The sequence below is a fragment of the Paraburkholderia sp. 2C genome (assembly GCF_054589215.1).
Window position 1 is genome coordinate 236,442 of sequence record NZ_BAAILL010000036.1, and the last position, 57,671, is coordinate 294,112.

52 protein-coding genes and 1 pseudogene (1 of these 53 only partly in view) are annotated in these 57,671 nt (G+C 64.0%); 41 read left to right on the forward strand and 12 right to left on the reverse strand.

Annotation, left to right across the window (positions count from 1 at the left end; translation table 11 throughout):
• Positions 1-1,641: dihydrolipoyllysine-residue acetyltransferase (gene aceF / locus ACYPXD_RS13685; protein ID WP_459712002.1), on the forward strand; the 1,641-nt coding region annotated here is incomplete at its 5' end.
• 194 nt (positions 1,642-1,835) lie between these two features.
• Positions 1,836-3,653, forward strand: a complete 1,818-nt coding sequence (gene lpdA / locus ACYPXD_RS13690; protein WP_459712005.1) for a dihydrolipoyl dehydrogenase — start codon at positions 1,836-1,838, stop codon at positions 3,651-3,653.
• Between the two features lie 448 nt (positions 3,654-4,101).
• Here the strand turns inward: lpdA and ACYPXD_RS13695 are convergent, their stop codons facing one another.
• Positions 4,102-4,689: a phasin family protein gene (locus tag ACYPXD_RS13695; RefSeq protein WP_075156749.1), complete on the reverse strand. Its 588-nt coding sequence runs from the start codon at positions 4,687-4,689 to the stop codon at positions 4,102-4,104.
• Positions 4,690-5,489: 800 nt separating this feature from the next.
• Here ACYPXD_RS13695 and pbpG point away from each other — a divergent pair.
• Positions 5,490-6,689, forward strand: coding sequence for a D-alanyl-D-alanine endopeptidase (pbpG, locus tag ACYPXD_RS13700; RefSeq protein WP_459712008.1), 1,200 nt, complete (start codon positions 5,490-5,492; stop codon positions 6,687-6,689).
• Between the two features lie 179 nt (positions 6,690-6,868).
• On the opposite strand, the gene ACYPXD_RS13705 is transcribed toward pbpG, so the two are convergent.
• Positions 6,869-7,675: an IclR family transcriptional regulator gene (locus ACYPXD_RS13705; protein WP_459712011.1), complete on the reverse strand. Its 807-nt coding sequence runs from the start codon at positions 7,673-7,675 to the stop codon at positions 6,869-6,871.
• A 179-nt stretch (positions 7,676-7,854) separates the two neighbouring features.
• On the opposite strand from ACYPXD_RS13705, the gene ACYPXD_RS13710 reads away from it, so the two are divergent.
• Together ACYPXD_RS13710 and ACYPXD_RS13715 are read left to right on the forward strand one after the other, a co-directional pair.
• The gene (locus tag ACYPXD_RS13710) at positions 7,855-8,577 is read left to right on the forward strand and encodes a (Fe-S)-binding protein (RefSeq protein WP_459712013.1); all 723 of its coding nucleotides are present in this window, start codon (positions 7,855-7,857) and stop codon (positions 8,575-8,577) included.
• Between the two features lie 85 nt (positions 8,578-8,662).
• Entirely contained in the window at positions 8,663-10,075 is a 1,413-nt protein-coding gene (locus tag ACYPXD_RS13715; protein ID WP_459712016.1) for a LutB/LldF family L-lactate oxidation iron-sulfur protein, read from the forward strand.
• Positions 10,076-10,166: 91 nt separating this feature from the next.
• Here ACYPXD_RS13715 and ACYPXD_RS13720 read toward each other — a convergent pair whose 3' ends face one another.
• Complete coding sequence (locus ACYPXD_RS13720) at positions 10,167-10,646, reverse strand: hypothetical protein (protein ID WP_459712018.1); 480 nt, start codon at positions 10,644-10,646, stop codon at positions 10,167-10,169.
• Between the two features lie 277 nt (positions 10,647-10,923).
• Between ACYPXD_RS13720 and ACYPXD_RS13725 the strand changes: the two genes are divergently transcribed.
• From ACYPXD_RS13725 to iscX, 10 genes are all read left to right on the forward strand, one after another.
• On the forward strand, positions 10,924-11,160 hold the full coding sequence (locus ACYPXD_RS13725; protein WP_459712021.1) for a hypothetical protein: 237 nt from the start codon (positions 10,924-10,926) through the stop codon (positions 11,158-11,160).
• A 32-nt stretch (positions 11,161-11,192) separates the two neighbouring features.
• The gene (locus tag ACYPXD_RS13730) at positions 11,193-11,678 is read left to right on the forward strand and encodes a low molecular weight protein-tyrosine-phosphatase (protein ID WP_459712023.1); all 486 of its coding nucleotides are present in this window, start codon (positions 11,193-11,195) and stop codon (positions 11,676-11,678) included.
• Positions 11,679-11,864: 186 nt separating this feature from the next.
• The gene (gene iscR / locus ACYPXD_RS13735) at positions 11,865-12,398 is read left to right on the forward strand and encodes a Fe-S cluster assembly transcriptional regulator IscR (RefSeq protein ID WP_459712025.1); all 534 of its coding nucleotides are present in this window, start codon (positions 11,865-11,867) and stop codon (positions 12,396-12,398) included.
• A gap of 102 nt (positions 12,399-12,500) precedes the next feature.
• Positions 12,501-13,724 (forward strand): IscS subfamily cysteine desulfurase, encoded by a 1,224-nt coding sequence (locus ACYPXD_RS13740; protein WP_459712027.1) that lies wholly within the window; start codon positions 12,501-12,503, stop codon positions 13,722-13,724.
• A gap of 83 nt (positions 13,725-13,807) precedes the next feature.
• Positions 13,808-14,227 carry a Fe-S cluster assembly scaffold IscU gene (gene iscU, locus ACYPXD_RS13745; RefSeq protein WP_459712030.1) on the forward strand — a complete coding sequence of 140 codons (420 nt, stop codon included), beginning with the start codon at positions 13,808-13,810 and terminating at the stop codon, positions 14,225-14,227.
• A gap of 113 nt (positions 14,228-14,340) precedes the next feature.
• Positions 14,341-14,664, forward strand: a complete 324-nt coding sequence (iscA, locus tag ACYPXD_RS13750) for an iron-sulfur cluster assembly protein IscA (RefSeq protein ID WP_075156760.1) — start codon at positions 14,341-14,343, stop codon at positions 14,662-14,664.
• Between the two features lie 67 nt (positions 14,665-14,731).
• A complete protein-coding gene (gene hscB / locus ACYPXD_RS13755; protein ID WP_459712033.1) occupies positions 14,732-15,259 on the forward strand; it encodes a Fe-S protein assembly co-chaperone HscB in 528 nt (175 codons plus the stop codon).
• Positions 15,260-15,406: 147 nt separating this feature from the next.
• The gene (gene hscA / locus ACYPXD_RS13760) at positions 15,407-17,278 is read left to right on the forward strand and encodes a Fe-S protein assembly chaperone HscA (protein WP_459712035.1); all 1,872 of its coding nucleotides are present in this window, start codon (positions 15,407-15,409) and stop codon (positions 17,276-17,278) included.
• 205 nt (positions 17,279-17,483) lie between these two features.
• Positions 17,484-17,825 carry an ISC system 2Fe-2S type ferredoxin gene (gene fdx / locus ACYPXD_RS13765; RefSeq protein ID WP_175224741.1) on the forward strand — a complete coding sequence of 114 codons (342 nt, stop codon included), beginning with the start codon at positions 17,484-17,486 and terminating at the stop codon, positions 17,823-17,825.
• 24 nt (positions 17,826-17,849) lie between these two features.
• A complete protein-coding gene (gene iscX, locus ACYPXD_RS13770) occupies positions 17,850-18,047 on the forward strand; it encodes a Fe-S cluster assembly protein IscX (protein ID WP_075156764.1) in 198 nt (65 codons plus the stop codon).
• A gap of 149 nt (positions 18,048-18,196) precedes the next feature.
• Here iscX and ACYPXD_RS13775 read toward each other — a convergent pair whose 3' ends face one another.
• The 5 genes from ACYPXD_RS13775 to ACYPXD_RS13795 all read right to left on the reverse strand — a co-directional run bounded on the left by ACYPXD_RS13775 (position 18,197) and on the right by ACYPXD_RS13795 (position 25,013).
• On the reverse strand, positions 18,197-18,931 hold the full coding sequence (locus tag ACYPXD_RS13775) for a glycine zipper 2TM domain-containing protein (RefSeq protein WP_459712039.1): 735 nt from the start codon (positions 18,929-18,931) through the stop codon (positions 18,197-18,199).
• 294 nt (positions 18,932-19,225) lie between these two features.
• Positions 19,226-20,752 (reverse strand): lysine--tRNA ligase, encoded by a 1,527-nt coding sequence (gene lysS / locus ACYPXD_RS13780; protein ID WP_459712042.1) that lies wholly within the window; start codon positions 20,750-20,752, stop codon positions 19,226-19,228.
• A gap of 31 nt (positions 20,753-20,783) precedes the next feature.
• Positions 20,784-21,888, reverse strand: a protein-coding gene (gene prfB / locus ACYPXD_RS13785) for a peptide chain release factor 2 (protein ID WP_459712045.1) whose coding sequence is annotated in 2 segments (ribosomal slippage) — positions 20,784-21,806 and positions 21,808-21,888 — 1,104 coding nt in all. Because the reading frame shifts where the segments join, the coding sequence is not laid out codon by codon here.
• Between the two features lie 223 nt (positions 21,889-22,111).
• A complete protein-coding gene (gene recJ, locus ACYPXD_RS13790) occupies positions 22,112-23,818 on the reverse strand; it encodes a single-stranded-DNA-specific exonuclease RecJ (protein WP_459712047.1) in 1,707 nt (568 codons plus the stop codon).
• A 43-nt stretch (positions 23,819-23,861) separates the two neighbouring features.
• Positions 23,862-25,013, reverse strand: a complete 1,152-nt coding sequence (locus tag ACYPXD_RS13795; RefSeq protein WP_459712049.1) for a regulator — start codon at positions 25,011-25,013, stop codon at positions 23,862-23,864.
• Between the two features lie 830 nt (positions 25,014-25,843).
• Between ACYPXD_RS13795 and ACYPXD_RS13800 the strand changes: the two genes are divergently transcribed.
• From ACYPXD_RS13800 to ftsB, 9 genes and pseudogenes are all read left to right on the forward strand, one after another.
• Positions 25,844-27,097, forward strand: coding sequence for a lipoprotein-releasing ABC transporter permease subunit (locus ACYPXD_RS13800; protein WP_459712051.1), 1,254 nt, complete (start codon positions 25,844-25,846; stop codon positions 27,095-27,097).
• Positions 27,090-27,839 (forward strand): lipoprotein-releasing ABC transporter ATP-binding protein LolD, encoded by a 750-nt coding sequence (gene lolD / locus ACYPXD_RS13805; RefSeq protein WP_459712054.1) that lies wholly within the window; start codon positions 27,090-27,092, stop codon positions 27,837-27,839. The genes ACYPXD_RS13800 and lolD overlap by 8 nt, the downstream gene beginning before the upstream one ends.
• 23 nt (positions 27,840-27,862) lie before the next feature.
• Positions 27,863-28,651, forward strand: a complete 789-nt coding sequence (locus tag ACYPXD_RS13810) for a TatD family hydrolase (protein WP_459712057.1) — start codon at positions 27,863-27,865, stop codon at positions 28,649-28,651.
• Between the two features lie 103 nt (positions 28,652-28,754).
• Positions 28,755-31,689: pseudogene (locus tag ACYPXD_RS13815) on the forward strand (ComEC/Rec2 family competence protein).
• 157 nt (positions 31,690-31,846) lie between these two features.
• Positions 31,847-32,665, forward strand: coding sequence for an alpha/beta fold hydrolase (locus tag ACYPXD_RS13820; protein WP_459712059.1), 819 nt, complete (start codon positions 31,847-31,849; stop codon positions 32,663-32,665).
• A 358-nt stretch (positions 32,666-33,023) separates the two neighbouring features.
• A complete protein-coding gene (locus ACYPXD_RS13825; protein WP_459712062.1) occupies positions 33,024-34,712 on the forward strand; it encodes a CTP synthase in 1,689 nt (562 codons plus the stop codon).
• Positions 34,709-35,563: a 3-deoxy-8-phosphooctulonate synthase gene (gene kdsA, locus ACYPXD_RS13830; RefSeq protein WP_459712065.1), complete on the forward strand. Its 855-nt coding sequence runs from the start codon at positions 34,709-34,711 to the stop codon at positions 35,561-35,563. The genes ACYPXD_RS13825 and kdsA overlap by 4 nt, the downstream gene beginning before the upstream one ends.
• Before the next feature lie 175 nt (positions 35,564-35,738).
• The gene (gene eno / locus ACYPXD_RS13835; protein WP_075156776.1) at positions 35,739-37,022 is read left to right on the forward strand and encodes a phosphopyruvate hydratase; all 1,284 of its coding nucleotides are present in this window, start codon (positions 35,739-35,741) and stop codon (positions 37,020-37,022) included.
• Between the two features lie 108 nt (positions 37,023-37,130).
• The gene (ftsB, locus tag ACYPXD_RS13840; protein ID WP_459712068.1) at positions 37,131-37,574 is read left to right on the forward strand and encodes a cell division protein FtsB; all 444 of its coding nucleotides are present in this window, start codon (positions 37,131-37,133) and stop codon (positions 37,572-37,574) included.
• 106 nt (positions 37,575-37,680) lie between these two features.
• On the opposite strand, the gene ACYPXD_RS13845 is transcribed toward ftsB, so the two are convergent.
• From ACYPXD_RS13845 to ACYPXD_RS13855, 3 genes are all read right to left on the reverse strand, one after another.
• Complete coding sequence (locus ACYPXD_RS13845) at positions 37,681-38,079, reverse strand: hypothetical protein (RefSeq protein ID WP_459712071.1); 399 nt, start codon at positions 38,077-38,079, stop codon at positions 37,681-37,683.
• Positions 38,080-38,212: 133 nt separating this feature from the next.
• Complete coding sequence (gene hslO, locus ACYPXD_RS13850; RefSeq protein ID WP_459712074.1) at positions 38,213-39,175, reverse strand: Hsp33 family molecular chaperone HslO; 963 nt, start codon at positions 39,173-39,175, stop codon at positions 38,213-38,215.
• 54 nt (positions 39,176-39,229) lie between these two features.
• On the reverse strand, positions 39,230-39,754 hold the full coding sequence (locus ACYPXD_RS13855) for a gamma carbonic anhydrase family protein (RefSeq protein WP_459712077.1): 525 nt from the start codon (positions 39,752-39,754) through the stop codon (positions 39,230-39,232).
• 278 nt (positions 39,755-40,032) lie between these two features.
• Between ACYPXD_RS13855 and ACYPXD_RS13860 the strand changes: the two genes are divergently transcribed.
• From ACYPXD_RS13860 to ACYPXD_RS13905, 10 genes are all read left to right on the forward strand, one after another.
• A complete protein-coding gene (locus tag ACYPXD_RS13860; protein ID WP_459712079.1) occupies positions 40,033-40,935 on the forward strand; it encodes a ferritin-like domain-containing protein in 903 nt (300 codons plus the stop codon).
• A gap of 84 nt (positions 40,936-41,019) precedes the next feature.
• Positions 41,020-41,916, forward strand: coding sequence for an alpha/beta fold hydrolase (locus ACYPXD_RS13865; protein ID WP_459712081.1), 897 nt, complete (start codon positions 41,020-41,022; stop codon positions 41,914-41,916).
• A gap of 253 nt (positions 41,917-42,169) precedes the next feature.
• On the forward strand, positions 42,170-43,000 hold the full coding sequence (locus ACYPXD_RS13870; protein WP_459713297.1) for a 3',5'-nucleoside bisphosphate phosphatase: 831 nt from the start codon (positions 42,170-42,172) through the stop codon (positions 42,998-43,000).
• 70 nt (positions 43,001-43,070) lie between these two features.
• Positions 43,071-43,706 (forward strand): L-threonylcarbamoyladenylate synthase, encoded by a 636-nt coding sequence (locus ACYPXD_RS13875; RefSeq protein ID WP_459712083.1) that lies wholly within the window; start codon positions 43,071-43,073, stop codon positions 43,704-43,706.
• 153 nt (positions 43,707-43,859) lie between these two features.
• Complete coding sequence (locus tag ACYPXD_RS13880) at positions 43,860-44,522, forward strand: site-2 protease family protein (protein ID WP_459712086.1); 663 nt, start codon at positions 43,860-43,862, stop codon at positions 44,520-44,522.
• Between the two features lie 7 nt (positions 44,523-44,529).
• Positions 44,530-45,732, forward strand: a complete 1,203-nt coding sequence (locus ACYPXD_RS13885; RefSeq protein ID WP_459712089.1) for a tryptophan--tRNA ligase — start codon at positions 44,530-44,532, stop codon at positions 45,730-45,732.
• 103 nt (positions 45,733-45,835) lie between these two features.
• Complete coding sequence (locus ACYPXD_RS13890; RefSeq protein ID WP_459713299.1) at positions 45,836-46,441, forward strand: class I SAM-dependent methyltransferase; 606 nt, start codon at positions 45,836-45,838, stop codon at positions 46,439-46,441.
• Between the two features lie 43 nt (positions 46,442-46,484).
• The gene (gene dapA / locus ACYPXD_RS13895) at positions 46,485-47,423 is read left to right on the forward strand and encodes a 4-hydroxy-tetrahydrodipicolinate synthase (RefSeq protein ID WP_459712092.1); all 939 of its coding nucleotides are present in this window, start codon (positions 46,485-46,487) and stop codon (positions 47,421-47,423) included.
• A gap of 138 nt (positions 47,424-47,561) precedes the next feature.
• Positions 47,562-48,689 carry an outer membrane protein assembly factor BamC gene (gene bamC, locus ACYPXD_RS13900; protein WP_459712094.1) on the forward strand — a complete coding sequence of 376 codons (1,128 nt, stop codon included), beginning with the start codon at positions 47,562-47,564 and terminating at the stop codon, positions 48,687-48,689.
• Positions 48,690-48,696: 7 nt separating this feature from the next.
• On the forward strand, positions 48,697-49,470 hold the full coding sequence (locus tag ACYPXD_RS13905; RefSeq protein WP_459712096.1) for an MBL fold metallo-hydrolase: 774 nt from the start codon (positions 48,697-48,699) through the stop codon (positions 49,468-49,470).
• Positions 49,471-49,626: 156 nt separating this feature from the next.
• Here the strand turns inward: ACYPXD_RS13905 and ACYPXD_RS13910 are convergent, their stop codons facing one another.
• Positions 49,627-50,325, reverse strand: coding sequence for a Bax inhibitor-1/YccA family protein (locus ACYPXD_RS13910; protein WP_459712099.1), 699 nt, complete (start codon positions 50,323-50,325; stop codon positions 49,627-49,629).
• Between the two features lie 312 nt (positions 50,326-50,637).
• On the opposite strand from ACYPXD_RS13910, the gene ndk reads away from it, so the two are divergent.
• The 7 genes from ndk to bamB form a co-directional block, all read left to right on the forward strand.
• The gene (gene ndk, locus ACYPXD_RS13915) at positions 50,638-51,063 is read left to right on the forward strand and encodes a nucleoside-diphosphate kinase (protein WP_459712101.1); all 426 of its coding nucleotides are present in this window, start codon (positions 50,638-50,640) and stop codon (positions 51,061-51,063) included.
• Between the two features lie 124 nt (positions 51,064-51,187).
• Positions 51,188-52,339 carry a dual-specificity RNA methyltransferase RlmN gene (gene rlmN, locus ACYPXD_RS13920; protein ID WP_459712103.1) on the forward strand — a complete coding sequence of 384 codons (1,152 nt, stop codon included), beginning with the start codon at positions 51,188-51,190 and terminating at the stop codon, positions 52,337-52,339.
• Positions 52,340-52,496: 157 nt separating this feature from the next.
• Entirely contained in the window at positions 52,497-53,624 is a 1,128-nt protein-coding gene (locus tag ACYPXD_RS13925; RefSeq protein WP_459712105.1) for a RodZ domain-containing protein, read from the forward strand.
• A 354-nt stretch (positions 53,625-53,978) separates the two neighbouring features.
• A complete protein-coding gene (gene ispG / locus ACYPXD_RS13930; protein WP_459712108.1) occupies positions 53,979-55,268 on the forward strand; it encodes a flavodoxin-dependent (E)-4-hydroxy-3-methylbut-2-enyl-diphosphate synthase in 1,290 nt (429 codons plus the stop codon).
• Between the two features lie 21 nt (positions 55,269-55,289).
• The gene (hisS, locus tag ACYPXD_RS13935; protein ID WP_459712111.1) at positions 55,290-56,630 is read left to right on the forward strand and encodes a histidine--tRNA ligase; all 1,341 of its coding nucleotides are present in this window, start codon (positions 55,290-55,292) and stop codon (positions 56,628-56,630) included.
• Positions 56,631-56,720: 90 nt separating this feature from the next.
• A complete protein-coding gene (locus ACYPXD_RS13940; RefSeq protein ID WP_459712113.1) occupies positions 56,721-57,359 on the forward strand; it encodes a tetratricopeptide repeat protein in 639 nt (212 codons plus the stop codon).
• Positions 57,360-57,437: 78 nt separating this feature from the next.
• On the forward strand, positions 57,438-57,671 hold the beginning of the coding sequence (bamB, locus tag ACYPXD_RS13945) for an outer membrane protein assembly factor BamB (protein ID WP_459713302.1). 912 nt of this gene lie beyond the right edge of the window; 234 of the gene's 1,146 nt are visible here — the first part of the coding sequence; its start codon is at positions 57,438-57,440; the stop codon falls past the right edge of the window.

Here is a 57,671-nt window from a genome sequence, read left to right on the forward strand (position 1 = left end):
GGCGATTACAAGGACGTTCCTGTAATCGAGGTGCTGGTGAAGGCGGGTGATACCGTCGAGAAAGAGCAGTCGTTGGTGACGCTGGAATCCGACAAGGCGACGATGGACGTGCCGAGCCCGGTGTCCGGCGTCGTCAAGGAAATCAAGGTGAAAGTGGGCGATAGCGTGTCGGAAGGCACGCTGATCGTCGTGGTCGACGGCGAAGGCGCGGGCGCCGCGCCGGCGAAGGCTGCTGCGCAAGGTAATGGCGCGGCCGCACCCGCTGCTGCTCCGGCCGCTGCTCCGGCTGCTGCTCCGGCCGCGGCCCCCGCTGCTGCGCCTGCGGCCGGTGGCGGTGTGCAGGAAGTGAAGGTGCCCGATATCGGCGACTATAAAGACGTGCCCGTTATCGAAATCGCCGTGAAGGTGGGCGATCGCGTCGAGAAGGAACAGTCGCTGATCACGCTCGAATCGGACAAGGCGACGATGGACGTGCCGAGCCCGGCCGCCGGCGTGGTCAAGGAACTCAAGGTAAAGGTCGGCGATAGCGTGTCCGAAGGCACGGTGATCGTGCTGATCGAAGGCGCGGGCGGTGCAGCCGCACCGGCGGCCGCGCCGCAGAAACCGGTCGCCGCGCCGTCCGACGCGCCGCAACAGCCGGCCGCCGCACCGGCGGTTGCGCAGCCGTCCGCGCTCGCGCAAGCGCCGGTGATTCCCGCCGGCGAAGGCGGTGCGTATCGCCCGAGCCACGCGTCGCCGTCGGTGCGCAAATTCGCGCGCGAACTCGGCGTCGATGTGGCGCGCGTGCAGGGCACCGGCCCCAAAGGCCGCATTACGCAAGACGACGTGACGCAGTTCGTGAAGGGCGTGATGACGGGCCAGCGTGCCGCTCCGGCTGCTACCGCAGGCGCGCCGGCAGGCGGCGGCGAGCTGAACCTGCTGCCGTGGCCGAAGATCGACTTCACGAAGTTCGGTCCGATCGACCCGAAGCCGCTGTCGCGCATCAAGAAGATCTCGGGCGCGAACCTGCATCGCAACTGGGTGATGATTCCGCACGTCACGAACAACGACGAAGCGGATATTACGGAGCTCGAAGCGTTGCGCGTGCAACTGAACAAGGAAAACGAAAAGGCGGGCGTGAAGTTCACGATGCTCGCGTTCGTGATCAAGGCAGTCGTCGCCGCGCTGAAGAAATTCCCGACCTTCAATACGAGCCTCGACGGCGACAACCTCGTCTACAAGCAGTATTTCCATATCGGCTTCGCCGCCGACACGCCGAACGGTCTGGTCGTGCCGGTGATCCGCGATGCGGACAAGAAGGGGCTGGTCGATATCGCGAAGGAAATGACGGAACTGTCGAAGCTCGCGCGTGACGGCAAGCTGAAGCCCGAGCAGATGCAAGGCGGCTCGTTCTCGATCTCGTCGCTGGGCGGCATCGGCGGGACGCATTTCACGCCGATCATCAACGCACCCGAAGTCGCGATTCTCGGTTTGTCGCGCAGCTTCATGAAGCCGGTGTGGGACGGCAAGCAGTTTGTGCCGCGCCTCACGCTGCCGCTGTCGCTGTCGTACGACCATCGGGTGATCGACGGCGCGGAAGCGGCGCGCTTTAACGCGTATCTGAGTTCGATCCTCGGCGACTTCCGGCGGGTCATTCTTTGATTTTTGCGGCGCGCGGCGCGGGCTTTCCTATCGGGTTCGCGCCGGCGCCGTTGAACCTGGCGTGCGCACCATATCGATCAAACGAGCGTCGTTCCAAAGGGGCGGCGCCTGTTTTTTGGGTTGCCTGAGCGCCGCCGGTTCATCGGTCGCGCCGCAATCCCTCATCAACACGGCAACAAGAGAAGGGGACACTCATGAGTCTCGTCGAAGTTAAGGTGCCGGACATCGGCGACTTCAAGGACGTCGATGTCATTGAAGTCAATATCAAGCCGGGCGACGTCATCGAAAAAGAACAGGCGCTGGTGACGCTCGAGTCCGACAAGGCATCGATCGAAGTGCCGAGCGACACCGCCGGCACCGTCAAGGAAGTGCGCGTGAAGGCCGGCGACAAGGTGTCGGAAGGCACGGTGATCGCGACCGTCGAAACCTCGGGCGAAGCCGCGCCGGCGAAGGAAGAGCCGAAGGCGGCGAAGGAGCCGGCGAAAGAGCCGGCGAAAGCGGCCGCGCCTGCTGCGGCACAACCGGCAGCGCAGCCCGCGGCGCAAGCCGCGCCGAAGCAACCGGCTGCTGCGCCGCAAGCGGGCAGCTTCTCGGGCACGGCGGATATCGAATGCGATATGGTCGTGCTCGGCTCGGGTCCCGGCGGTTACTCCGCTGCGTTCCGCGCGGCCGATCTCGGCATGAAGACCGTGCTCGTCGAGCGTTATGCGACGCTCGGCGGCGTATGTCTGAACGTCGGCTGTATTCCGTCGAAGGCACTGCTGCACACCGCGCTCGTGATCGACGAAGCCGCGGCCCTCGGCGCGCACGGCATCACCTTCGCGAAGCCGCAGGTCGACCTCGACAAGCTGCGCGAATTCAAATCGGGCGTCGTCAGGAAGCTGACCGGCGGTCTCGGCGGTATGGCGAAGGCGCGCAAGGTCGAAGTGGTGACGGGCGTCGGCGCCTTCGTCGACCCGCATCATATGGAAGTGCAGACCGAAGGCGGCAAGAAGGTCATCAAGTTCAAGAACGCGATCATCGCGGCCGGCTCGCAAGCGGTGAAGCTGCCGTTCATTCCTGAAGACCCGCGTGTCATCGATTCGACCGGCGCACTCGAGCTGCGCCAGATCCCGCAGCGCATGCTCGTGATCGGCGGCGGCATCATCGGCCTCGAAATGGCGACCGTCTATTCGACGCTCGGCGCACAGATCGACGTCGTCGAAATGCTCGATGGCCTGATGCTCGGCGCGGATCGCGATCTGGTGAAGGTGTGGGAGAAGTTCAACAGCAAGCGTTTCGCGAACGTGATGCTGAAGACGAAAACCACTGCCGCCGAAGCGAAGCCGGACGGCATCTACGTGTCGTTCGAAGGCGAGAAGGCGCCGGCCGAGCCGCAGCGTTACGACCTCGTGCTGGTCGCGGTCGGCCGCAGCCCGAACGGCAAGAAGATCGGTGCCGACAAGGCCGGCGTGGCGGTGACGGATCGCGGCTTTATCGAGGTCGACAAGCAGATGCGCACGAATGTGCCGCACATCTACGCGATCGGCGATATCGTCGGTCAGCCGATGCTCGCGCACAAGGCGGTGCATGAAGGACACGTGGCGGCCGAAGCCGCGCACGGCGAAAAGGCCTACTTCGATGCGCTGCAGATTCCGTCGGTCGCTTATACGGACCCGGAAGTCGCGTGGGCCGGCAAGACCGAAGACCAGTGCAAGGCCGAAGGCATCAAGTACGGTAAGGCGGTGTTCCCGTGGGCCGCGTCGGGCCGCGCGATCGCGAACGGCCGCGACGAGGGCTTCACGAAGCTGATTTTCGACGAGGAAACGCATCGCGTGATCGGCGGCGGCATCGTCGGTCTGAATGCGGGCGATCTGATCAGCGAGGTATGCCTTGCCGTCGAGATGGGTGCGGACGCAACCGATATCGGCAAGACGATTCACCCGCACCCGACGCTGGGCGAATCGATCGGCATGGCGGCCGAATTGTACGAAGGCGTCTGCACGGATTTGCCGCCGCAGCGCAAGAAGTAAGGGTGCGGTCGGCTCGTGGCGCGGCTTGGGCCGCGCGCGGGCGATGCAGATCTACATGAAGCAAAAGAAATCGGCGCGCTCCTGCGACAAGCAGGGCGCGCCGATTTTTTATCCGCGGCCGCGAAAAAGCGCGAGGCAAAAAAATCCCGGCCGAAGGCCGGGGATAACGATACGCTGTTTCACGTATCGGAGCGTCTCGCCGCGACAGCGGAGTCTGCGCGACGCTGATGCCTGCGGTCAGTGGACCTTCATTGACTTGCGGCAGCGCCGGCCGGACCGTGTTCGTGTGGCTGAACCCTGCTCAGCCGGCGCGTCGTTCGAAGCCCGATGCGTTGAAACTGGATTTGAATCTGAATCTGCTGAAAGCTGCTGCGCCTCGGAGTGGCAGGCGCAGCGGCATTGCCCGCGGGGCGCTTATTCAGCGTCCTATAGCGTCGGGTTCAGCGTCTTAGGCAGCGGCTGCCTTCTTCGTGGCCGAAGCCTGACGCGACACTTGCGCGGCGGCTTGCGAAGCGGCCTTCGACGCGGCCGTCGCGGCGGCGTTGAAATTGCTTTCCGCGATTTCGACAGCCTGCTTGGTGGCCTTGTGGACCGTCTCGTAAGTGGTGTTCGCCGCGGTGATCGCCGACTTGATCACGGCGACAGCGGTTTCCGAACCGGCCGGCGCGTTCTTCGCGACGTTGTCGACGAGCGCTTGCACCTTGCGGTTCTGCTCTTCGTATTGCGCTTCCGCGACGCGGGCGAATTCAGCCTGCGTAGCCGACGCGATTTCATACAGATGACGGCCGTACGACAGCACCTTCTCGGCGACCGGCTGCGTGAGGCTCGCCTGCAGCGCGAGGAGTTCTTGCGCGTCCTTCACCGACAGTGCGCGCTGAGCATTTTCCTGATTTTCCGCGAGCGTCGACTTGACGACTTGCAGGTTCAGTTCGACCAGCTTCTCCACGCCTTCGAACGCCTTGTTCGTCAGACCGAAGAGGGTCTCGAGGTTGGCCTTCTGGGCTGCGGCGAATTGCTCGGGGGTCAGCAGAGTCATGTTTACGCTCCTGAAGTACCGGCCCGTCTGGCGCGGGCCGAGTTGGGTTAATGATTTCCGGATCGGAGCCTTGCGCAAAACAAAGAGGCCGATCGAGGCGTTGCGCCGCGCTGCTCAAGGAAATGAGATATTGTGCGTCGCAACAATGGTTCCCATTTTAGGACAGCGCCTAACCTTGTCAAGTATTTTTTGTGCATCGCACAATGCTGACAATTTATCGAGAAAACAATACGTTATGAAGCATTTATGGAGTTGCAAAATCGCATGCTTCTTGATTCATTGCACCGCGGTAGTGCGCGATTCTTGTGAAGATTGACGCATTGTTGCGACGTTTCGTGAGCTACCTAACAAACTTCGGTAGCCGCGGTAGAATCGCGGCGTAAACTAAAACTGTGACGGAACGTTAAATCTCCATCCCGGTCGAACGCGCGATGCGCCGGTCTGTAGTGGTTGCTGAAGAGTGGTGGCTTGACAGGCTGAAATGGCGTGCGCGCGCCGCCTCTGAAATACACAGGCGCCTGGTTCAGGCGCTTGACGTGTTGGGTGTGCGCGACCGTACTTCCCCTGATCAAGTCGTATGTAAATCTGCCGTTATGCGTGGAAATCGTTTCCATCGTGACGGTGGATTCATGCGTTCGGCTGATTGAGCTTTTCGATGGGGGCGGCCTAGCGATTGTTTTATGGCAATCGAGGCTTACAACTCGGTTTAAAGAGTGTCGATAAGTGCTTAAATTTGCTAATTTTTCGTTGATTCACTACACTGGCGGACAATTCCTTGCCGCCTTACCCCCAGAACACCAATGAAAACCGACATGTTTTCGTCATTGAAAGTGATGCACGGCGCGGCGCTCAGCACTGCGTTGTCGGTGGCCGCATCGATGGTCATCGCAGCGGCATCCGCAATGCCGGCCGATGCCTTTGCCGCGTCGACCGCCGCGTCGGCCAAGTCCGAAAAGTCCGTCAAGGCCACGAAGAAATCGAAGAAGGCGGCAGAGCCGGCCGCGAAGGTTTCGAGCCGGGCATCGGCGAAGGGCGCAAAGGTCGCCGCCGCTGCGAGTGCAAAGCGCGACGACGATGACGACGCGCCACGCGCCGTCTCGAAGAAAAAGCGCGTGAGCTACACGATGAACGGACATCACCGTTCGGTGGTGCGCCGCGTCGCCTTCGAGCCGCGTTCGCCGACGGCGGGCCAGGCGTTCGGCCTGCATGAATCGCCTGAAGGCGTCGCGTTGCGCTCGACGGTCGCGTATGTGGTCGATCAGAACACGTCCGATCCGGTCTTCGACAAGAATTCGCGCGCGGTCGTGCCGATCGCCTCGATCACGAAGCTGATGACGGCGATGGTCGTGCTCGACTCGAAAGAACCGATGACCGAGCAGATCGAAGTCACCGACGAAGATCGCGACTACGAAAAGAATACGGGCTCGCGCCTGTCCGTGGGCTCCGTGCTGTCGCGCGAAGACATGCTGCATATCGCGCTGATGGCGTCGGAAAATCGCGCGGCCGCCGCGTTGTCGCGCTACTACCCGGGCGGCCGTCCGGCGTTCATGGCAGCGATGAATGCGAAGGCGAAGCAGCTCGGTATGGCCGATACGCACTTCGAGAATCCGACCGGGCTCACGAGCCAGAACGTATCGACGGCGCGCGATCTCGTGAAGATGGTCAACGCCGCGTATCAGTACCCGATGATCCGCCGCTTCTCGACCGACCGCAGCTACGAGGTCTACACGGGCAAGCGCACGCTTGCCTACAACAGCACGAATGCGCTGGTGCGCAATCCGTCGTGGGATATTGGTTTGCAGAAGACGGGCTTTATCAATGAAGCGGGCGAGTGCCTCGTGATGCAGGCGACCATCGATAATCGCCCGATGATCATGGTGCTGCTCGACTCGGCGGGTAAGTATTCGCGTTTCGCCGATGCGACGCGTCTGCGCACGTGGATCGACAACGGCGGCGAGCAGCGCGTGACGAGCGCCGATGCAAACGGCGCAGGCACCTGAACGGATGTGCAGGACACGCACCACAAACGGTAGCGTGCAGCCGCAAGGAAAAAGCCCCGCAGGTTTTCCGCGGGGCTTTTTTACGTCGATATGTCCGTGAACAACGCTACAGCGGCGCGGTTTTGCCGCGCGTCGAACGGCGGCACGGGCGCACACGCGTTCAATCGCTAAAGCGCGTCTTATGCCGACTGCGCAGCCGTGTCCGGCTGTGCCGCCTCCGGGTGATAGCCGAGCGATTCCGAAATCACGAGCGCGGTCCTGCTGAGCTGGCCAAGCCACGAATCCTGCAGCCGGTCCGCCGGCGCCGACAACGAAAGCCCGGCAACGAGCCTGCCCGTGTCGTCATAAATGCCGGCCGCGATACAACGCACGCCAAGCTCGAGCTCTTCGTTATCGCGCGCGCACAATTGCTGGCGCACGTGCGTGAGTTCGCGTTCGAGCTTCGCAAGGTCGGTGATGCTGTTCTGCGTATGCCCCGAGAGCCCGGTGCGCGTAGCGTAGGCGCGCACGCGCGCCGCTTCGTCCGCGGCGAGAAACAGCTTGCCGACGGAAGTCAGATGCAACGGCGCGCGGCCGCCGATCGCGCGGACCACCTGCATGCCCGAGCGCTCCGAATAGGCACGCTCGATATAGACGATCTCGTCGCCCTGACGCACCGACAGGTTGACCGTCTGGCCGGTCAACCGATGCAGTTCGCGCATCGGCATCAGCGCGGCGTCGCGCACCGACAAGCGTGCCTTGACGAGATTACCGAGCTCGAGCAGACGCATGCCGAGCCGGTAAGTACCGGGATCGGAGCGGTCGACGAGGCGGCAGGTCACCATATCGTTGAGAATGCGGTGCGCAGTCGACGGATGCAGCTCGGTGCGTTGCGCGAGTTCTTTCAGGCTGACCGGGTCGCTGTGCGCAGCGAGCGCGTCCAGCAGGCGCATCATGCGCTCGATCACCTGGATCGAGGTTTTGGGATCCGGGTTCGTATCGCTCATGGGGGACAAATCGATGACACGTCACACGACGGAAAATCGATTGTATCTCGTATGGTGAAAAAAGCGAACGCTGTCGACGGTTTCGCACGGACCGGATTTTGCGAGGACCAGGGGCGTCACGCGTTGGTATCGTTTCGGAAACGTCGCATAATCGGGGACGTTTCCCCGAAGGAGGACTCATGCGAGTCGGATTTTTCGTCACCTGCCTGATCGACCTGATGCGCCCGGAAATCGGTTTTTCGGCGATCAAGCTGATCGAGCGCGCCGGCTTCGAAGTCGTCGTGCCGCCCGCGCAAACCTGTTGCGGACAGCCGGCGTACAACTCGGGCGAGCGCGGCATCGCGCGCGATCTCGCCGAAAAGATGCTGCGCGAATTCGAGCAGTTCGATTATGTCGTCGTGCCGTCGGGCTCGTGCGGCGGGATGATCCGCACGCACTACGGCGATCTGTTCGGCGACGACCCGGAGCTGATGGGACGTTTCGCGCGCTTGCGCGCGAAGGTGTTCGAGCTGACCGATTTCCTGGCGACTGTCGCGAAAGTCGAACTGAGTCCCGGAGAATTCACGGGACCGGTGACCTACCACGACTCGTGCGCCGGGTTGCGCGAACTCGGCGTGAAGAGCCAGCCGCGCGCGTTGCTCGCCCAGGCGGGCGTCGAAGTGACCGAGATGAAGGGCTGCGAGCACTGCTGCGGGTTCGGCGGTACCTTCGCGCTGAAGTACGGCGACATCTCGACGGCGATCGTCGACGAGAAGTGCGACAACATCCGCGCGAGCGGGACGAACGCGGTCGTGCTCGGCGATCTCGGCTGCATGCTGAATATCGAAGGACGCCTGCGCCGCACCGGCGACACGACGACGCGCGTGCTGCATATCGCGCAGGTGCTGGCCGGCGACGCGTAAATCACACGCGGCGACGCCCGCTCAGCCCGCGGCGCGACGCGCGACGCGTGCCCTTTCACTCCGGATTCGGATCCCATACACCGCCATGCAAGTTCAATCGATGCACTTCAAGGCGCGCGCGGGCCAAAAGCTCGCCGACCAGCGCCTGCAGCAGAACCTGACGAAGCTGTCGACGAGAATCGTCGCGGCGCGCGCGCAGGTGATGACCGAGATCGACTTTCAGGCGACGCGCGCGTCGCTGAAGGAGCGCCGCAATCGCGCGCTCGACAATCTCGATGTCTGGCTCGAGACCTTCGAGCGCGAAGCGACGCGGCGCGGCGTCACGGTGCTGTACGCGGAGACCACGCAGGACGCGGCGAAGCTCGTCGCGGATATCGCGCGCAAGCACGACGTGAAGAAGGTGATCAAGACGAAGTCGATGGTCTCCGAGGAAATGCGGCTGAACGAAGTGCTCGGCAAGATGGGCGTGCAGTCGGTTGAAACCGATCTCGGCGAATACATCCTGCAGATCAACGACAACGAGCCGCCGAGCCACATCATCATGCCGGTGATTCATAAGGATAAGGAGGAGATCGCGGACCTGTTTGCGAAGACGCACAACAAGCCGCGGCTCACCGACATTCCGCAGATGACGCGCGAAGCGCGCGAAACGCTGCGTCCGCATTTCATGTCCGCCGACATGGGCGTGACGGGCGCAAATTTCGTGATCGCGGAAACCGGTTCGATCGCGCTCGTGACGAACGAGGGCAACGAAGGCATGTGCACGGTGATGCCGCGCGTGCACGTGGCGGTAACCGGCATCGAGAAGGTGCTGCCGACGCTCGAGGATCTGGCGAACGCGCTGCGTCTGCTGCCGCGCTCGGCAACGGCGCAGTCCATGACGAACTACGTCTCGCTGCTGACGGGCCCACGCCGCGCCGGCGATCAGGACGGGCCGGAACATATGTATGTGGTGCTCGTCGACGGCGGGCGCACGGGGCTCATCGGCGGCGACTTTCAGGAGATGCTGCGCTGTATCCGCTGCGGTGCGTGTATGAACCATTGCCCGGTGTATCAGAAGGTGGGCGGGCATGCGTATGGCTGGGTTTATCCGGGGCCGATGGGCGCGGTGCTGACGCCGAGCTATATCGGCATCGACAAGGCGCTTGATCTGCCGCAGGCGGCCACGCTATGCGGAGAGTGCAATAGCATGTGCCCGGTCGGTATTCCGCTGTCCGACCTGCTGCGCAAGCTGCGCGAGCGCCAGGTCGAGCGCCATCTGCGTCCGTGGCGGGAGCGGTTCGGGCTTGCGGTGTGGGGCTACTTCGCGCTGCATCCGGCCGCTTACGCGCTCTTCACCAAGCTCGCGGTGCGTGTGCTCGAGAAGGTCGGCGGCGAGAAGCGCACGATCGCGCGTCTGCCGTTCGGCAGCGGGTGGACCAATACGCGTGAGATGCCCGCGCCGGTCGGCAGGACGTTTCGCGAGCTGTACGCGGCGCAGCGCAGCCACCGGGGGTGAAGGGCGGCGGCCGGCCGCATGGCGCGGCGCGGCTAATGGTGTCGCAGTTAAGGTGTCGCAGTTAGTGGTGTCGCAATTAGTGGTGTCGCAATTAGTGGTTAGTCATGCGCGAACCGTTGTTCGGCGAGACATCGACAGACGGCGCGGCGGGCGCCCTTCCGCCGCCGCGAGGTCCTTGTGGCGGCGGCGCGTGTCCGCCACCCCCTCCCGGAGGAGGACCACCGCCGCCGCCGGCATGCGGTGGAGGCGGTTGATTATTCGGAGGCGGGTGACCGCCGCCATTCCCGTGCCAGTTTCGTCCGCCATTCCAGTCGCCGCGGTAGCCACGTCCCCAGTATGGATCGCGAGAACCCGAGTAGCCGCCGAAGCCCAGATAGACGTTCGGCGGCGGCGGCGCATAGCCGTAGCCATACGGAGGATAGCCGCCGTAGCCGTCGTAGTAACCGCCGTCTTCGTAGCCGTAGCCGCCGCCATAGCCGGCCGGTGCATTCGACGGATAGACCGCGCAGCCACCGCATAGCGCGGCAGCGGTGACGGCTGAAAGCAGGAAAAGAGCGGTGCGCGGTTTCATGGATGGTTCGCTTAACGATGCAAGGCAGATGCAAGTAAAGACATCCTCCCACTTTGCATCGTTACCTTTGTATGCGTTTGTAAGGATTCCTTTCGCTGCTGGACTCAACGTCGAGCGTTCTCTTTGCGTTGACTTCCGGCTGCGCATTGTTCGCGCGAGCAGAACGGTCTATTCCGCGAGGGTGGGTTTTTCCTGATTGCGTCCTTATCTATAATCTCAATCAGTCAGAGTGGGCCAATAGCCTGCTGCCTTGACCCCATTGAGAGAGAACGCCATCATGAGAAAGACAATATCGATGTACTGGCCTTTGGCGATCGTCCTGCCGCTCGCGGCGGCCGCATTTGTGCACCTGTGCAGCAATGCTGTGCAGCACGCGAGCGCGGCGCCCCTGGCCGCAAGCGAAGTGACCGCCGAACTGGCGCGCACCGTATCGTTCGGGTTCGTCGACGACGACCACGAAGCGTCGGCGCAGTCGATGCACACGAACGTCACCCTGCAGTCCCAACCGCTGTAAGCGCCGTCCAGCCACGCGCCGCTGAGCCACCGATGAAAACGATCGCCGTCTGCTTCGTCTGTCTGGGCAATATCTGCCGCTCGCCGACCGCGGAGGGCGTCATGCACCATCAGTTGACGGAGGCAAAGCTGTCGGACCGCGTGCTCGTCGATTCGGCGGGCACCGGCAACTGGCACATCGGCGAAGCGCCGGACGAGCGGGCTCAGCAGGCGGCGCGCGGGCGCGGTTACGATCTGTCGCAATTGCGTGGCCGTCAGATCGACGTCGCCGACTTCGCGCGCTTCGACCTGCTGATCGCGATGGACGATGCCAATGTTGCGGCGCTGAAGCGGATCTGTCCCCCGGCCCACCGCGACAAGATCCGTCTGCTGATGGAATTCGCACCCCAAGCCGACGCGCGCGAAGTCGCCGATCCGTATTTCGGCCGTGTGAACGGATTCGAGACCGTGCTGGATCAGTGCGAGGCGGCGTGCCGCGGGCTGATTACGGCGCTGCGCGTCCAGTTGCAGGCCAGTTGAGAGCGAGTCGACCGGGCCGGTAAGGCAGTGCTGGCCGACCGCAAGCTGTCAGTCGCGTCTCGCTGTGCCACTTCGGCCCCAAAATTTTTAAGTATTTGGCCAAAAATTGAGACAGGGATACTTGACTAAATAGCTCATGTATTTATACTTGAGCAAACTTGTCGAGAATTGCGGTTCCCACACATCATGAGACTCACCACGAAAGGCCGTTTCGCCGTCACGGCGATGATTGACCTGGCACTGCGCCAGGAGCAGGGCCCGGTGACGCTTGCGGGTATCAGCCAGCGCCAGCACATCTCCCTGTCCTATCTCGAACAGCTGTTCGGGAAGCTGCGCCGTCACGAGATCGTCGAATCCGTGCGCGGTCCGGGCGGCGGTTACAACCTCGCGCGCCGTGCGGAAGACGTCACGGTGGCGGACATCATCATCGCCGTCGACGAACCGCTCGATGCCACGCAGTGCGGCGGCAAGGGCACGTGCGAAGGCACCAAGCAGCGCGATGGCCACTGCATGACCCACGAACTCTGGTCCACGCTGAACCAGAAGATGGTCGAATACCTCGACTCGGTCTCGCTGAAAGATCTGGTCGATCAGCAGCGTGCGCGCGAAGCCACGCCGGCCACGGTGTTGCGCGACAGGCGTTCGGAGGCCTCCGCGGTCGAGCCGACGCGAGTCCTGCCGAAAGGGCCGAATTCTGTTTTCAATATGGCCGGTTCCTGAGCGTGAAACAGGGCATCGCCGCGCAAGACGCATTCATAGCGTACGCGGCGTACCTGCTCGAGAACCCAATAGCCAAAAGCAACGATGTCCCCGGAGCGATTGATGAATAACGACATTCCCCACCTGCCCATTTACATGGACTACAGCGCGACGACGCCTGTCGATCCGCGCGTGGTGGACAAGATGATCCCGTATCTGCGCGAGCAGTTCGGCAATCCCGCGTCGCGCAGCCACGCGTACGGCTGGGATGCGGAGCGTGCAGTTGAAGAAGCGCGCGAAAACGTCGCCGCGCTCGTCAACGCGGACCCGCGCGAAATTATCTGGACGTCGGGCGCAACGGAGTCGGACAACCTGGCGATCAAGGGCGCCGCGCACTTTTACAAGGGCAAGGGCAAGCACATCATCACGGTGAAGACCGAGCACAAAGCCGTGCTCGACACCTGCCGCGAGCTCGAGCGCGAAGGCTTTGAAGTCACGTATCTCGACGTGAAGGACGACGGTCTGATCGATATCGAAGCCTTCAAGGCGGCACTGCGCCCCGACACGATCCTTGTCTCGGTGATGCACGTGAACAACGAGATCGGCGTGATTCAGGATATCGCGACGATCGGCGAAATCTGCCGCGAAAAGGGCATCATTTTCCACGTCGACGCCGCGCAAGCGACGGGCAAGGTCGAAATCGACCTGCAGAAGCTCAAGGTCGACCTGATGTCGTTCTCGGCGCACAAGACGTATGGTCCGAAGGGTATCGGTGCGCTGTATGTGCGCCGCAAACCGCGCGTGCGCATCGAAGCGCAGATGCACGGCGGCGGCCATGAGCGCGGCATGCGTTCGGGCACGTTGGCCACGCATCAGATCGTCGGCATGGGCGAGGCATTCCGTATCGCACGCGAAGAAATGGCGACGGAGAACGAGCGCATCCGCATGCTGCGCGACCGCCTGCTGCGCGGCCTGTCGCAGATCGAGGAAGTCTATGTGAACGGCGACATGGAAAGCCGTGTGCCGCACAACCTGAACATCAGCTTCAACTTCGTCGAAGGCGAGTCGCTGATCATGGCGGTGAAGGATGTCGCGGTGTCGTCGGGTTCGGCGTGCACGTCCGCGTCGCTCGAGCCGTCGTATGTGCTGCGCGCGCTGGGCCGCAACGACGAACTCGCGCACAGCTCGATCCGTTTCACGGTCGGCCGCTTTACGACGGAGCAGGACGTCGATTATGTGATCAACCTGCTGAACACGAAGATCGCAAAGCTGCGCGACCTGTCGCCGCTTTGGGAACTGCACAAGGATGGCGTCGATCTGTCGACCATCCAGTGGGCTGCGCACTAACGCGCCGGGAACAATACATGCCGCAACGATCGCTGCGAGTGCACGCGAAAGCGGCAGGTTGAAACGAATCAAGGAGTGTAAACATGGCTTATAGCGACAAGGTTCTGGACCACTACGAAAACCCGCGCAACGTCGGCTCCTTCTCGAAGGACGACGATGCGGTCGGCACCGGCATGGTTGGCGCGCCGGCGTGCGGCGATGTGATGAAGCTGCAGATTCGCGTCGGCGCGGACGGCGTGATCGAAGACGCGAAGTTCAAGACCTACGGTTGCGGCTCCGCGATCGCGTCGAGCTCGCTCGTGACCGAATGGGTGAAGGGCAAGACGCTCGATCAGGCGCTCGAAATCAAGAACACGCAGATCGCCGAAGAACTGGCGCTGCCGCCGGTGAAGATCCACTGCTCGATTCTTGCGGAAGACGCGATCAAGGCAGCGGTCGCCGACTACAAGCAGCGTCATGGCGGCGAAGCCACGGCGCCCGCGGGCGACAAGCAGGCGGCTTGAGATTCGAGGTTCAAGACTCAAGGTTTGAAGCAGGCAGGATCGCAGCGCGCTGCCGGGAAACAGCAGGAAGCGGCAGGGAACATCAGGCAACACGCTGCGCAAAGAGAAACGCTATGGCAATTACGTTGACCGAAAAAGCAGCACAACATGTGCAGAAGTACCTGTCCCGGCGCGGTAAAGGCGTCGGGCTGCGAGTCGGCGTGCGCACGACCGGCTGTTCGGGCCTTGCGTACAAGCTCGAATACGTCGATGAACTCGCGCCCGAAGACGAGGTGTTCGAATGCAACGGCGTGAAGGTCGTCGTGGATCCGAAGAGCCTTGCTTATATCGACGGCACCGAACTCGATTTCGCACGGGAAGGATTGAACGAAGGCTTCAAGTTCAACAACCCGAACGCCAAGGACGAGTGCGGCTGCGGCGAATCGTTCCGCGTGTAAGCGGGCGGGTAGGATCGAAAAGGCGGCCTGTGCCGCCTTTTTTCAATTCGACGGACAAAGCATTTTGATGGCATCGCTCACCGACAGTCACTTCGACCTGTTTCATTTGCCTGCGCAATTCGCGCTCGACACGCAGGCGCTCGACGACGCGTACCGCACCGTGCAGGCGCAGGTGCATCCGGACCGCTTCGCCGCGGCCGGCGATGCGCAAAAGCGCATTGCAATGCAATGGGCGACGCGTACCAACGAGGCGTACCGGACGCTGCGCGATCCGTTGAAACGCGCGACCTATCTGCTGTCGCTGCGCGGCATCGATGTCGGCGCCGAAAACAACACGGCGATGGAACCGGCGTTCCTGATGCAGCAGATGGAATGGCGCGAGCGCATCGAAGACGCGGCAGCCGCGAAGAATATCGACGAACTCGATGCCCTGCTCGCCGAGCTGCGCGATGAAGAACGCGTGCGCTTCACGAAACTCGCGGCGCTGCTCGATAGCGATTCCGACCAGGCGGCGAGCGAAGCGGTGCGGCAGTTGATGTTTATCGAGCGTGTCGCGTCGGAAATCGGCGCGCAGATCGAGAAGCTCGAAGATTGACGGCGGCCGCTCAGTGATCAACTGAAGTGGCGAACTGAAGTGACGAACCGGCAAAAGCAGCGAACCACCACCAGGCCCATCGTCGCGATATCCCGCAAACACCAATAATCCAGCACGGGGCGCAACGTTCCCCGAAGAAGACTCCAGATGGCTTTACTGCAAATCTCTGAACCCGGTATGGCGCCTGCACCGCATCAGCGGCGTCTTGCGGTCGGTATCGATCTTGGCACGACCAATTCTCTCGTCGCGGCGGTGCGCAATGGTGTGCCCGATGTATTGCCCGACGAGGAAGGTCACGCGCTGTTGCCATCGGTGGTCCGTTATCTGGGGAACGGCGGCCGCCGGATCGGCCGCATCGCGAAGGCCGAAGCGGCGACCGATCCGCGCAACACGATCGTGTCGGTGAAGCGCTTCATGGGCCGCGGCAAGCGCGAAGTCGAAGGCGCCGAGAACGCGCCGTACGATTTCGTCGATGCGCCCGGCATGGTACAGATCCGTACGGTCGACGGCGTGAAGAGCCCGGTCGAGGTATCGGCCGAAATTCTCGCGACGCTGCGTCAGCGCGCCGAAGATACGCTCGGCGACGAACTCGTGGGCGCGGTGATCACGGTGCCCGCGTATTTCGATGAAGCGCAGCGCCAGGCGACCAAGGATGCGGCGCGCCTTGCCGGCCTCAACGTCCTGCGACTGCTCAACGAGCCGACTGCCGCGGCCATCGCCTACGGGCTCGATAACGGCGCCGAAGGGCTTTACGCGGTGTTCGATCTCGGCGGCGGCACGTTCGACCTGTCGATCCTCAAGCTCACCAAGGGCGTCTTCGAAGTGCTCGCGGCAGGCGGCGATTCGGCGCTGGGCGGCGACGATTTCGACCACGCGCTGTTCCGCCATGTGCTCGCGCAAGCGGACATCGCGCGCGAGACGCTCAAGCCCGAGGACGTCCGCCTGCTGCTCGACACTGTGCGCTCGACGAAGGAAGCGCTGTCGAGCGCGCCACAGGCGAAAGTCGACGTCGCGCTGTCGAACGGCGCGCGGATCGATCAGACGATCGACGAACCGACGTTTGCCGCCATTACCGCGTCGCTCGTGCAGCGTACCTTGGGGCCCACGCGCAAAGCGCTGCGCGACGCGAAGGTGACACCGGCCGAGATCAAGGGCGTGGTGCTGGTCGGCGGCGCGACGCGCATGCCGGTGATCCGCCGCGCGGTCGAATCGTTCTTCGGCCAGCCGCCGCTTATCAATCTCGATCCGGATCAGGTCGTCGCGCTCGGCGCAGCGATTCAGGCCGATCTGCTCGCCGGCAACCGCGGCGCCGACGGCGACGAGTGGCTGCTGCTCGACGTGATTCCGCTGTCGCTCGGCGTCGAAACGATGGGCGGCCTCACCGAAAAGATCATTCCGCGCAACTCGACGATTCCGGTCGCGCGCGCGCAGGACTTCACGACGTTCAAGGACGGCCAGACCGCGATGGCGATCCATGTCGTGCAGGGCGAACGCGAACTGGTGTCGGATTGCCGGTCGCTCGCGCGTTTCGAGCTGCGTGGCATTCCGCCGATGGCTGCGGGCGCGGCGCGCATTCGCGTGACTTACCAGGTCGATGCGGATGGGCTTCTGTCGGTGTTTGCGCGCGAGCAGCATTCGGGCGTCGAGGCATCGGTGGTCGTCAAGCCGTCGTACGGTCTTGCCGACGACGACATCGCGCGCATGCTCGAAGACAGCTTCAGCGCCGCCGAAGTCGACATGCACGCGCGCGCGCTGCGCGAAGCGCAAGTGGAGGCGCAGCGTCTCGTCGAAGCAACGGACGCGGCGCTGGCCGTCGACGCCGATCTGCTCGACGCGAGCGAACGCAGCGAACTGGACGCGCTGCTGACCGCGCTACGCAACGTCGCACAAAGCACCGATGCCGACGCAATCGAATCGGCGACGAAAGCGCTGGCCAGCGGCACCGATGAATTCGCCGCGCGCCGGATGGACAAGGGCATTCGCCGCGCGCTCGCGGGCCGCAAGCTCGACGAGATCTGAACGGCAACGCGACATCACGAGGCGCATGCGAAAATCGCGTGCGCTGTCAGTAAAATAACGAAGGTGCTGCCGGGCGGCATCCGGGTGCGATCGAAGCCGAACCGCACGCAAAGCCGAACCGCACGCAAAGCCGAACGACATCAAGCGGCATCAACCGGCACCAACCGGCACTAACCGGCATCAAGTGGTACCAAACGGAACATCTATGCCTCAAATCGTTGTATTGCCTCACGTCGAACTGTGTCCCGAGGGCGCGGTGATCGACGCCGTGCCGGGCAAGAGCATTTGCGACACGCTGCTCGAGAACGGTATCGAAATCGAGCATGCGTGCGAGAAATCATGCGCGTGCACAACATGTCATGTGATCGTGCGCGAGGGCTTCGATGCGCTCGAGCCGTCCGAGGAAGATGAAGACGACCTGCTCGACAAGGCTTGGGGACTCGAACGCGAGTCGCGGCTGTCGTGTCAGGCGATCGTGCCGGAAAGCGATGACCTCGTCGTCGAGATTCCGCGCTACTCGATCAATCATGCGAAGGAAAATCACTAACAGCACTCACAGGAGCACGCAGCCATGAAGTGGACCGATACGCAGGACATCGCGATGGCGTTGACGGACAAGCATCCGGACATCGATCCGCAGCAGGTGCGGTTCACGGATCTGCATCGCTGGGTGATGGAGCTCGACGGTTTCGACGACGATCCGAACCGCTCGAACGAGAAGATTCTCGAAGCGATTCAGGCCGCGTGGATCGAAGACGCCGATTACTGATAGTCGTCACTCACGACGCGCGGATCTCGCCGGCAGTACGTAGCACGGACGCGGCACGCAGTACGGACGCGGCACGGCGAGGCAAATAAAAAAAGGCGATTCCCTTGGGAATCGCCTTTTTGCATGGGACGTTGCTTACGCGTCGCGTCCTAGCCCGCGACCAGCGTGCCGTTTTCAATTCGCACGCGCTCGCCTTGCTGGAACGGCGGCAGTTCATGATAGGTGAAGTAGCGAATGTGGCCGTTTTCCATCCGCACGCGCACCGAATAGCTGGTCGTCGTGCGCAGGTGTTTTTCGACCGAGTTGCCGGCGAAACCGCCGCCAAGCGCGCCGAGCACCGTCATCGCGGTCCGTCCGCCGCCGCTGCCGAACTGATTGCCGATCACGCCGCCCGCGACTGCGCCGCCGACCGCGCCGATACCGGTGCCGTGGCCTTCCTGGCGCACCTCGGAAATCGCGATGACGGTTCCGCAGCTCGAGCACACCGCGGGGCGCGGCGCCTGTTGCGGCGGTGCGTACTGCTGCGGCTGCGGCTGGGGCTGCGGCTGAGGCGCCGGTTGCGGCTGCTGCGCATATTGAGGCTGCGCCGGCGCTTGTGCGGGAGCAGGGGCGGGCGCGGGCTGCGCTTGCTGTGCCGCCTGCTGTTGTTGCTGCGCGTACTGCGCCGGATTAGCCTGTTGCGCCGTATCGACGACCGGTTGCGAAGCGATCTGCGCGGCTTGGGTCTGGTTCGATTGCGCGCTGTCGCTGGACGCCTTCGGGAACAGGCCGGTGATCGCGGCCGTGGCGGCGAGGCTGGCCACGATGACCGCGCCCGCCGCGGTAGCGATCAGCGGATGCAAACGGCGTGGTGACGAAGAGGATGTGTTATTCGGGTTGTCCATGTTTGGCCTCCGTCTCGAGCAGAGTCGACCATTGATCATGCGCACAGTGTCCGACAACTGGCCAAGGGCATGGTTTCAATTTGTAACGTCTTCTGTATCGAATGAACGGCGGCGCCGCGTGCTTTCCGTGCTTGCGCGCCGCGAGTGCCTCATCGCCTACCGCATCTCTTACCGCATCCCTTACCGATAGTTACAAACAATCAGTAAGGCGAATACAAAAGACAACGCCCGCATACGGCGCCAGACCGTATGCGGGCGTTTTGTCACGCAGCCGCCGTTGCGCGAACTGCGCGTTTAATCTTCGCGCCGTAGATGCGGGAACAGAATCACATCGCGGATGCTCGGGCTATCGGTGATCAGCATCACGAGACGGTCGATACCGATCCCGCAGCCGCCGGTGGGCGGCATGCCGTATTCGAGCGCGCGGATATAGTCGGCGTCGTAGTACATCGCTTCCTCGTCGCCGGCGTCTTTCTGATCGACCTGCTTGCGGAAACGCGCAGCCTGATCCTCAGGATCGTTGAGCTCCGAAAAACCGTTGGCGATTTCGCGGCCGGTGATAAAAAGCTCGAAGCGCTCGGTGATGCCTTCGACCGAATCCGACGCACGCGCAAGCGGCGATACCTCGATCGGGTAGTCGATGATGTACGTCGGCTCCCACAACTGCGCTTCCGCGGTCTCTTCGAAGAGCGCAAGCTGCAACGAACCGAGGCCGGCGTTCAGGAACTTCGGTTCGCTCGTGTTGACGCCGAATTTCTTCAGCTCCGTACGCAGGAACGCCGCATCCGACAACTGTGCTTCCGTGTACTGCGGCGCGTGTTTAAGAATGGCCTGGGTGATCGTCAGACGATGGAACGGCTTCGACAGATCGAGCTCGCGTCCCTGGTACTGGATGGTCGCGGTGCCGAGCGCATCGATCGCCGCCTGGCGAATCAGTTGCTCGGTGAAGTCCATCAGCCACGTGTAGTTCGTGTACGCGGCGTAGAACTCCATCATCGTGAATTCCGGATTGTGACGCGGCGACACGCCCTCGTTGCGGAAATTCCGGTTGATCTCGAACACCCGCTCGAAGCCGCCGACGATCAGCCGCTTCAGATACAGCTCCGGTGCGATACGCATGAACATCTGCATATCGAGCGCGTTGTGATGCGTGACGAACGGCTTCGCCGCGGCACCGCCCGGAATCGGGTGCAGCATCGGCGTTTCGACTTCCATGAAATTTGCGTCCGACATGAAGCGGCGGATCGACGAAATGGTCTTCGTGCGCGCGGTGAACGTCTTGCGCGTTTCCGGCGTGACGATCAGGTCGACGTAGCGCTGGCGGTAACGCATTTCCTGATCGGCGAGGCCGTGGAACTTGTCGGGCAGCGGCCGCAGCGCCTTCGACAGCAGCCGCAGTTCCGTGCAGCGCACCGACAGCTCGCCCTTGTTCGTGCGGAACAGCACGCCGCGCGCCGCGACGATGTCGCCGAGGTCCCATTTCTTGAACGCATCGTAGGTCGCCTCGCCGACGTCGGCGGGCGTGACGAAGAACTGGATCTGACCCGAACCGTCCTGCACCGTCGCGAAGCTCGCCTTGCCCATCACGCGTTTGAGCATCATGCGGCCGGCGAGCGCGACACCGAGGGCCTGCGCTTCGAGCGCTTCCTTGTCGGTGTCCGCGTATCGCGTCTGCAGATCGGCGGCGTGGTGGGTCGGCTGGAAATCGTTCGGGTAGGCGACGCCTTGCTCGCGCAGCGCGCGCAGCTTTTCACGGCGTTCCGCGATGATCTGGTTGTCGTCGTCGGCCGCGGCGGTCGTCTCTATCGTCGGTTCGGTCATGATGTTGGTCGGTATGCGGGAAAGCTGCAACTCAAATACCCTGTTTCAGGCTCGCGCTGATAAATGCGTCGAGATCGCCGTCGAGCACGCTCTTCGTATTGCTGATTTCGACGTTGGTGCGCAGATCTTTAATGCGGCTGTTGTCGAGCACGTACGAACGGATCTGGTGACCCCAGCCCACGTCCGACTTGCCCGCTTCGAGCTTGTCCTGCTCGGACTGGCGCTTGCGCATTTCCGCTTCGTAAAGGCGCGATTTCAGCATGGCCATCGCTTCGGCGCGGTTGCGGTGCTGCGAGCGGTCGTTCTGGCACTGCACGACGATGCCGCTCGGCATATGCGTGATGCGCACCGCCGAATCGGTCTTGTTGATGTGCTGACCGCCCGCGCCCGACGCGCGGAACGTGTCGATGCGCAGATCGGCCGGGTTGATTTCGATTTCGAACGAGTCGTCGATTTCCGGATAGACGAACACCGACGAAAACGACGTATGGCGGCCGCCCGACGAATCGAACGGCGACTTGCGCACGAGCCGGTGAATGCCCGTTTCGGTGCGCAGAAAGCCGTACGCGTATTCGCCTTCGACCTTGATGGTCGCGCTCTTGATGCCGGCGACGTCGCCTTCCGATTCTTCGAGCACCTCGGTCTTGAAGCCTTTGCGCTCGCAGTAGCGCAAGTACTGGCGCAGCAGCATCGACGCCCAGTCGCACGCTTCGGTGCCGCCGGCGCCGGCCTGGATGTCGATAAACGCGTTATTCGGGTCGGCCGGGTTCGAGAACATCCGGCGGAATTCGAGGTCTTCGATGCGCGCCGTGAGCTTCGCGACATCTTCGTCGCACGAGACGAGCGTTGCTTCGTCGTCTTCCTCGCGGGCCATGTCGAACAGATCCTGCGTGTCGCGCAGGTCGTTATCGAGCGACGAAAGAACGTCGACCACGCCTTCGAGCAGCTTCTTTTCCTTACCGAGCGCCTGTGCGTGCTGCGAGTCGTTCCAGACGTTCGGGTCTTCGAGTTCGCGGTTGACTTCGACGAGCCTTACTGCTTTGGCATCGTAGTCAAAGATACCCCCGTAGCTCGCCCGCGCGCGTGCGCAGGTCGGCCAGAGAGGCTTCGATCGCGTTGAGACGTTCCGCTTCCATGTCGATCTTTTGATTCGCCAAAAGGTGAAATTATAGCCGATTGACGGCCCGATCCGGCCTGCGCGGCGTGGAATTGGCGTGGAATTGGCGCGGATTTGCGGCGGGTTTCGCGGGTCGTTCGCGGGTTGCGGATACGCGGCGCGCGCGAGTTATCGTGGCTTGCCCCGGCTTGCCCTGGCTTGTCCTGCTTGCTCCGGCTTTGGGCGCGGCGTCTCAGTCGCGCCTACCCCAGCGCATGCTCGACGATCAGCTGCACGCGCGACACGCCGTTCCACGTATCGCGCGTGAGCCGGTACGCGACGGTCGCGCGCGCCGGCAGCGTGTCGGTATGGTTGAACCAGATCGCGTTGAAGCGCTGGCGGCCGCGCATGAGCTGCAGCTTCAGGTGCTTGTCCTTCACGAGCGCCTGCGACATCACATTGAATTCGCCGGAAAAAAGCGGTGCCGGAAAGCCTTGCCCCCACACAGCCGCCTCGAGCATCTCGACGAATTGCGGCGTGAAGTAGGCATCTTCGAGATCGCCGTCGGTTTCGACGGTGCGCGCGAGTGTGTCGTCGGACAGCCACTCGCGGCCGACCGCTTCGAACGCTGCCGCGAAGCGCGGCAGATCGGCGGCGGCAAGCGTCATGCCGGCCGCCATCGCGTGACCGCCGAAGCGCACGATCAGGTTCGGCTCGCGTTTCGAGATCAGATCGAGCGCATCGCGCAGATGAAAGCCCGCGATCGAACGGCCCGAGCCTTTGATCATCGTGCCGCTGTCGTCGGCGAGCGCGAACGTGAAAGACGGCCGGTTGAATTTCTCCTTGAGCCGCCCGGCGACGATGCCGATCACGCCCTGGTGCCAGGTGGCGTTGAACAGCGTGATGGTCGTGGCGCCGGCCGGGTCGATCGCGGCGAGGTCGTCGAGCGCCTGCTGCTGCATGCCCGCTTCGATTTCGCGGCGCTCGCGGTTCATCGTGTCGAGTTCCTGCGCGAGTTGCCACGCGCGGCCGATGTCGTCGGTCGTCAGGCACTCGATGCCGAGCGACATGTCGGCGAGGCGTCCCGCCGCATTGAGCCGTGGGCCGAGCGCGAAGCCGAGATCGAAGCCCGACGCGCTGCGCGCTTCGCGGCCGGCCGCGCGAAACAGCGCGGCGATGCCCGGCTGCATGCGGCCGTTGCGGATGCGCTGCAGGCCTTGCGCGACGAGCACGCGATTGTTGCCGTCGAGTTTCACGACATCGGCGACCGTGCCGAGCGCGACGAGATCGAGCAGCCCGTCGAGACGCGGCTCGGGGCGCGCGTCGCTGAACGCGCCGCGCTTGCGCAGTTCGGCACGCAGCGCGAGCAGCACGTAGAACATCACGCCGACGCCGGCGATGCATTTGCTCGGGAACGTGCAGCCCGGCTGGTTCGGATTGACGATCGCGCGCGCGGCGGGCAGGTCGTCGCCGGGCAGGTGGTGGTCGGTGACGAGCACGTCGATGCCGAGCGCGTTCGCCGCGGCGACGCCGTCGACGCTCGCAATGCCGTTGTCGACGGTGATCAGCAGATCGGGCTTGCCGCCCGGCCGCGCGGCCGCGAGCGCGACGATTTCGGGCGTGAGGCCGTAGCCGTATTCGAAGCGGTTCGGCACGAGGTAGTCGATCTGCGCGCCGAACATGCGCAGCCCGCGCACGGCGACGGCGCATGCGGTCGCGCCATCGCAGTCGTAATCGGCGACGACGAGCATGCGGCGGCCCGTTTCGAGCGCGTCGGCGAGCAGCGCGGCGGCCGTATCGCAGCCGTGCAAGGCGGCGGGCGGCACGAGGCGCGCGAGGCCCGTTTCGATTTCATCGGGCAGGCACACGCCGCGGGCGGCGTACAGACGCGCGAGCACCGGGTGCAGACCGTGACGGGTGAGGGCTTCGGCGTCGGCGGGCGGACACGCGCGGGTAACGATGCGGATCATGCGGCGACGGGGCGGCCGGCGTGGCCTGCGGAGAAATGGGTGGTCATTCGATGAACAGGGAAGCGAAGAGGCGCCGCCGCCAGAACTTGCGCAGATCGCCGCGCGTGACGGACAGCGTGACGGAGCCCGTATCGCCGCATAGCGTGAGGCCGAGTTCGGCCAGCTCGCCCGCTTGCAGCGCGGCGAGCGCGGGCGCGAGCCAGTCGCGCTCGAGCGCGGCGAAGGCGGTATTCCAGTTGGCCCAGTCCTGCGAGATGTAGGGCGTCGAGAACGGATCGAGTTCGATGAGCGTGGATGTTGCGTCGGCCGCTTGGGCGGCATGTGACGCTTGGGCTTGCGATTTCAGTTGCGCGAACGAATCCGGCGGTTCGGCCGTGGCCGCGTGCGCGGCGAGCGCGAGCCCGCGTGTCGCCGCGGCATCGGACAGGACATGCGTGAACGGAGTCGTCACCGGGCGCGCGACGCCTTGCGCGTGAAACCAGATCGAGTTGACTGCGGGCAGTCCGCGCGCTTCGCGTGCTTCGTTGACCGGGTGCTCGAACCAGGCCATCTGCACTTCGTTCTGCAATTTCATCCACGCGCGCGAGCGTTCGCCGCTGTGCGCTTCGTGCGGCAGCCAGATTTCGATGTTGCGGCCGCTCGCGCGCAGCGGCGACGCGCCGGCGAGCGTGCTGAATTCGTCGCTCGACAGATACCAGCGCGACGGCTGCGGCGCTTCGATGCGCACGCCGAGCTCTTCGATCAGCGGACGCGCGAGCGCGAGCAGCGTCGCGGCATCGTCATCGGACAGGTCGAGCGACGCGGGGTCGATCAGCACCAGGTGATCGTGCGCGATGCGCACATGGACCGGCTGCACGCAGGCCCAGCTCGCCGTTCCCGGGTTGCCGCCGTCGGCGAGCAGCATGTACGGGGCGAGGGGGGCTTCGTCGTCGGCCGAACGGGCGGTGGCGTTTCGTGGTGCCGCCGCGCTCGAACCCGGTAATGCGCCGAACTGGCGCGCGACCCATCGCTCATGCGGCAACGTACGCTGGAAGTCTTCGCCGATCACGCGCTCGACCAGCGTCGCGCGTGCGACGAGCCTGTCGAAGGCGGGGGTCTGGAGATCATGCAGGGCGGTGGAGGCATCGGCTGCGGACGGCAGCGCGAAAGGGATGAGCAGGTGAAGACGACGGGTGGCGGGCATGATGGTGCGCATTGTAGGGCAATCTGCGGCGCCGATCGATACGGGTTCTCGCTCGCCCTTTGCGTTTGGTGTGTCAAGACCTTCCTGTGGGCTTCGGCCCCGGCGTAACGCGCATGTATTGCCGGATATCAGGTTGCCCGAGCGCGATGAGATTGAGCATGGCGACCCCGAGTCGTCGGGCGAATTCGTCGTCAAGCGTGAAACCGAACTCGTCGAGCAGAATCGGTATCTCGAGCCTGCTCGACGTTGGGGCCGACGGACGCGATTAATCTTGTCGTCGAACACGAGCCTGAGTTCGACAAGCTGCTTCTCCATGTCCGCGGCGAACGCCGAGCAAGGTACCAGTTGTGGAACGAGTCGAACGGTGTGCAATCCCGTGTAATCGGCCTGGATAGGGTCATGTTTATGGGGGGTGGGCTACTGGCGACCCGTTCATGGGCGCGGCGGTACCACGCATCCGCTTTCAGTTCCGTTTCCAGCTGCGCTCCGCGATCGATGTCATGTGACCCCGATCGCGGATACTACCGGCCACACCATCTCAAAATAGCCCGCAAGTGGCCCGTAAAGCGTCCCTTCGGCCGATTCGGCGACAATGTATGGCAAACTTCGCCGTCGCTTTGCCGTCGATTCTGGGGCGCAAGACTGAAGATTCATCGACGCGGCGTGCTCGATCCGCCGCAGTGCTGAACCATCCGTCATAATTCGCGCCAAACCAGTACGCAGTAGGGCGCGGCCTGCATGCCGTAAGGAACCATCGGTATCTCGCTGAGCGATGGTTCCACGCTCGACGCACGCCGCGCAGCAGAACGCCGCAGTTGCATAACCCGCAGACAAGGACTCGCTTGAAACTTCCGTACGAATGGCAAATCGGCTGGCGCTACACCCGCGCCGGCAAGCGCACGACCGGCAACGGCTTTATTTCGTTCATCGCGCTCGTGTCGATGTCGGGCATCGCGCTCGGCGTCGCGGCGTTGATCGTCGTGCTGTCCGTGATGAACGGTTTTCAGAAAGAGGTGCGCGACCGGATGCTGTCCGTGCTCGCCCACGTCGAAATCTTCTCCCCGACCGGCTCGATGCCCGACTGGCAGCTGACCGCCAAGGAAGCGCGCCAGAACAAGGAAGTGATCGGCGCGGCGCCATACGTCGAAGCGCAGGCGCTGCTCACGCGGCAGGACGCGGTCAGCGGCGTCGCGTTGCGCGGCGTCGACCCGTCGCTCGAACCCGAGGTGTCCGACATCGGCAAGGAAATGCGCGCCGGCCGCCTGACGGATCTGATCCCGGGCGACTTCGGCATCGTGCTCGGCGCGGATCTTGCCGCGAGCCTCGGCGTGACGGCCGGCGACAAGATCACGCTGGTCGCGCCCGAGGGCACCATCACCCCGGCCGGCATGCTGCCGCGCCTCAAGCAGTTTACGGTGGTCGGCGTATTCGAGTCCGGCCACTACGAATTCGACAGCACGCTTGCGCTGATCAACATTCGCGATGCCGAGGCGCTGTTCCGGCTGCCCGCGCCGACCGGCGTGCGCTTGAGGCTCAAGGACATGCAGCGCGCGCCGCAGGTCGCGCACGAACTCGCGCGCACGCTATCGGGCGACCTGTACATTCGCGACTGGACGCAGCAGAACAAGACCTGGTTCTCCGCCGTGCAGATCGAAAAACGCATGATGTTCATCATCCTCACCTTGATAATCGCGGTCGCGGCATTCAATCTCGTGTCGTCGCTGGTGATGACGGTGACCAACAAGCAGGCCGACATCGCGATCCTTCGCACGCTCGGCGCACAGCCGGGCTCGATCATGAAGATCTTCGTCGTGCAGGGCGTGACGATCGGCTTCGTCGGCACGGCGCTCGGCGTCGCGTTCGGCTGCCTGATCGCGTGGAGCATTCCGTGGCTCGTGCCGATGATCGAGCATCTGTTCGGTGTCCAGTTTCTGCCGCCGTCGGTGTACTTCATCAGCGAGCTGCCGTCCGAGCTCGTGGCCGGCGATGTGATCAAGATCGGCGTGATCGCTTTCGTGCTGTCGTCGCTCGCAACGCTCTATCCGAGCTGGCGCGGTGCGAAGGTGCGTCCGGCGGAGGCGCTGCGCTATGAATGACCGTCCGAATCCGCAAGCCATGCTCAACTCCGGCAACACCACCGATCGTCATCCGTACGTACTCGAAGCGACCAGCATCTCGAAGGCGTTCGTGCAGGGCGGCCTCAATGTGTCCGTGCTCAACCACACGCAGCTGTCGGTGCGGCGCGGCGAGAAGCTCGCGATCGTCGGCGCGTCCGGCTCCGGCAAGAGCACGCTGCTGCATGTGCTGGGCGGTCTCGACGATCCGAGCGCCGGCGAAGTATCGCTGCTCGGCAAGCCGTTCACGAAGCTCTCGGAGCGCGAGCGCAACGATCTGCGCAATCGCGCGCTCGGCTTCGTCTATCAGTTCCATCATCTGCTGCCGGAATTCAGCGCGCTCGACAATGTCGCGATGCCGTTGCGCATCCGCCGTATGACCACCGAAGATGCGCGCCGCGACGCACACGCGATGCTCGAGCGCGTCGGCCTCGCGCATCGCGCGAAGCATCGGCCGGGCGAACTGTCGGGCGGCGAGCGGCAACGTGTCGCGATTGCGCGTGCGCTCGTCACGAATCCCGCGTGCGTGCTCGCCGACGAGCCGACCGGCAATCTCGACGGCGGCACGGCCGACACGGTGTTCAACCTGATGCTCGAACTGTCCGGCACCCTCGAGACGAGCTTCGTGATCGTGACGCACGACCAGGATCTGGCCGCGCGCTGCGACCGGGTATTGCGTTTGCGTGAGGGCGTGCTGTACGAGGAGCCGCCGGTTCCGGTCTGACCTACGCTCGCGAGGCTTTTCGCATGTGGATCGACACGCATTGCCATCTCGACGCTGCCGAGTTCGACGCGGACCGCGATGCGGTCGCGTCCGCGGCGCGCGACGCGGGTGTCGCGCGCATCGTGATTCCCGGTGTCGCGCGCGCCGCCTTCGCAGGCGTGCGCGAGCTCGCGCATCGCGTCGCTGGCGGAGCGTACGCGCTCGGCATTCATCCGCTGTTCACGCCGCAGGCGCAGGACGCCGATCTCGATGCATTGCGGATGGAGATCGAAGCGAGCCTCGACGATCCGCGCTTGATCGGCATCGGTGAAATCGGCCTCGACTATTTCGTGCCCGGCCTCGACGATGCGCGTCAGCAATTCTTCTATCACGAGCAACTGAAGCTCGCGCACGAGTTCGACTTGCCCGTCATTTGCCATGTGCGCAAGTCGCAGGACCAGGTGTTGAAGGGATTGCGCCGGCAGCAGGTGCATCGCGGCATCGCGCATGCGTTCAACGGCAGCTTCCAGCAGGCGCAAGCCTTTATCGATCAGGGCATGCATCTTGGCTTCGGCGGCAATCTGACGTTCGAGCGGGCGCTGCAGATCCGGCGTCTGGCGGCGCAATTACCGCTCGATGCGATCGTCGTCGAAACCGACGCGCCCGATATTCCGCCCGCATGGCTCTATCGGCAGCGCAATACGCCGGACCAGATTCCGGCGATCGGCGCGAGCCTCGCGCAACAGCGCAACATCGACAAACACGAGCTTGCACTATGCACAACGGCCAACGCGCACGCCGCGTTGCCGCGGCTCGCCCTTTCCTCTGCATAATCGCCGGCGGTGATGCGCGGCGGGCGCTGAGTGCCGGCGGCCGCGTGTGCTGATCCGCTGCTCTCGCTTGCCCCGCGCGCCATTCGATGGCGGTGGAGGGGGCATGCGGGCGGTATGGTGCGGATTTGCGTTGGGTGTCGTGGGGTTGCAGCAGCAGGCGGCGTTGCCGGGCGGGTTCGGCGCCGCGGGTCTGACCGCTGCGGCATGCGCCGCGATCGGTGTCGCGATCTGGGGCTTGCGTGACGCCAGTGGACGAGGCGCCGTGCGGCGTGCCGGCTGGTGCGCGGTGTGGCTTGCGGCGTTTTGCCTCGGCTTCGGCTATGCGGCGTGGCGCGCGCATGCGCGGCTTGCGTATGCATTGCCCGTCGAATGGGAAGGGCGCGATATCGAAGTGCGCGGGCACATCGAAGGGCTGCCGGTTTCGATGACCGGCAGCGTGAGCAAGCGCGCGAGCGACGTCGCTGGTAAGAGCCAAAGCGCGCGGAACGGCAACGACAAAGACAAAGACGAGGACAAAGACAAGGACAAAGACAAGGGCGACGAGGCCGGTATCAGCGCGGGCAACAGCGACGGCGCAGGCTTGCGCTTTCTCTTCGAGGTCGACTCGACCGACGCGCCTGTCGCGCACTTCCCGCGCAAGCTGCAGCTGTCGTGGATCGCTCGGGATGCGCCGCTGCCGCCAGGCTTGACGCCCGGTGCGCGCTGGCATCTGGTTGTGCGCCTCAAGCGCGCGCATGGCAATGCGAACTTTGGCGTGCGCGACGCGGAGGCGGCACTCTTCGCACGCAACCTCCGCGCAACCGGCTACGTGACGCGTCCTCATGCCGCGGCGCGCTTGCCCGGCGATGCGCGCGGCATCGGCGTGACCGTGGACCGCTGGCGTGCCGCACTGCGTGCGCGCATCGATGAGGTGCTCGCGGACACGCCGCATCGGGGCATTGTCGTCGCGCTCGCGATCGGCGCGCAGGATGCCGTCAGCGCCGCGGACTGGCAACTGATGCGTGCGACCGGCACGAGCCACCTCGTCGCGATCTCGGGACTGCACATCGGCTTCGTCGCGGGGCTGGCGGCGTGGCTCGCCGGTGCGATCTGGCGGCGCTCGGGCTTGGTCGGCGCGCGGTTCGGCATCGCGTGGCCGCTCGTGTTGCCGGCGCAGAAGGTGGCCACTCCGTGCGGTGCGCTGTTCGCCGCGTTTCACGCGGCGCTTGCCGGGTTCAATGTGCCGGCCCAGCGCGCGCTCTGGATGCTCGCCGTGGTCGCGCTTGCCTTCGTCAGCGGCCGCACGGTCGCGCCGTCGGTCGTGCTGGCGTGGGCGCTCGGACTCGTGCTGCTGATCGACCCGTGGGCCGTGCTCGCGGCCGGGTTCTGGCTGTCGTTCTGCGCGGTGGCGGCGATCCTGTTCGCGATGTCGAGCCACGCAGCGGTGCGTGCGGATAACGATAGAAGGCACGTGCATGGGCGGTCTCGATGATGAAGACGTGATCAACGCGGATCCAGCGCGCGAAGGCCTCGCGGCAGGCGATCCCGAAGAACTTGCCGCTCGGCCGGCGCGCCGCCCGATCAGCGCGGATGCGCCGGACGACGAGCGAAGCCCGGGCGATAGGCATGAACGTGTCGCTCGCGGCGTGCTCAAGGTGCGCCCGATCAGCATCGCCAGCGCATTGCGTCCACGGGCCCGCACGTTAATCCGCACCTTGGTCCGCACGCTCGCCGCACGCGCGCGAAGCGGCGCGCGCGTGCAGTTCGCGGTGACGGTCGCGCTCGCTCCACTCACGGCGTACTGGTTCGCGCAGATCCCGTTGATCGGCCCGCTTGCGAATGCGTTTGCGATTCCATGGGTCAGCATGCTGGTCACGCCGCTCGTGCTCGCGGGTGTCGCCTTGCCGGCTCCGCTCGACGCGGTCGCGTTCCATGGCGCGCACCGGCTGCTCGATGGGCTGGCCGCGGGTTTGCATCTCGTATCGGGGCCCGCATGGGCGCTCTGGCGGCTGCCGCAACCGGATGCATGGGCGCTTGCCGCGGCGGCGGCCGGTGTCGCGTGGTGTCTCGCGCCGCGCGGCTGGCCGATGCGCTGGGCCGCGCCGATCGCCTGGCTGCCGCTGCTCGTGGCGCCGCCGGTGGGGCCGCCGCACGGCACGTTCCGGCTGACCGCACTCGATATCGGCCAGGGCTCGGCGATCGTCGTCGAGACCGCGCATCACGCATTGCTGTTCGATGCCGGGCCCGGCCCCGAGTCGACGCATGCGGGCGAACGCGTGGTCGTGCCGTATCTGCAGGCAGCGGGCGTTGCGTCGCTCGATACACTCGTGATCAGCCACGCCGACTCCGATCATGCGGGCGGCGCGGCGGCCGTGCTCGAGGGTGTCGAGGTGCGTCAGTTGCTGGCCGCGCTGCCGCCCGATCACGCCCTTTGGCAAGGCGCTCGTGCCGCGGGCGCGGAGACGGTGCCGTGCGCGGCAGGGCAGCATTGGCAATGGGACGGCGTGGACTTCACGATGCTGTGGCCCGACGCGGGGCCGTTGCGCGGCAAGCCCAATGCGCATGGTTGCGTGTTGCGCGTGAGTGCGAGCCGCCATGCGGCGGGGCACGCCAGCGACGCTGCGGCGCAGGCCGACGCCGACCTCAGCGCCAACGTCGGCACCGAGGCCCGCGCGGACGCGAGGCCGCGCGTCGCCGCGTTGCTCGCCGCGGACATCGAAGCGCCTGTCGAACGCACGCTGCTTGCGCGCGATCGCGATGCGCTGCGTGCGCAGGTTCTGCTGGTGCCTCATCACGGCAGCAAGACCTCGTCGACCGAGCCTTTCCTCGACTCTATCGAGCCGCTCATCGCGATATTTCAGGTAGGCTATAAAAATCGCTTTCATCACCCGTATCCGGGTGTCTTTGCACGGTATGCGGCGCGGCATATCGAGTTGCCGCGCAGCGACGAAGATGGGGCCGTGCGTGTCGAAGCGAGCGCCGACGCGCTCGGCGCAGGGCAAGCCGTACTGACGCTCGAACGGTATCGACAGACGCGTCACCGATACTGGATGGATTGAAGCGAAGGGCGAAACGACGGGCGAAACGAAGGGCGAAACGACGGGCTAAACGACCTGGCGCGACCAGCGCGAGCCTGCGCATCAAATGGGCTCGCCAGCACCTCATTCGCACACAAGCGAAGCAGACCTCACCACAAAAAAACGGAGACATCCGCGCTTGAAACAGGTCATCCATTTTTCGCATGCGAACGGTTTTCCCGCATCGATTTACCGCACGCTCTTCGCCGAACTCGGCGACGCATATGAGCTGCGCTGCATCGAACGCATCGGCCACGACCCGCGCTATCCGGTCACGCGCGACTGGCCGCATCTCGTCGAACAACTGCTCGATGACGTCGAGCGCGCGTACGAGCAGCCGGTCTGGCTCGTCGGGCATTCGCTGGGCGGTTATCTGTCGCTGATGGCCGCGCTGAGAAAGCCGCAGTGGGTGCGCGGCGTCGTGATGCTCGATTCGCCGGTGATCGCCGGGTGGCGCAGCAACGTGCTGCGCGTCTCTCAGTGGACCGGACTCGACGAGCGTCTGTCGCCCGCCGCCGCGACGCGTACGCGCCGCACGCGCTGGGCGAGCCGCGACGACGCATGGCGGCACTTCCATGCGAAGGCCGCGTTCGCGCGTTGGGACGAGCGCGTGCTGTCGGACTACGTCGACTTCGGCACGCCGCAGTCGGCGGCCGACGGCGCGCGCACGCTTGCGTTCGATCGCCGCATCGAATACCTCATTTATCGGACGCTCCCGCATACGCTCGGCGCGCGCCTCGCACACGGCGTGCCGGTGCCGGTCGGGTTGATCGCCGGCACGCATTCGAAGGAGATTCGTCAGGTCGGGCTCGCGGCGACACGGCGTGCGACGGGCGGTCGTGTCGAATGGATCGAGGGCAGTCATCTGTTTCCGATGGAGAAGCCGATCGAAACGGCGCGCGCGGTGGAGCGGATGTTGCGTGAACTGGAGGCGGGTGGGCGGAAAGGGAACGCGTGATCCGGCAATGAAAGAAGTGCTGCTGCGATTGTGTTTGCATGGGACTGAAGTGGGCGCTCATGCGCTAACTCCCACCGACTCGCCGCACAACTCCAGGTAAGCGCTGAAGCGCCAACCCGGAGTAACGCGGCATGGGCCGAAGTAGGCGCTGAAGCGCTAACTTCCATCGACTCGCCGCGCAACTCCAGGTAAGCGCTGAAGCGCCAACCTGGAGTAACGCGGCATGGGGTGGGAGTAAGCGCTAAAGCGCTAACTCCCACCGACAAATTCAATAAAAATCGGACTCGGATCGAGCGTTTATTGCTGGGTCGGGACCCTGCTTTCAGGTATAATCCGTTTTTCCCGCGAGCATTCAGCGATGACCAAATATGTTTTCGTCACCGGCGGCGTAGTGTCTTCCCTAGGCAAGGGTATTGCCGCCGCCTCCCTCGCCGCGATCCTCGAATCGCGCGGCCTCAAAGTCACCCTCCTCAAACTCGATCCCTACATCAACGTCGACCCAGGCACGATGAGCCCGTTTCAGCACGGCGAAGTGTTCGTGACTGAGGACGGTGCGGAGACGGATCTCGATCTCGGCCACTACGAGCGCTTCATCAGCACGAAGATGCGCAAGGCCAATAACTTCACCACCGGCCAGATTTACGAATCGGTGATCCGCAAGGAACGCCGCGGCGATTATCTCGGCAAGACCGTGCAGGTCATTCCGCACATCACGAACGAGATCCAGGCGTTTATCGAACGCGGCGCCGCATCGGCGACGTGCGGTGAACCCGATGTCGCGATCGTCGAAATCGGCGGTACGGTCGGTGACATCGAATCGCTGCCGTTCCTCGAGGCCGCGCGTCAAATGAGCCTGCGCCTCGGCCGCAATAGCGCGTGCTTTGTGCACCTCACGCTCGTGCCGTTCATCGCCACCGCGGGCGAACTGAAAACCAAACCCACGCAGCACAGCGTGCAGAAGCTGCGCGAAATCGGTATCTATCCGAACGTGCTGCTGTGCCGCGCCGATCGCCGCATTCCCGACGACGAGCGCGCGAAGATTTCGATGTTCTCGAACGTGCCCGAAGACGCCGTGATCTCGGTGTGGGACGTCGACAGCATCTACAAGATTCCGCAGATGCTGAACGACCAGGGGCTCGACGGCATCATCTGCGAAGAACTGAAGCTCGCGCCGCAACCGGCCGACCTGTCGATGTGGGCGCAGCTCGTCGACAAGCTCGAACACCCGAAGCACGAAGTGACGGTCGGCATGGTCGGCAAGTACGTCGAGCTGACCGAGTCGTACAAGTCGCTGATCGAAGCGCTGCGCCATGCATCGATTCATACGTCGGCGAAAGTCAATATCGAATATATCGATTCCGAAGAGATCGAAGCGAACGGCGTCGACAGCCTCAAGCATCTGGACGCCGTGCTCGTGCCGGGCGGCTTCGGCCGGCGTGGCACCGAGGGCAAGATCGCCGCGATCCGCTATGCGCGCGAAGCGAAAGTGCCGTATCTCGGCATCTGCCTCGGCATGCAACTGGCCGTGATCGAATTCGCGCGCGACGTCGTCGGTCTCAAGGACGCGAACAGCACCGAGTTCGATGCATCGACGCCGAACCGCGTCGTCGCGCTGATCACCGAGTGGTACGACCGCGAAGGCAAGGTCGAGAAGCGCAACGAGGAATCGGATCTCGGCGGCACGATGCGCCTTGGTTCGCAGCGCTGCCCGATCAAGCCGGGCACGATGGCCGCCGAGATTTACGGCAAGGACGTGAACGAGCGGCACCGTCACCGTTACGAAGTCAACAACCGCTTCGTGCCGCAACTCGAAGCGGGCGGCCTCATTATCAGCGCGCGGACGCCGAGCGAAGATCTGCCGGAAATGATGGAGCTGCCGCGCGATATGCATCCGTGGTTCGTCGGCGTGCAGTTCCACCCGGAGTTCACCTCCACGCCGCGCGACGGGCATCCGCTCTTCAAGTCCTTCGTCGAAGCCGCGCAGCGGCACAATGCGGCGCATCAGCTGCAGGCCGGCGCGGAAGAGAAGAAAGAGGAAAAAGTATGAAACTCGCCGATTTCGAGATCGGGCTCGACAAGCCGTTCTTCCTGATCGCCGGCACCTGCGTTGTCGAATCGGAACAGATGACGATCGACACGGCGGGCAAGCTCAAGGAAATCTGCGCGAAGCTCGAGGTTCCGTTCATCTACAAGTCTTCGTACGACAAGGCGAATCGCAGCAGCGGCAAGTCGTTTCGCGGCCTCGGCATGGACGAAGGCCTGCGGATTCTTGCCGAAGTGAGGCGCCAGCTCGGCGTGCCCGTGCTGACCGATGTGCACAGCATCGAGGAAATCGAGCAGGTCGCGGCGGCGGTCGACGTGCTGCAAACGCCGGCGTTCCTGTGCCGGCAAACCGATTTCATCCACGCATGCGCGCGTTCGGGTAAGCCCGTCAATATCAAGAAAGGGCAGTTCCTCGCGCCGCACGACATGAAGAATGTGATCGACAAGGCGCGCGACGCGGCTCGCGAAGCGGGGCTGTCGGAAGACCGCTTCATGGCCTGCGAACGCGGCGTGTCGTTCGGCTATAACAATCTCGTGTCCGATATGCGCTCGCTCGCGATCATGCGCGAAACGGGCGCGCCGGTCGTGTTCGACGCGACGCATTCGGTGCAATTGCCGGGCGGTCAGGGCACGAGTTCGGGCGGCCAGCGCGAATTCGTCCCGGTGCTCGCGCGTGCGGCGGTCGCAACGGGTGTCGCGGGGCTTTTCATGGAAACGCATCCGAACCCCGCGCAAGCAAAGTCCGATGGACCGAACGCTGTGCCGCTGCACCGCATGGCCGATCTGCTCGAGACGTTGATCACACTCGATCAGGCTGTGAAGCGCACGCCGTTCCTCGAGCACGATTTCAACTGATGTCGCGCGCCGTGCGTCCCGTGTCCGGTCCGTCCCGATGCGGTGCATGCCTGTCGCGCACCAACCGATGCCCGTCGAAACGGTCGGCGCGAAGCAGCCCGAATCCGGCCTATCAGGCTCTGTTCGCGCCGCCCGGTTCACCGTAACGAATCCACCGTAACTTCTTGAGGAAACCATGAGTGCTATCGTAGATATCATCGGCCGCGAGATTCTCGATTCGCGAGGCAACCCCACCGTCGAGTGCGACGTGCTGCTCGAATCGGGCACGATGGGCCGTGCGGCGGTGCCGTCGGGCGCATCGACGGGCTCGCGCGAAGCGATCGAACTGCGTGACGGCGAAACGGGCCGTTACAGCGGCAAGGGCGTGCTGAAGGCGGTCGAGCACATCAACACCGAAATCTCCGAGGCGATCATGGGCCTCGACGCATCGGAGCAGGCTTTCCTCGATAAAACGCTGCTCGAGCTCGACGGCACCGACAACAAGTCGCGTCTCGGCGCCAACGCGCTGCTCGCGGTTTCGATGGCGGTCGCGAAGGCCGCTGCGGAAGAAGCCGGCCTGCCGCTGTACCGCTACTTCGGCGGCTCGGGCGCGATGCAACTGCCGGTGCCGATGATGAACATCGTCAACGGCGGCGCACACGCAAACAACAGCCTCGATATCCAGGAATTCATGATCGTGCCGGTCAGCCAGCCGACCTTTCGCGAAGCGCTGCGCTGCGGCGCCGAGGTGTTCCATGCGCTGAAGAAAATCCTCTCGGACCGCGGCATGAGCACGGCGGTCGGCGACGAGGGCGGTTTCGCGCCGAACTTCGGCAGCAACGACGAGTGCCTGTCCACCATCCTGCAGGCCATCGAAAAGGCCGGCTACCGCGCCGGCGAAGACGTGCTGCTCGCGCTCGACTGCGCGGCAAGCGAGTTCTACCACGACGGCAAGTACCAGCTGGCGGGCGAGGGTCTGCAACTGTCGTCGGCGGAATTCACCGACTATCTCGCGACGCTCGCCGACAAATTCCCGATCGTGTCGATCGAGGACGGCATGCACGAAAGCGACTGGGAAGGCTGGAAGCTCCTGACCGACAAGCTCGGCAAGAAGATCCAGCTGGTCGGCGACGACCTGTTCGTGACGAACACGCGCATCCTGAAGGAAGGCATCGAGAAGGGCATTGCGAACTCGATCCTGATCAAGATCAACCAGATCGGCACGCTGACCGAAACTTTCGCGGCGATCGAGATGGCCAAGCGCGCCGGCTACACGGCCGTGATCTCGCACCGTTCGGGCGAAACCGAAGATTCGACGATCGCCGATATCGCGGTCGGCCTGAACGCCGGGCAGATCAAGACCGGCTCGCTGTCGCGCAGCGACCGCATCTCGAAGTACAACCAGCTGTTGCGTATCGAGGAAGATCTCGGCGATATCGCGAGCTACCCGGGCAAGTCCGCGTTTTACAACCTGCGTTGATTCGCGTATTGCGCTTGGCGCTGATTCGATGTTAACTCGCAGTTGAGTGATTGACCCCGCCGCCCTGCGTTTAGCGCAGGGCGGCGCGTATTCACAGATCAAACCTTCATGCGCCTTGTCACTGTCGCTCTGGTCGTCCTGCTGGTGCTGATCCAGTTTCCGCTTTGGTGGGGGCACGGAGGCTGGCTTCGTGTTCACGAGTTGCGCGAAGAGCTGGACCAGCAGCTAAAGAAAAACGCGGACGAAAAGGTTCGCAACGAGCGTATCGAAGGCGAAGTTCAGGACTTGCAGAACGGCACCGCCGCGGTGGAGGAACGCGCCCGCTACGAAATGGGCATGGTCAAGGACAGCGAGGTGTTTGTGCAATTCGTGTCGCCGAACGCGCCGCTGCCAGCGTCGAATTCGCCGGCGGCAACGACATCGACGCGCGGACAGATGTCGGCGGCGCCGTTGCGCGTCGTGCCGAACCCGGAATCGCGGGCCAAGCCTGAAAAGAAACACGGCGCGAAGAAGAGCGCCAACGAAGACGCGAAGAAGAAGGGCGCGGGCTAGTTGCCGGCTATTCGTCGGATTGTGCCCTGCTATTCGTCCGCTTCCTGCCCCGTATTCCCGCCCCGTATTCCCGCTACTCGTCGGCTTTTGCTCCTCTGCTCCGCTATCACCAGCCCCATCCCCAGCCCGGATAGCCGTAGCCAATTCCGCCGCCCCAGCCGCTCCCCCAACCGCCGCTGGAGTAGCTGCCGAAGACGGTGACCGGCGGCGCGTAATACCTCGACCACGCCTGCGCCGCGGCTTCGGCCGCCATCGCCTGATCCTGTTCCGCCAGCACCTGCTTGTCGATCGCGTCATAGCGCGCCCGTTCTTCGGGCGTGAGCGGATGGGCGGCGGCAGTCGCTTCGAGCTGATCGGCCGGCAGGCGGCTGTAGATCGGTGACGGACCGGGCGGGTCCATCATGCATCCGGCAAGCGTCAGCGCACCGCCGGCGACGAGCAGCGCCGCGGTGCTTCGCGTCCGCGCGCCTGGTATCCGCGCGCTTGTCATCCGGGTGCTTGTCATCCGGGTGCTTTTCATCCGCGCGCTTTTCATCCGCCCGCTTCTCATCCGAACAGCCAGTGACGAAAGCATCTTCATGTCGGCCTCCATCAGTCTCAGTCGGATACCTAAGTAAAAGCGCGCGAACGCCTGTCTGTCAATGCCGCTGATCAGCCGCCGGCGCGACGCCCTCGGACAGGCCGCTCGCGACGAACAATTGCGCGACATCGACCGGATCGAACTCGTAGCGCTGGTTGCAGAACTCGCAGTGAATCTCGACGTGACCGCGCTCCTCGATCACGCTGTCGACTTCCTCGCGGCCGAGCATCTTCAGCATGCCGCCGACCTTTTCGCGCGAACACGTACATTCGAAGCGCGTATTGGCCGGCTCGAAATGGTGCACGTTCTCCTGCCAGAAGAGGCGCCGGAACAGCGTCGCCGGCTCTTCGCTGAGCAGTTCGTCATGCTTGAGCGTGCCGCCGAGCGTGCAGACGCGCTCCCACGTATCGGCGTCGAGCTCGCCCGGATGCGGGACGATGCCGCCGTCGCCGGGCAGCTTCTGCAGCAGCATGCCGACCGCACGGTCGTTATTCGCGGCGAGCCACAGTCGCGTATCGAGCTGCTCCGAATGATGCATGTAGTGCTCGAGCACCTGCGCGATCGTCTCGAACGGGCCGTCATCGCCCGACAGCGGCACGATGCCCTGATACGGCTGCTGGCCCGGCTGCTTGTTGTGTGGGTCGAGCGTGATCACGCAGCGGCCGTGGCCGCTTGCGTTGATCAGCTCGGGCAGCGTCGCGTCGTTGCTGATGTGCCGTGCCGCGTCGCCCGAAAACTGCGCAGAGAACTTTGCCGTGGCGCGCAACGACAGATTCGAATTGCACTGCACGACGAGCATCTTCACCGGACCGTCGCCGTAGATCTGCATGATCAGCGTGCCGTCGAACTTCAGATTGGCGGACAGCAGCGCGCACGCGGCCATCATCTCGCCGAGTATCGTGCGCACGGGCGCCGGATAGTCCCGGCGCGTCAGCACCTCCTGCCATGTGTTGCGCAGCGAGACGATCTCACCGCGAACCGGTGCCGTGCTGAACATGAATTTTTGCAACTGGTCACTCACAACTTTCCCTCGATGATGTCGTGCGGCGGACGGCCGGTCTGTATGCCGGCGAACTCACCCGATCCGCACGAGCTGCTCCTTGTAGAATTCGCGGCGCGAGATATAGCTTTCCGCGGCGCGCCGCAGATTGGCGATGTCGGCTTCGGTCAGTTCCCGCACGACTTTTGCCGGCGCGCCGAGAATCAGCGAATTGTCCGGAAACTGCTTACCCTCGGTCACGACCGCGCCCGCGCCGACCAGACAGTTGCGGCCGATTACCGCTCCATTCAAGACGATGGCCTGGATGCCGATCAACGCGCCTTCGCGGATCGTGCAGCCGTGCAGCATCGCCTGATGGCCGACCGTTACGTTTGCTTCGATCGTGAGCGGGTAGCCGGGGTCCGTATGCAGTACCGCGTTCTCCTGAACGTTGCTGCCGGCGCCGATGACGATCGGCTCGTTGTCCGCGCGCAGCGACGCGCCGAACCAGATGCTCGCGTTCTCTTCCACGGTGACTTTGCCGATCAGCGTCGCGGTGTCCGCGACGAACACGCTTTCATGAACGGTGGGGGCTGCATCGCCAAGCTTGTAGATTGCCACTGGGTCTCCCGGGTGATCTGGGTAGGCATCGGCCGCTGCCGGCAAGGCCGCGTGTCGTGCGACAGCGGCGGCATCATGCCAGAGGGTTGAAGCGCGTATTGTAAACGTTTGTGCACATTATCCGCGTGATGCTCGGCTGGCGGCTTCGGGTACCATCGGACGCTTTTCCGGTTTGAGCCGTTGGTCCATACCGGTCCATACCGGTCCACTGACCGTCTGGCTGAGCCGTGTGTGCCTGGCCCTGAGCGTGATCCGCGCGTTCGCTCCATTCCATCGCAATGCAACCTGCCGTCCCCGTTTCCGCCGATCCGCCGACCCGCTTCCGCTGCGCACGTGCCGAGGCGCTCGACATCCTCCGTGAAGCCGATCCGCCCACGAAGGCACAGGCCGTGCGTGCGCTGCATGCACATGTGGCCGACGGCACCGCGCAATGGGACCCGTCGCGCCGGTTCGACGAGCCGCCGGGCTTGCCCGGGCGTCCGGCGCGCCCGGAACTGGTCGAGCCGCGCAAGCTCGGGCGGCGCAGCATGCAGTCGGAAGCGGGTCGCGCGGTGCTGCTGCACGCGCTCGCGCACATCGAATTCAACGCGATCAATCTCGCGCTCGACGCAGTCTGGCGTTTCGCCGGCATGCCGGCCGCGTTCTACGCGGACTGGCTGCGGGTTGCGTCCGAGGAAGCGCATCACTTTTCGCTGTTGAACGCACGCCTCAGGGAATTCGGCCACGCGTACGGCGACTTTTCCGCGCACGACGGTTTGTGGGAGATGTGCGACCGCACGCGCGGCGACGTGCTCGCGCGCATGGCGCTCGTGCCGCGCACGCTCGAGGCGCGCGGCCTCGATGCATCGCCGCCGATTCGCGCGCGGCTGCAGCAGGCAGGCGATCGCGCGTCGGCGGCGATTCTCGATGTGATCCTGCGCGACGAGATCGGCCATGTGCTGATCGGCAACCGCTGGTTCCGCCATTTGTGCGAACGCGCGCAGCTCGACCCGCACCAGACGTATCTGCGGCTTGCCGACGAATATCGCGCGCCAAAGCTGCGTGGACCGTTCAATTTCGACGCGCGCCGTGCCGCCGGATTCGACGAGGCCGAGCTGGCCGCGCTGGCGGGTCTCGATGGCCCGCCGGCGGCGGAATCGGATGAATCGGAAAAGCCGAAGCAATCGGCCGGAGACAATTGAATCGTCCCTCGATCGGGATCAGCAGACGCGCGCCACCTATCTCAATATAATCGAACGATCATTCTTTTTCTGTCAGGGCCGTCGATGACCGAATCCCGTTCAGAATTCGTTTCCGTCCGCGGCGTGCGTTTGCACGTACGCCGCTGGGGCCGCCCCGACGCACCGATGCTCTTCATGCTTCACGGCTGGATGGACGTCGCCGCGTCGTTCCAGTTCGTCGTCGATGCGCTTTGCAACAGCGTGGGCGGCAAATGGCAGGTCATCGCGCCCGATGCGCGCGGGTTCGGTCAGTCCGATTGGCCCGTCGCGGCGAACGGCGGCGGCCATTACTGGTTTCACGAATACCTCGCGGACCTCGACGCCTTGCTCGACCACTACGCACCGTCCGGTGCGGTGAACCTCGTCGGCCACAGCATGGGTGCGAACGTGGTCTGTCTGTATGCGGGCGTGCGGCCGGAGCGCGTACGGCGCGTGGTCGACCTCGAAGGCTTCGGTCTTGCGCCCGCCCGTGCCACGCAGGCGCCGCGGCGTCTGCGTGGCTGGCTCGACGAATTGCGCGACCCGCCGCGGCTGCGCCGCTACGCATCGCTCGACGACGTCGCGGCGCGCCTCGTCGCGAACAACCCGCGTCTCAAAGCCGACCGTGCGCGCTTTCTCGCGCAGCATTGGTCGAGGCCGGACGGCGAGGGCGGTTACACGCTGCTTGCCGACCCCGCGCATAAGATCCGCAATCCGCAGCTTTATCGCATCGACGAGGTGATGGCCGTGTGGGCGCAGGTCAGCGCGAAAGTGCTGCATGTCGAAGCGGCCGCGTCGCCGACGCTCGCGAGCATCGCCGGCGATATTCCGCTCGACGAATTCAAAGCCCGTTTCCGCGTCTTTCCCGACTGGCGCGAAGCGACAATCGACGCCGCCGGCCATATGGTCCATCACGACCAGCCCGAGCGCATCGCGGCGCTGATCGATGCGTTCTGTGCATGACTTTCTGCACATGACTTTTTGCGCATAAAAATTGCTGACTGACAAACACGCAGACACGCAAACACGCAAACACGCGCGGCGGGCTTCAACTTCCACGAAACACGCGTTGCGACTTCCGCTCAACGCGCGTTCAGCGCCGGCTCCGACGCGGCTCGAAGCAGCGCGAAGCGAGGTTCACAAATCCTCTGCGTGTGCTTAGTGCATTGCAGTAAAATGGTCGGACAATCTTTTTAAGATAGTGATGAGCGCCGTTTTGAACGCCGATCTGCATTGCCATTCCACCGTCTCCGACGGCGCATTCGCGCCTGCCGACGTGGCGCGCCGCGCGCATGAGCACGGCGTGACGCTCTGGGCGCTGACCGACCACGACGAGGTCGGCGGGCAGGCCGAAGCGCGCGAGACGGCGCAGGCGCTCGGCATGGGCTATCTGTGCGGCGTCGAGATTTCGGTGACGTGGGCGTCGCGCACCGTGCATATCGTCGGCCTCCACATCGATCCGGCGTGCCAGGCGCTGGTGGAAGGCCTTGAGCGCACGCGCAACGGCCGTCAGGCGCGCGCCGAGGCGATGAGCGAGCAACTGGACGCGCTCGGCATTCCGGACACGTACGAAGCCGCACTGAAGCTCGCGTCGAATGCGGACATGATTTCGCGTACGCACTTCGCGCGCTGTCTCGTCGAAAACGGGCATTGCAAGTCGACCCAGGACGCGTTCGATCGCTATCTCGCGGACGGCAAACCCGGTTATGTCGCGCACCGCTGGTCGAAGCTCGCGGACGCGGTGAAGTGGATCCAGCTTGCCGGCGGCGAGGCGATCATTGCGCATCCGGGGCGCTACGACTACACGCCGCTCGAATTCGATGCGCTATTCGGCGAATTCATCGATCTCGGCGGCAAGGCGATCGAAGTGGTCACGGGCAGCCATACGCCGGACCAGTATCGCGAATACGCGGACGTCGCGCGCCGCTTCGGTTTCGAGGCATCGCGCGGCTCGGACTTCCACGCAGCGGGCGAAGGCCGCGTAGAAATCGGCAGCCTGCCGCCGCTGCCGTCCGACCTGAAGCCGGTCTGGGAACGCTGGTTGTGACGCCCGCGCCGTATGGGCACGCACCGTGCGTGACTCATCGGCACTCCCGTTCACCGAACCGTCCGTCATCATGTCCCAATACTTCCGGCTCCATCCCGACAATCCGCAGCCGCGTCTCATCAAACAGGCCGCGCAGATTGTCTGCGGCGGCGGAGTGGTCGCGCTGCCGACCGATTCGAGCTATGCGCTCGGCTGCCGGCTCGACGACAAGCAGGCGGCGGAGCGTCTGCGGCGCATCCGGGGCCTCGACGACAAGGCGCTGCTCGCGCTGCTCGTGCGCGACCTGTCGGAGCTCGCGAGCTTTGCGATGGTCGACAACCGCCAGTACCGCCTTATCAAGTCGGTGACGCCGGGTCCGTATGTGTTCGTGCTCGAAGCGACCAAAGAAGTGCCGCGGCGTCTGTCGCATCCGTCGCGCAAGACGATCGGCCTGCGGGTGCCCGATCACGCGATTACGCTTGCGCTGCTCGAAGCGCTCGGCCAGCCGCTGCTCGGCACGACCTTGATCATGCCGGGCGAGACGCGGCCGCTCAACGATCCGGAAGAGATCCGCGAGCGCCTCGAGAAGCAGGTCGATCTGGTGATCGACGGCGGCGCGTGCGCCTGCGAACCGTCAACGGTGATCGACCTGACGGGCGAAGAGCCGGTGCTCGTGCGGGCGGGGCGCGGCAGTCTCGCGCCGTTCGGCCTCGAACAGCCGGCCTAGCGAACGGTCGACCTCACTGTGACGACGACAGCGGCGACGGCCACACCGGCGGCGACATCGCCGAGCACACGGGCCACCACAGCGGCGATAATTCGAACGTGATCACGCAAACCGGACAGACGCGGCAAGCCGCGTTGCTACAATAGCCGCGCTATGGAATCTTCCCTGATACAAACAATCGTCGTCTATGCGCTGCCGGTCGTTTTCGCGATCACGCTGCACGAGGCTGCTCACGGTTACGTCGCCCGCATGCTCGGCGACAACACCGCATACGTGCTTGGCCGCGTTTCGTTTAATCCGATGCGTCATATCGATCCGCTCGGCACGATCGCGATCCCGCTGCTGCTGTACTTCGCCACGAGCGGCGCGTTCATGTTCGGCTATGCGAAGCCGGTGCCGGTCGCCTTCGGCAATCTGCGCAATCCGCGCTGGGGGTCGCTCTGGGTCGCATTGGCCGGCCCGCTGTGCAATTTCATCCAGGCGCTCGTGTGGGGCGTATTCGGCGTGGCGCTGGCCGCGATGAATATCGAAGAACCGTTTTTTACACGCATGGCGTCGGCCGGCGTCGGCATCAATCTCGTGCTCGGCGTGTTAAACCTGTTTCCGTTGCCGCCTCTCGACGGCGGCCGCGTGGTGGCGGCGCTGCTGCCGCCGCGGCCGTCGATTGCGCTGTCGCGCCTCGAGCCTTACGGCTTTTTCATCGTGATGGCGCTCGTGCTGACCGGCACGCTGACGAAATTCTGGCTGCGGCCGCTCGTCAGTCTCGGCTACGATGCCGTGACCGCAATCCTGACCCCTCTCGTCTCGCTATTCTGATCAAACCATGTACCCAGACCGAATCTTCTCCGGCATGCGGCCTACCGGCTCGCTGCACCTCGGCCACTACCACGGCGTGCTGAAAAACTGGGTGCGGCTGCAGTCCGAGTACCCGTGCTTTTTCTGCGTCGTCGACTGGCACGCGCTGACGACGCATTACGAAACGCCCGAGGTGATCGAAAAGAACGTCTGGGAGGTGTTGATCGACTGGCTCGCATCGGGCATCGACCCCGCGCAGGCCACGCTGTTTATCCAGAGCCGCGTGCCCGAGCACGCGGAACTGGCGCTGCTGCTCGGCATGAGCACGCCGCTCGGCTGGCTCGAACGCGTGCCGACTTATAAGGAGCAGATGGAGAAGCTGAAAGACAAGGATCTGTCCACGTACGGTTTCCTTGGCTATCCGGTGCTGATGGCGGCCGACATCCTGCTTTATCGCGGCTCGCTCGTGCCGGTCGGCGAAGACCAGGTGCCGCACGTCGAAATGACGCGCGAGATCGCGCGGCGCTTCAATTATCTCTATGGCCGCGAGCCCGGCTTCGAGGAGAAGGCGCTCGAAGCGGCGAAGAAGCTTGGCGGCAAGCGCGCGAAGCTGTACCACGAGCTGCGCAACTCGTACCAGCAGGAAGGCGACGACGAAGCGCTCGAAAAAGCGCGCGCGATGCTGCAGGAGTCGCAGAGTCTTTCCATGAGCGATCGCGAGCGGCTGTTCGGCTATCTCGAAGGTTCGCGCAAGATCATCCTGGTCGAGCCGCAGGCGATGCTGACCGAGGCGTCGCGCATGCCGGGCCTCGACGGGCAAAAGATGTCGAAGTCGTACGGCAACACGATCGGCCTGCGTGAAGACGCGGAGACCATCACGAAGAAAGTCCGCACGATGCCGACCGATCCGGCCCGCGTGCGCCGCACCGATCCGGGCGATCCGGACAAGTGCCCGGTGTGGCAGCTGCATCAGGTCTACACCGATGAAGCGACGCACGAATGGGTGCAGAAGGGCTGCCGAACGGCCGGCATCGGATGCCTCGAGTGCAAGCAGCCGGTTATCGAAGGCATTCTGCGCGAGCAGCAGCCGATGCTCGAACGCGCGCAGAAGTACATGGACGATCCGTCGCTGTTGCGCGCAATCGTGGCGGACGGTTGCGACAAGGCACGCCGTTTCGCGACCGAGACGATGCGCGACGTGCGCGAGGCGATGGGGCTGTCGTACAACTGATGCGCGCGCGTTCGTGGCGGGCGGAGCTCGCATCGTGACCGGGGAGAATGGCGAACCGTCGTCGGGCGGCGCGGCGAAGGCATCGGTATCTGCATCCGCGCCGGTGCCGCACGGCCCTGGCGAGCCGTCGCGCTGGGTGCGTCGCTGGACGCATCTGGTTGCGCCGGGCGGCGCCGTACTCGACGTCGCGTCGGGAGCGGGGCGACATTCGCGCTGGTTCGCGGCGCACGGGCACCCGGTAACGGCAATCGATCGCGATGCCGACGCACTCGCGACGATGCACGACGCGGCGAACATCGTGACCGTTGCCGCCGATATCGAAAACGCGGCGTGGCCGCTTGCCGCCGACGCGGCATTCGCGGCGATTGTGGTGACGAACTATTTGCACCGGCCGCTTTTTCCGCAGTTGATACGCGCGATCGCGCCCGGCGGCGTGCTGATCTACGAAACCTTCGCGCAAGGCAACGAGACGGTCGGCAAGCCATCGAACCCCGCTTTCCTGCTCAAACCCGGCGAGCTGCTCGATACGGTGCGCGGCCAGCTTCGCGTGGTCGCGTTCCAGGACGGTTTCCTTGCCGAGCCGCGCCCTGCATTCATCCAGCGCATCTGTGCCGTGAAGGAATCGCGCGGAATGCGGCATGACGTAGCGGAAAGTGTTGCTTTTCCGCCCGGATTGCTGGTTCCCCCGCGTTACGATTTGGCCGGTTAATCCGCTACAATTCCGGTTTATTCAGTAAATTCAATCGAGTTCAATGGCAAACGAGACCCAGGGCGGTGCCGGCAGCACGCGCGGCGCACGCAGCGACAGTATTTGGATTCGCGGCAGCATTCCTGCCATCGTCACCCCGATGCACGAAGACGGCAGCCTCGATCTGCCGGCGTTCCGAAAACTGATCGACTGGCATATCGAAGAGGGTACGAGCGGCCTCGTGGTGGTGGGCACGAGCGGCGAATCGGCCACGCTGTCGGTTGAAGAGCACATCCTGATGGTGAAGACCGCGGTCGAGCATGCAGCTGGCCGGATTCCGGTTATCGCCGGCGCGGGCGGTAATTCGACCGCCGAAGCAATCGAGCTCTCCGCGCAAGCGAAAAAAGTCGGCGCCGATGCGACGCTGCAGGTTGTGCCGTACTACAACAAGCCGACGCAGGAAGGCATCTATCGCCATTTCGCGAAAATCGCGGAAACCGTCGACCTGCCGGTGATCCTTTACAATGTGCCCGGCCGCACGGTTGCGGATATGTCGAACGAGACGATTCTGCGTCTTGCGCAGGTGCCGGGCATCGTCGGCGTGAAGGAAGCGACCGGCAGTATCGATCGCGCCGCGCATCTGATCAAGGCCGCGCCCGGACACTTTGCGATTTACAGCGGCGACGATCCGACCGCGATCGCACTGATGCTGCTCGGCGGCCACGGCAATATTTCGGTTACCGCGAATGTCGCGCCGCGTGCGATGGCGCAGCTGTGCGCAGCGGCGCTCGCAGCCGATGCGAAAACGGCGCGGGAGATTCATCTGAAACTCCTGTCGCTGCATAAGAACCTCTTTATCGAATCGAACCCGATTCCGGTGAAATGGGTACTGCAGCAAATGGGCCGCATGGAAGGCGGTATCCGTTTGCCACTTACGCCGCTCGACGCGCGCTACCACGAGGTGGTGCGCACGGCGATGCGCGAAGCGGGACTGCCGGGCTAGAACGGACCGTATCGCGAGGCGTGTCGCGCAATGCGCACGCTCGCGTGACCGGCCGCACCGGCGCTTTGTTTAACCATAACGATCACGCCTCGTTCGGGATCCGAACCAGGCACGCGTTCCAGCGTCACGAAGGACCACATGAAACGTTCCGCTCTCTACATCCACGCAACGCGCGTCGCGGTCTTGACGCTTGCGGTGTCGGCCCTTGCTGGTTGCGAGTCGCTGAACGATGCGCTTCAATCGGACCGCGTCAATTACAAGGACACGCCGACGGCGCCGCCGCTCGCCGTGCCCAACGACCTGACGGCCGCGCAGATCGACCAGCGTTATGAGGCGCCGCCGGTCGGCACCGCGCTCGGCGGCGCGCCGCAGCGCGCGAAGACCGAAGCCGGCAACCTGACCGAAGGCGTGCCGACCGCGCAGGATCCGCTCGGCATGCACATCGAGCGCGACGGCGACCGCCGCTGGCTCGTCGTGGACGGCCGCTCGCCCGATCAATTGTGGCCGCAACTGCAGGAGTTCTGGACCGAAAACGGCTTCTCGCTGAAAACGAACGCACCGTCCACCGGCATCATGACCACCGACTGGGCCGAAAACCGCGCGAACATTCCGGACGACTGGTTCCGCCGCACGATCGGCCGCGTGATCGATTTCGCGTATTCGTCGGGCACGCGCGACAGCTTCCGCACGCTCGTTTCGCGCGATGCGAGCGGCGCAACCGATATCTCGATCACGCACAGCTCGATGGAAGAAGTGCTGACGGGCATGGACAAGACGTCGTCGAAATGGGTCGAGCGTCCGCGCGATCCGGCGCTCGAGGCGGCGTTCCTGTCGAAGCTGATGCAGAAGTTCGGCCTGACCGATGCGCAGTCGAAACAGCTGATCACCGATGCGCGTCCGGCGGCGGCGAGCGCGAAACTGGCCGGCGAAACGACGCTCGATCTGCCTGAGTCGTTCGACCGTGCGTGGCTGCGCGTCGGCCTTGCGCTCGACCGGACCAACTTCACGGTCGACAATCGCGATCGCGAGAGGGGCATTTATTACGTTCGCTATGCCGACTCCCTGCAGGAAGTGAAGCGCGACGGACTGTTTGGCAAGCTCTTTACCAGCGACCCGAAAAAATCGAAGAGCCCCGAATACCTCGTCAATGTGCGCCCGACCAGCGACACCATGACGCAGGTCGCCGTGGTCGATTCGAACGGGCAAATCGATACGTCGTCGGACGCGCAGCGCATCGTGTCGCTGCTCCATGCGCAGCTGAACTAACGCGGCCGTGCGGTTCGCCAGTCTGGGAAGCGGCAGCGAAGGCAATGCACTGGTCGTCGAAGCGCAAAGCGGCACGACGACCACGCGGGTTCTGCTCGATTGCGGTTTCTCGGCGAAGGAAGTCGAACGGCGGCTCGCGCGCATCGGTCTCGACGCCGCGCCGTTCGCCGCCATCATCATCACGCACGAACACAGCGACCATATCGGCAGCGCGTTGACGCTGGCCCGCAAATGGTCGGTTCCGTTGTACATGAGCTGGGGCACGGCCCGCGCGGTCGGTGCCGATGACGCGGACGTCGATCTGCGTGTGCTGTGGGGCGACGAGGCGGTCGCGGTCGGCGATCTCAGCGTGCTGCCTTATACGGTTCCACACGATGCGCGCGAACCGTTGCAGTACGTGTTTTCGAACGGCGCGTCGCGGCTTGGCGTACTGACCGACGTGGGCACCTCGACGCCGCATATCAACGCGGTCTTAAGCGGTTGCGACGCGCTCGTGCTCGAATGCAACCACGACGTCGACATGCTCGCGATAAGCCGCTATCCGGCGTCGTTGAAGGCGCGCATCGGCGGCAATCACGGGCATTTGAACAATGAAGCGGCGGCCGAAATACTCGCTTCGCTCGACCGGTCGCGGTTGCGTCATCTGGTTGCGGCGCATCTGAGCCAGCAGAATAATCTGCCGGAACTGGCGCAGGCGGCGATGGCCGCGGTGCTGAATGCCGCGGCTGCCGACGTCGTGGTGGCGTCGCAAGACAGCGGCTTCGACTGGCTGACACTCTAATTTCGCGTCGGCTGCCCGTAAGGGCGGCTCGACAAGTATCCAGCCCTAATCCAGCCCTAAAAACAGAACGCCCGCGACGATTCGTCACGGGCGTTTCTCCAACTGAAGCCGGCGGACGCGATGATTCGCGATGCGCCGGCCCGGCTTTCAACGATGTCAGTTGCGGTTGCCGCCGAAGATGCCGAGCAGCGCGAGCAGATTGACGAACACGTTGTAGAGGTCGAGGTAAATCGCGAGCGTCGCAGTGATGTAGTTCGTTTCACCACCATTCACGACGCGCTGCACGTCGAACAGCATGTACGCCGAGAAAATCACGATGGCGAGCACCGAAATGGTGAGCATCAGCGCCGGCAGCTGCAGGAACAGGTTCGCGACCATCGCGAGCAGCAGTACGATCACGCCGACAAAGAGCCACTTGCCGAGGCCCGAGAAGTCGCGCTTGCTGACTGTGGCGACCGTCGCCATCGCGGCGAAGATCACACCGGTGCCACCGAACGCGAGCATGATCAGCGACGGACCGTTCGAGAAGCCGAGGATGAAGCTCAGAAGGCGCGACAGCATCAGGCCCATGAAGAACGTGAAGCCTAGCAGCACGAATACGCCTGCTGCGCTGTCCTTGGTTTTCTGAATCGCGAACATGAAGCCGAATGCGATCGCGAAGAACGCGAGCATGCTCATCGCGGGGCTGGTGGCCGCGAACAGCGAGAAGCCCGTGGCGACGCCCACCCACGCGCCCAGCACCGTCGGCACCATCGACAGCGCGAGCAGCCAGTAGGTGTTGCGCAGTACGCGGTTGCGTGTTTCGACCGTGGTGATGGAACCACCGCGGCCAAAGTTATAGGGGGATTCGTTCATGGTTTCTCCTTGCGTCAGACGCAGTGTTACCCGGTGGTTTGCACGATCTGTTCTACGATGCCGGCGAGCGGGTTTGCCGCCAGTCACTCGACCCACCAACCCTAAGATAAGCGCGGCGCACAGGAGTTTCAATGCGCTTCGCGTCGATTGCAACCTTGAACGCGACGGCTCTTCCTTGGGTTCTGTAAGCAGCGGTGGATATTCTGCTTTGAGTCTTTCAATATGTAAGGGTTCAATCGCAATCATACCCTGGAACATGCTACAATAGCGGATTCATTTGAATTTGTAACTTCTTAATTTTTTGGAGTTTTTATGGCGATCGAACGCACTCTGTCGATTATCAAGCCGGACGCTGTGGCCAAGAACGTGATTGGCCAGATCTACACCCGTTTCGAAAACGCGGGCCTGAAGATCGTCGCGTCGCGGATGGTGCAACTGTCGCGTGCCGACGCAGAGAAGTTCTACGCCGTGCACCGTGAGCGTCCGTTCTTCAAGGACCTCGTCGAATTCATGATCTCCGGCCCGGTCGTCGTGCAAGCCCTCGAAGGCGAAAACGCAATCCTGAAGCACCGCGATCTGATGGGCGCGACGGACCCGAAGAAGGCCGACAAGGGCACGATCCGCGCGGATTTCGCCGACAGCATCGACGCAAACGCGGTGCACGGTTCGGACGCAGCCGAAACGGCGCGCGTCGAAATCGCGTTTTTCTTCCCGGAAGTCAATGTCTATTCGCGCTAAGCCGCGGTAGCACATTTGCCACGCATTTATCATGTAGTAACCACGCAGGAGCGGGCGCGACGGCAATGCGTTCATGCAGTGTGCTGGATGAGCGCAGTCTCGCACTGAAATGGCAGGATTCGATATGACGAGCAGTCCCACCGTCAACCTTCTCGATCTCGACGCCGAAGGGCTCGTCGCATACTGCGGCAGCCTCGGCGAGAAGCCGTTTCGCGCCAAGCAATTGCAGCGCTGGATTCACCAGTACAACGCGGCGGACTTCGACGGCATGACCGATCTCGCGAAGTCGCTGCGCGAAAAGCTGAAAAGCCGCGCATCGATCACGATGCCCGGCATCGTCAGCGACCATATTTCTGCCGACGGCACCCGTAAGTGGCTGATCGACGTCGGCAATAGCAATGCAGTCGAAACCGTGTTCATTCCGGAAGAAGGGCGTGGCACGCTGTGCGTGTCGTCGCAGGCCGGATGCGCGGTCAATTGCCGGTTTTGCTCGACCGGCAAGCAGGGTTTTTCGCGCAATCTGAGCACCGGTGAAATCATCGGCCAGTTGCGCATGGCGGAATTCGCGCTGCGCGCGTCGCGCGGTGTCGACGGCGGCCGTGCCACAGGCGGCGACGGCAAGGGCGAGCGCGTCGTCACGAACGTCGTGATGATGGGCATGGGCGAGCCGCTGCTGAACTACGACGCGGTCGTGCCGGCCATGCGCCTGATGCTCGACGACAATGCCTACGGCCTGTCGCGCCGGCGCGTCACGCTGTCCACGTCCGGCGTCGTGCCGATGATGGACCGGCTCGGCGCCGATCTGCCGGTTGCGCTCGCGGTGTCGCTGCATGCGCCCACCGACGATCTGCGCGACATGCTCGTGCCGCTCAACAGGAAGTATCCGCTGCGCGAACTGATGGCCGCGTGCCAGCGGTACCTGAAGGTCGCGCCGCGAGACTTCATTACTTTCGAATATTGCATGCTCGACGGCGTGAACGACAGTGAAGCGCAAGCGCGCGAACTGCTCGCGTTGACGCGCGACGTGCCGTGCAAATTCAATCTGATTCCGTTCAATCCGTTCCCCGAATCCGGGCTCGTTCGCTCGAAACAGGAACAGATCAAACGGTTCGCGCACGTATTGATCGACGCAGGGGTCGTCACGACGGTGCGCAAGACACGCGGCGATGACATCGATGCCGCCTGCGGCCAGTTGGCTGGTGCGATCAAGGATCGCACGCGGCTTGCTGAACGTATGGGGAAGGCGGCGAAAGTAATCGAGGTTCGCGCCGTGTAAGTGTGCGGGCCGACTGCAGTGCCTGTCTGGCGCGCGATCCGCGCACAGAAAAGCTGCACATAGGGGCGCACATTTTGTTATAAACGGTCTGCGATTGCGGCTTGAGCCACAGGCTCGGGCGGGTCGCACAAGAAGAATCGACGCGAAAGGATTTGGGATGAGTGAGCCGCAGCACCCGCAACCGCACGACACCGATAGACATGCCGGGCGTCCGGCGCCGGTCGCCGCTCCTGCTACGCTGCAGCCGGCCATGCAGGCGGGTAACGAGTCGCTTGCATCGGTGGCGGCGCGTCTTGCTCAGTTGCGCGAATCGAAAGGCTGGTCGATCGAAGATGTGTCCGCGCGGCTGAAAGTATCGGTCACCAAATTGCGCGCGCTCGAGGCGGGCGATCTGAGCCATTTGCCGGATACGACCTTCGCGCTCGGCGTCGTGCGCAGCTACGCGAAAATGCTCGGCGCCGATCCGGCCCCTTACACGCAGGCGCTGCGCCGCGAACGTGGCGTGCCGGCGCCGGACCTGACCATGCCGGCATCGGCGGGCGCCGACTTGCCGCGCGGCAAGGTGTCGCTGTCGCTTGGCAGCAACGCGCCGCGCCGGCGTTCATGGCTGTGGGGCGTGGCGGCCGTGGTCGTCGCGCTGATCGCGCTGGCGATGTGGCATACGAACGGGGGCGACTCGAGCGCATGGCTCGCGCGTCTGAAGGCGACCGCCAGCGGCGCAGGCTCGTCGAGTACAGCGGGCGGCGCAAGCGGTGCGGCCGCCAATGTGGCGCAGGGCTCGACGACGGCGCAGCCGGCCGATAAGGCCGATGGCGCCGAAGCATCGGATGCGCAGACCGCGGGCGCCGCGCAATCGGCGTCGCAGTCCGAAGAACAGCAGACGCAACCGGCTGCAGCGGCTCCGGCGGCGGTCGCGCCGAACGCGGCGGCAAGCTCGGCGAATCCGGCTACGGCTGCGGCCAACGCAGCCGTGCAGGCAAGCGCAACGACGGCGAATGCGGCATCGGCAGGCGCGACGCAGCAGGCCTTGCCCGCGGGCGCGTCGACGGTCGCGGTCAAGGTGACGCAGGACAGCTGGTTCAGCATCCGTCAGAAGGACGGCAAGGAAGTGTTCTCGGGCCTCGTGCACGCCGGCGACACCAAGGAAGTGAGCGGCGAGGCGCCGTTCAAGGTGACGGTCGGCAACAAGGCTGGCCTCGATTCGATGACGCTCGACGGTCAACCCGTCGATCCGGCCAAATATGCATCGGCAAAGGGGAATGTGGCACGCTTCGCATTGCCCTGATGACGTTTCGCCGCGGACAGCTTGTCCGCGGCTCGTCTGCGTCGCTGATCGCAGGGCTCGGGCGGCGCGAGCGGGCCGGTGACGCACACCGCCGTCACGCTTTCCGACCGATGCATGCGGCATAGTTGTACAACAGGATGACACAACACGAGCGCGCGAGCCACGCGAGACAAGGCGAGCCGCGCCGCTCAACCATGGTTTCATAGCGGGCTCCAACAGCAGATTTCAATAGCCGGCTCGCTGCAGAGGGCTTCATCGCCGGACTGCAGCAAACTGCGACAGCAGAGCCGGCTTCAAAAGGCACACTTCAAGGCGCAGCCTTCAATGGCGGGTTTATCGATGCACTCCGATTCCATGCAATCCACCACCAGTCAAATTTGTTCGTCCGAGCCGGTTTTCGGCGGCCATGCGCCGCGTCGCGCATCGAACGCGGTCGACGTCCGTTGGGGCGGCAACCTCGTGACGATCGGCGGCGACGCGCCGGTGCGCGTGCAGTCGATGACCAACACCGATACGGCCGACGCGATCGGCACCGCAATCCAGATCAAGGAGCTGGCGCAGGCGGGCTCGGAACTCGTGCGCATCACGGTCAACACGGCGGAAGCCGCGGCGGCCGTGCCCGCCATCCGCGAGCAGTTGGACCGGATGGGCGTTGCGGTGCCGCTCGTCGGCGACTTCCACTACAACGGTCACCTGTTGCTGCGCGACTATCCGGCGTGCGCCGAATCGCTGTCGAAGTACCGGATCAATCCGGGCAACGTCGGCCAGGGTGCAAAGCGCGATACGCAATTCGCCCAGATGATCGAAGCGGCTATCAGATACGACAAGCCGGTACGTATCGGCGTGAACTGGGGCAGCCTCGACCAGGACCTGCTCGCGAAGATGATGGACGAGAACGCCGCGCGCGCCGAGCCGTGGGAAGCGCAGAGCGTCATGTACGAGGCGCTGATCCAGTCGGCGATCGGCTCGGCCGAGCGTGCCGTCGAGCTGGGTCTTGCGCGCAACAAGATCATCCTGTCGTGCAAGGTGAGCGGCGTGCAGGACCTGATCGCTGTCTATCGCGAGCTCGCGCGCCGTTGCGAGTTCGCGCTGCATCTTGGGCTGACTGAAGCGGGCATGGGCTCGAAGGGCATCGTCGCGTCGACGGCGGCGCTCTCCGTGCTGCTGCAGCAGGGCATCGGCGACACCATCCGCATTTCGCTGACGCCGGAACCGGGCGCATCGCGCACGGGGGAAGTGATCGTCGGCCAGGAGATCCTGCAGACCATGGGCCTGCGCTCGTTCACGCCGATGGTGATCGCATGCCCCGGTTGCGGTCGCACGACGAGCACGCTGTTCCAGGAGCTCGCCTCGCAAATTCAAACCTATCTGCGCACGCAGATGCCGGTGTGGCGCGACCTCTATCCCGGCGTGGAAAAGATGCACGTCGCGGTGATGGGTTGCATCGTCAACGGGCCGGGCGAATCGAAGCAGGCGAATATCGGCATCAGTCTGCCGGGTTCGGGCGAAAATCCCGCCGCGCCGGTGTTTATCGACGGCGAAAAGGTCAAGACGCTGCGTGGCGAGCGCATCGCCGAAGAGTTCCAGCAAATTGTGAGCGACTACGTCGAGCGCCGTTACGGCCGCACCGAAGTGCTCAGCTAAATATCCGCGATCGAAATACAGATGACTGAACAGAAGAAAAAGCTCGAAAAATTGTCCGGCGTGAAGGGCATGAACGATGTTCTGCCGCAGGACGCCCCGCTGTGGGAATTTTTCGAATCGACCGTCAAGTCGATGCTCCGTTCTTACGGATACCAGAATATTCGTACGCCGATCGTCGAGCATACCCAGCTGTTCACGCGCGGTATCGGCGAAGTGACCGATATCGTCGAGAAGGAGATGTACAGCTTTACCGATGCGCTGAACGGCGAAAACCTGACGCTGCGCCCCGAAAACACCGCGGCGGTCGTGCGTGCGGCGATCGAGCACAACTTGCTCTACGACGGTCCGAAGCGTCTGTGGTACGTCGGGCCGATGTTCCGTCACGAGCGGCCGCAGCGCGGGCGTTATCGCCAGTTTCACCAGGTCGGCGTCGAGGCGCTCGGCTTCGCGGGTCCGGACGCGGACGCGGAAATCATCCTGATGTGTCAGCGTCTGTGGGACGATCTCGGCCTCGCCGGCATCAAGCTCGAAATCAATTCGCTCGGTCTTGCGCATGAGCGCGCGGCGCACCGCGTCGAGCTCATCGCTTACCTCGAGCAGCATCAGGACGTGCTCGACGAGGACGCGAAGCGCCGTCTCTATACAAACCCGCTGCGCGTGCTCGACACGAAGAATCCGGCGTTGCAGGACATCGCGCGCAATGCGCCGAAGCTGATCGACTTTCTCGGCGACGAATCGCTTGCGCACTTCGAAGGGCTGCAGCGCATCCTGAAGGCGAACAACATCCCGTTCACGATCAATCCGCGGCTCGTGCGCGGCCTCGATTACTACAATCTGACCGTGTTCGAATGGATCACCGACAAGCTCGGCGCGCAAGGCACGGTCGCCGCGGGCGGCCGTTACGATCCGCTGATCGAGCAGCTCGGCGGCAAGCCGACGGCGGCGTGCGGCTGGGCAATGGGCGTCGAGCGGATTCTCGAGCTGCTCAAGGAAGAGCAACTCGTGCCGGAGGAAGAGGGCTGCGACGTCTACGTGGTGCATCAGGGCGACGCCGCGCGCGACCAGGCGTTTATCATCGCCGAGCGGCTGCGCGACACGGGGCTCGACGTGATCCTGCACTGCAGTGCGGACGGTGCGACGGCCAGCTTCAAGTCGCAGATGAAGCGTGCCGACGCGAGCGGCGCGGCCTACGCGGTGATTCTCGGCGACGACGAAATCGCCAACGGCACGGTCGGCGTGAAGCCGCTGCGCGACATCGGCGCGGCTGGCGCAAAGAGCGAACAGCAGACGGTACCGGCCGAAGACTTGACCGAATTTCTAATCAATGCGATGGTTGCGTCCTCTGACGACGAGACCGACTGATTTCACCGTTTTTCGCCGCTTTTCGCGCGCAAAACAGTTGAAAACATTTGAAAACGGCTAAAGCATCAATAGGGAAGGAATCGCTTCGCGATGAGTTACCACGACGAACAGGAAACATTGGAAAGCGTGAAGGCATGGTGGGAGCGCTGGGGTAACGCGACCACGTGGATTCTGCTGGTGGCGGTCGTCGCGGCGGCGGCCTGGAACGGCTGGAACTACTGGCAGCGTCATCAGGCGGCCGAAGCGGCGGTGCTGTATGACCAGTTGCAGCAGGCAACCGCGGCCGGCGACAAGGCCGACAAGGCTACCGTCACGCGCATCGCCACCGATATGGAAGACAAGTTCGGCGGCACCGCTTACGCCCAGATGACGGCGCTTACCGCGGCGAAGGCGCTGTATCAGGCCGGCGACGAGCCCGGCGCGAAAGCGCAACTGCAATGGGCGGCGGATCACGCGAAAGATCCCGAATTCAAGCAGATCGCGAAGCTGCGTCTCGCATCGCTGCTGCTCGATGAAAAGGCCTACGATGCGGGGCTCGCGCTCGTCGAGCAACCGGACTTGGATGCTTTCAAGGGTGTGGTCGCCGACAGCCGCGGCGATCTGCTCGCCGCGCAAGGCAAGCGCGACGACGCGCGCGCCGCCTACAAGGTCGCGCTCGATGCGCTGCCGAAAAACGATATTTCGACGCGTCAGCTGATTCAGTTCAAGCTCGACGCGTTGGGCGGTTAAACGTCGTCGGGTGCTACCGCACCCGCGCCGCGTCCCGCCTTCACTTCAATGAATAAACCAGACATGCTTCGTTCACCGATGAATCTGCTGAAACGTTACGCCGTGCCCGTCGCCTGCACGCTCGCCGTGCTCACGATGGCGGCGTGCTCGTCGTCGAAAGACGAGCGCCGCGTGCCGACGCCGCTGACCGAATTCAAGCCCCAGCTCGACGTGCAGCAGACGTGGAAGGCGAGCGTCGGCAAGGCGGGCCGCTATATGTTCGCGCCGGTCGCGGTCGGCGACGCCGTCTATGCGGCGGGCGCCAACGGCTCG

Excerpts from the sequence above, each read along its gene's own strand:
- lpdA (WP_459712005.1), top strand. The coding sequence starts at position 1,836 with ATGAGTCTCGTCGAAGTTAAGGTGCCGGACATCGGCGACTTCAAGGAC.
- ACYPXD_RS13695 (WP_075156749.1), bottom strand. The coding sequence starts at position 4,689 with ATGACTCTGCTGACCCCCGAGCAATTCGCCGCAGCCCAGAAGGCCAAC.
- pbpG (WP_459712008.1), top strand. The coding sequence starts at position 5,490 with ATGAAAACCGACATGTTTTCGTCATTGAAAGTGATGCACGGCGCGGCG.
- ACYPXD_RS13705 (WP_459712011.1), bottom strand. The coding sequence starts at position 7,675 with ATGAGCGATACGAACCCGGATCCCAAAACCTCGATCCAGGTGATCGAG.
- ACYPXD_RS13710 (WP_459712013.1), top strand. The coding sequence starts at position 7,855 with ATGCGAGTCGGATTTTTCGTCACCTGCCTGATCGACCTGATGCGCCCG.
- ACYPXD_RS13715 (WP_459712016.1), top strand. The coding sequence starts at position 8,663 with ATGCAAGTTCAATCGATGCACTTCAAGGCGCGCGCGGGCCAAAAGCTC.
- ACYPXD_RS13720 (WP_459712018.1), bottom strand. The coding sequence starts at position 10,646 with ATGAAACCGCGCACCGCTCTTTTCCTGCTTTCAGCCGTCACCGCTGCC.
- ACYPXD_RS13725 (WP_459712021.1), top strand. The coding sequence starts at position 10,924 with ATGAGAAAGACAATATCGATGTACTGGCCTTTGGCGATCGTCCTGCCG.
- ACYPXD_RS13730 (WP_459712023.1), top strand. The coding sequence starts at position 11,193 with ATGAAAACGATCGCCGTCTGCTTCGTCTGTCTGGGCAATATCTGCCGC.
- iscR (WP_459712025.1), top strand. The coding sequence starts at position 11,865 with ATGAGACTCACCACGAAAGGCCGTTTCGCCGTCACGGCGATGATTGAC.
- ACYPXD_RS13740 (WP_459712027.1), top strand. The coding sequence starts at position 12,501 with ATGAATAACGACATTCCCCACCTGCCCATTTACATGGACTACAGCGCG.
- iscU (WP_459712030.1), top strand. The coding sequence starts at position 13,808 with ATGGCTTATAGCGACAAGGTTCTGGACCACTACGAAAACCCGCGCAAC.
- iscA (WP_075156760.1), top strand. The coding sequence starts at position 14,341 with ATGGCAATTACGTTGACCGAAAAAGCAGCACAACATGTGCAGAAGTAC.
- hscB (WP_459712033.1), top strand. The coding sequence starts at position 14,732 with ATGGCATCGCTCACCGACAGTCACTTCGACCTGTTTCATTTGCCTGCG.
- hscA (WP_459712035.1), top strand. The coding sequence starts at position 15,407 with ATGGCTTTACTGCAAATCTCTGAACCCGGTATGGCGCCTGCACCGCAT.
- fdx (WP_175224741.1), top strand. The coding sequence starts at position 17,484 with ATGCCTCAAATCGTTGTATTGCCTCACGTCGAACTGTGTCCCGAGGGC.
- iscX (WP_075156764.1), top strand. The coding sequence starts at position 17,850 with ATGAAGTGGACCGATACGCAGGACATCGCGATGGCGTTGACGGACAAG.
- ACYPXD_RS13775 (WP_459712039.1), bottom strand. The coding sequence starts at position 18,931 with ATGGACAACCCGAATAACACATCCTCTTCGTCACCACGCCGTTTGCAT.
- lysS (WP_459712042.1), bottom strand. The coding sequence starts at position 20,752 with ATGACCGAACCGACGATAGAGACGACCGCCGCGGCCGACGACGACAAC.
- recJ (WP_459712047.1), bottom strand. The coding sequence starts at position 23,818 with ATGATCCGCATCGTTACCCGCGCGTGTCCGCCCGCCGACGCCGAAGCC.
- ACYPXD_RS13795 (WP_459712049.1), bottom strand. The coding sequence starts at position 25,013 with ATGCGCACCATCATGCCCGCCACCCGTCGTCTTCACCTGCTCATCCCT.
- lolD (WP_459712054.1), top strand. The coding sequence starts at position 27,090 with ATGAATGACCGTCCGAATCCGCAAGCCATGCTCAACTCCGGCAACACC.
- ACYPXD_RS13810 (WP_459712057.1), top strand. The coding sequence starts at position 27,863 with ATGTGGATCGACACGCATTGCCATCTCGACGCTGCCGAGTTCGACGCG.
- ACYPXD_RS13825 (WP_459712062.1), top strand. The coding sequence starts at position 33,024 with ATGACCAAATATGTTTTCGTCACCGGCGGCGTAGTGTCTTCCCTAGGC.
- kdsA (WP_459712065.1), top strand. The coding sequence starts at position 34,709 with ATGAAACTCGCCGATTTCGAGATCGGGCTCGACAAGCCGTTCTTCCTG.
- eno (WP_075156776.1), top strand. The coding sequence starts at position 35,739 with ATGAGTGCTATCGTAGATATCATCGGCCGCGAGATTCTCGATTCGCGA.
- ftsB (WP_459712068.1), top strand. The coding sequence starts at position 37,131 with ATGCGCCTTGTCACTGTCGCTCTGGTCGTCCTGCTGGTGCTGATCCAG.
- ACYPXD_RS13845 (WP_459712071.1), bottom strand. The coding sequence starts at position 38,079 with ATGACAAGCACCCGGATGACAAGCGCGCGGATACCAGGCGCGCGGACG.
- ACYPXD_RS13860 (WP_459712079.1), top strand. The coding sequence starts at position 40,033 with ATGCAACCTGCCGTCCCCGTTTCCGCCGATCCGCCGACCCGCTTCCGC.
- ACYPXD_RS13865 (WP_459712081.1), top strand. The coding sequence starts at position 41,020 with ATGACCGAATCCCGTTCAGAATTCGTTTCCGTCCGCGGCGTGCGTTTG.
- ACYPXD_RS13875 (WP_459712083.1), top strand. The coding sequence starts at position 43,071 with ATGTCCCAATACTTCCGGCTCCATCCCGACAATCCGCAGCCGCGTCTC.
- ACYPXD_RS13880 (WP_459712086.1), top strand. The coding sequence starts at position 43,860 with ATGGAATCTTCCCTGATACAAACAATCGTCGTCTATGCGCTGCCGGTC.
- ACYPXD_RS13885 (WP_459712089.1), top strand. The coding sequence starts at position 44,530 with ATGTACCCAGACCGAATCTTCTCCGGCATGCGGCCTACCGGCTCGCTG.
- dapA (WP_459712092.1), top strand. The coding sequence starts at position 46,485 with ATGGCAAACGAGACCCAGGGCGGTGCCGGCAGCACGCGCGGCGCACGC.
- bamC (WP_459712094.1), top strand. The coding sequence starts at position 47,562 with ATGAAACGTTCCGCTCTCTACATCCACGCAACGCGCGTCGCGGTCTTG.
- ACYPXD_RS13910 (WP_459712099.1), bottom strand. The coding sequence starts at position 50,325 with ATGAACGAATCCCCCTATAACTTTGGCCGCGGTGGTTCCATCACCACG.
- ndk (WP_459712101.1), top strand. The coding sequence starts at position 50,638 with ATGGCGATCGAACGCACTCTGTCGATTATCAAGCCGGACGCTGTGGCC.
- rlmN (WP_459712103.1), top strand. The coding sequence starts at position 51,188 with ATGACGAGCAGTCCCACCGTCAACCTTCTCGATCTCGACGCCGAAGGG.
- ACYPXD_RS13925 (WP_459712105.1), top strand. The coding sequence starts at position 52,497 with ATGAGTGAGCCGCAGCACCCGCAACCGCACGACACCGATAGACATGCC.
- ispG (WP_459712108.1), top strand. The coding sequence starts at position 53,979 with ATGCAATCCACCACCAGTCAAATTTGTTCGTCCGAGCCGGTTTTCGGC.
- hisS (WP_459712111.1), top strand. The coding sequence starts at position 55,290 with ATGACTGAACAGAAGAAAAAGCTCGAAAAATTGTCCGGCGTGAAGGGC.
- ACYPXD_RS13940 (WP_459712113.1), top strand. The coding sequence starts at position 56,721 with ATGAGTTACCACGACGAACAGGAAACATTGGAAAGCGTGAAGGCATGG.